This window comes from Citrobacter freundii complex sp. CFNIH4, from assembly GCF_002934505.1.
Lineage (GTDB): Bacteria > Pseudomonadota > Gammaproteobacteria > Enterobacterales > Enterobacteriaceae > Citrobacter > Citrobacter freundii.
Genome location: NZ_CP026231.1, coordinates 2121648 through 2176991, shown reverse-complemented (window position 1 = coordinate 2176991; position 55344 = coordinate 2121648). Strand labels below are relative to the sequence as shown.

The window sequence follows — 55344 nt, the reverse complement described above, 5'->3', positions numbered from 1 at the left end:
TTGACGGGGGCGAGAACAACCAGTGGGCGATGGATTACGTCGTCGCTGAGACGCAGCGCGGTACGCTGGAGGCGTTTAATAACCTCTCGCAGCAGTCGCAGGTGTACGCCAGCCAGACGACGTTACAGCAACTTTTAAGCAGCCCCGGTTATCAAAACCAGATCGCTTCCGCCAGGCTGACAACGTTCAGCGACTGGAAGGCGATCAGCGATGCCGCCCGGGCAGACCTTACAGGCATCATCACCGATGCGGTGGCGCGCGGGGTTAACCCGCGGGAAACGGCCAGCGTAATCAGTAAGCGCCTCGATGTCAGCATGTCTCGCGCGAAGAATATCGCCCAGACTGAGCAGGTCGGCGCGCTGCGGCAGGCTCAGTGGAACGAGACGGACTGGGCTGCTGACCGGTTGGGGCTAAATACCGGACTTCTTCACCTTTCTGCATTAAAGCCCACAACCAGGCAAACTCATGCGTTCTGGCATGGAAAGGTCAGGACTGTGCAAGCGGTACGCGATTGGTATGCAGTTGATGGTAACAAATATCATTGTTATTGCTCCCAGATCCCGGTGCTGCTCAACGACGACGGCAGCATATTCAACCAAGGGCTGGCGGATAAGTTGAAGAAAGAGCGCGAGCAGTGGAAAACCGATACCAATTAATGCTTAATAGTGCTGAATAACCTATAAGGCATTAATTAAATGAACATTACACCCCAGGAAGTGGGTTCGTTTTTTCTGACGCTGATTGTGCCAATCGTAACAGGTGTCGCTGCCGCGTGGTTTACAGCGCGATTTGCGTTAAATCGGTTTTACCATGAAAAGTGGTGGGAGAAAAAACATACAGCATACAATCAACTGGTTGATGACTTAATTGAGCTTAAGTCATTATACGGACAGGCTTATTACTATGCTGAGGAAGAATATAATGCAGGTAAAAATGACAAGCCGCGTAAAGGCCGAACTGTAGATTGGAAAAGATATCACCAATTATTAAGGCAAGTTCAACGCCATTATGTACTGGCTCCTATCTCGCTAAGTCAAAGCACTAAAGAGCTCTTGAGCCGATTTATAGAAAAGGATGCAGACATAGAACACAATGTTGCTGTCGATGGATACCCAGAATTTATGGCATATAGTGACATGTCTGGTGAGACTCAAAAAATCATTGATGCCATTGTCATGGATGCTGAAAAAGAACTTAAATTCAGATAATTAATCACCCGATTGAATAAGGTCGCCACGGCGGCCTTTTTTATTGCCCGAAATCCACCAATGAGGACGCAGCGTGAGCAATCCTGTACCTGATGAAGCGCCGAGAGATATCAATCATGGCCGCCTGTTCACTGAGTCGCAAATCAGAACCGCTTTTGTGAAGTGGTGCGACGACTATAAGCACAACCCTGGTGCTTACCAGGAAGGTGACTCCACCGACGGAGAAGCTTGTGCTGATTACCTGATTCAGGTGATGACCGAAAACTCCCACTAACGAGGACCCAGCATGAAACGCAACCGCGTTAACGTGCTGACCGTCGTCAACTCCGCTTCAAACATCTCCACCGAAACCGTCAACGGCAAGCCACATATCGTGGTTCGCGGCATCACGCCTGTCGTGGACGATATCGTGATGAACCGGAAGTTGTACCCGGCAGCTGAAATCGAAAAGGCCTACAACACGCTCGAGCGTAACCCGATGCCGCTGGGCCACCCGAAGGTGGATGGCAAGCATGTTTCGGCGCGCGATGTCCAGGCGGTAAACGAGTACCACGTCGGGGCATGGCTGCAGAACGTCAGCCACAAAGACGGGAAGGTGACGGGCGACATGTACGTTAACCGCCAGTACGCCGAATCCAGCGAGAAGGGCAAGCGTCTGATTAACCGCCTGGATGAGATGCTGGCCGGCACCAACTCCGACCCAATCCACATTTCCACCGGCCTGCTGTATTCCGGTATCGCCGCCAATGGCGAATCGAAGGGCAAAAAGTACAACGAGATCGCCACCAACATGATGTTCGACCATGTGGCGGTGCTTCTCGATGAGCCTGGCGCCGGAACGCCGGATGAGGGCGTGGGCATCTTCGTAAATTCCGAGGGTGATGAGCAGGAGATCGAAGTGGCGAATCTGGCCGATGCCGCCGACTGCACCCGCGAAGGCATGCTCAACAAAACCCGTTTCTTCTTCACCAACGCCTCAAATTTCTCCTTCGACGATATCCAGCGCGCCATCAGCGACAAGCTGCGCGAAGGTGCGGGCGAAGATAAGTGGCTCTGGCCGGAGACGGTGTGGCCCGACAGCTTCATCTACCGGGACGACGCCAGATACCTGAAGCAAAAGTACCTCATCGATGATGCCGGTAAGGCCGTATTCGTCGGAGAGCCTGTAGAAGTCGTGCGCAAACCAACTGAGTACGAGATTAAAACCAACGGAGAGAACGATCCGATGAAAGAACTGATTATCAATGCGCTGCAAGCCGCTGGTAAGCCGACCGAAGGCAAGTCCGACGCCGAGCTGATGGACGCATACAACCAGATGAAGGCCGACGAAGCCGCCGCCAAGAAAAATGGCGACGAAGAAATCGACCCGGCAACCGGCAGGCTCAAGAAAAAAGAGCAGGCTAACAACAACGAAGAGATGCCTGCCTGGGCCAAGGTGCTTACCGAGCAGGTGACAGCCCTGAACAGCCAGATCAACGCCAGCGCTGAAACCGAGAAGGGCAATATGCGCGCTGCGGTGAAAGCCAAGTTTGGCATGACCGATCTCGCAGTGAACGCGCTGGATGGCGAGCCGCTGAAAGAGCTGTTCGCACAGTGCCAGACCTCAACCGGCCTGAATGGTGCATTCCGCCAGGCTACCAATAACCAGTCAGTCAGCGAAATGCCGGAGTAAAAAATGGCTAAAGACGGAAAACACGTAATCCACGCCGGTGGCATCTTCCATAACCCGCTTCTTAACCGTGAAGGTGCGGCGGCGGCGGCCACCAAGCCGGGAACGATCGGTACCTTTGTGGCCGGTAAGTTCACCGCGTCTGTCGACGGCAATGAGCAGGCGATCCTGTACGTTGCTGACTACGACTATCTGCGCTGCATGACGGTCGACGACTCGATTGCTGCCGGTGAGCTGGTAGTGGGCATCCATCCGCTGGAAGGCATGTTCCTGAACGTGCGCGCGGCGGCGGGCACCTACAAAAAAGGCCAGCCGCTGACTATCGCTAACGGGCAGGTCAAGGCCGCAGGCGCAAGCGACAACGTCCGCGCGTACGTCGAAGAAGACGTTGCATACACCGCTGCGGCAGGCGACCTGCTGCGCGTCGTAATCAAGTAAGGAGCACCTGAATGCTTGTATTTTCCCGCTCTATCGGTGAACGCACCGGTAACCTCGAAGTCAACCAGGCGCAGTTCCGCGAGCTGGAGATGGCGCGCAACATGAGTGCGCAGTCTGTCGCTGACTTCATTGCCCGTGCTCGCTTCGGTGAAAACGGACATCTGGACGCAGTGAACGCAGTGGACGACATCCGCCGCATGTACCGCGCGTACGACCAGACGGTGCTGGCGCAGTTCGAACCGAATACCGAGTTCACTCTGTTCAACGACCTGATTCCGCTGTCTCGTTCAGTCCGCCTGGAAGAGTCCGTGTATGAATATGCGCGTACCGGCGGTCGTGGCTGGGCGCACACCTCCATGTCCGGCCAGATTGGTGCGGCGCTGGATGCCCGCGCGTACACCTTCGACGGTACGATGGTGCCTGTCCACGACAGCGGCTTTAAGTTCCATTGGCGTGATCCGATCTTCAACAAAGGCTCTGCGCTGGCATCGCTGGCTGATGCACAGGCCGGTTCTGTTGACGATGTTCGTCGCCAAATCGTCAATTATATGTTCAACGGCTTCCGCGACTCAGAAGGCAACTTCGTTACCTTCGACGGCAAGACTTGGAAGGGCCTGAAAGGTGACAGCCGGGTTGGCATGGTAGATCTCGGGGTTTCAGGTCTGAATATCGACTTCACCAGCTCAACAACCACGTCCGAACAGAACCGTAACGCTGCCATTGCCCTTCGCGACACGCTGAAGATTGGCAATAACCAGTACGCCCCACAGACCTGGTACGTCTCCAGCAAAATCATGTCCAACTGGGAACGCTACTACAGCGACAACTACCTCTCAGGCACCATCCTGCAGGAGATCCTGAAGCTGTCCGGTATCGTCGCAGTGAAGGAAGACGCTCAGCTCTCCGGTAACCAGATTCTGGTGGTGCCTTTGACTGCTGGTGTAATCGCTCCAGTCGTTGGGCAAGCTGTTGGCACGGTCGCCGATCCGCGCCAGTTCTACAACAGCGATTACATCTGGCGCACCTGGGGCGCTATGGGCCTGATGGTTAAGCAAGATATCAACCTCAAACATGGCGTGCTCTTCGCGAGCAGCTAAGGAGAAAAAGAATGGCACTGGTAGAAATCACAGCAGGTAACGTCTTCGCTGGTGCCAACCTCCGCAAACTGGAGGTTGGTGCGGTAGTTGAAGTTGACGACGCGACGGCGGCGCGCTGGAAGGCATCCGGCATGGCCAAGGACACCGACAAGAAGAAGGGCGAAAAGTTGGTGTTTGAGGTGGCAACTCCGTCACCCCCCGTTTCTTCTGACTCATCAGCGCTGCAGGCCAAGCTCAATGAAGCGCTGGAGCAACTGAAGCAGGCTCATTCCGACGCTGAAGTGAAAGACAAAGAGCACGCCGACGCGCTGGAGCAGCTGAAGCAGTCTCATGCCGCTGAGCTGGAAGCTGCCACTAAGCGCGCTGACGAAGCAGAAGCGGCCCTGACAGAAGCAACCAAGAAGGCGAAATAACCATGGCTGACCCAATCATGGCGGCAGACGTGCAGGCGTTCCTCGGTGAATTGGGTTACTCCATCCCGGGGGCGCTGCTGGAACCGATCCTCTGCGTGGTGAACAAGATTATCCCGTGCCTCGATGGCGCCGGGTATGACGACTGCACCGCAAAACTGATCCTGATGTACGCCGCCGCGCTGATGGCAACGTCGTCCGGTGCGCGCCGCATCAAATCGCAGGGTGCGCCGTCTGGCGCGTCACGCTCGTTTGAGTATGGCGATGACAGCATCACCTGGCTGCGCGATTCGCTGGGCCGCCTCGATACCAGCGGCTGCACTGGGGAGCTACCAATCAGCGCTGGTAACAGCGTCGGAATGTTCATGGTTGTTGGGGGCTGCTGATGACGTGGACACCTGTAAGCGTCCGCCTGCCGCGTTCATTCACCCGCGTCTGGGTGCTGACTGATACCGGGCGGGAGACTACCGGCTACGTTAAATCGGACGGCGAGTGGTTCATCAACTGCCCGCGCATCCGGGCGACTGGAGCGAAGGTGCTGATGTGGAAGGAATGAAACGAGGCGGGTTACTGCAAAACAGCCGGCTTTATCGTGTCGGTGAGGTCGTCATGGGCTCATTCATCCCACCGAATGCCCGTAAGCGCAGTGAGCAGCTTAAAGGCCATGGCGGAAACGTGACGGTAGTGCTGCGCTGGAAGGAGTGAAATATGGCGACTGTAACAAGCATGGTTGGTGCATTGAATGTGACGGTGGTTTATCGCGTTTCTGGCGAGGTTAAAACCTTCAAAGAGATAGTGGTGTCACCAATCGTCATTGCGCGGTATTTGCAGCTGGAATGCGGGGATGCCATAGGGCTTTTCGTGCCGGTCGGTAAAGGCCAGCAGGTCAATGCGCTGAACATCGAGTGGTTTGAGATTGAGCGCGTCACCGCGCAAAAGGAGTGACCCGTGTCGGCAACTGCAAACTGGTCCTACACCGCTAAAGCCACCATCTGGCGCAAGGGTGCAGGCGGCAGGGACGAGAACGGTGACCCCATAAGCGGGTATGACGCGCCGGTAGTCATCATGGTCGATTATGAAGGCGGGCTGTCAAAGCGTATCGGCAACCTGGGCGCTGAAATCGTCGTGAAAAATACCGTCTGGACGGAGTACGCGCTGGCCGACGCCGGTGATTACCTGCTGATTGGTGAATCCACTGAAGCCGACCCGGTTGCTGCTGGCGCTGACGAGGTGCGGCAGGTTATCCGCTACGCCGACACGTTTGAGCGAGTGGCGGATGATTTTGCCATCTTGACTGGAGTCTGATAATGGGAATCAAAGTAAAGGGCATCAGTCAGGCGAAAAAGCACCTCAACGACATCATCAACGACGTTCAGGGCCGGAAAGCTGTCCGTGCCATCCAGTCAGCGCTGATTCTTATTGGTGCCCGGGCCGCTTATTACACCTCCATCGATACCTCTACGCTGGTGAACAGCCAGTTCCGGGAAATTGATGCGGGTGGCGTAATCATTACCGGGCGCGTCGGCTATTCGGCCAACTATGCGGCGTATGTCCACGAGGCGTCCGGCAAGTTGAAAGGCCAGCCGCGCGCGCACTTCGGTACCACCCGGGCAGGGCAGGAGTTCGGCGGCGGCAGCGGGACGGGGAACTATTGGGATCCGCACGGTGAACCTCAGTTCCTGACCAAAGGCGCAAACGAAGAGCGCGATGCTATCGATGCAGTGATGCGCAAGGAGCTTTCGCTATGACACCCATGATGCATGAGCGGGTGCGCAATATGTTCGGTGATGCTGGTCTGACAGCCGGATTCACGGTGCAGAAGTTGATGTACGACGACCCGGAGGATCTGACCCAGGCCGTGATGGTATTCCGGCCAAACGGTGGTTCGAACATCCGTCACGACCTTGGCTCTGAACATCACGTCCTCGTCGATGTGATCGGCGCGAAGGATAAGCGCGGCGACGCCGCCGATGCCGTGCAGCGCATCGTCGATTATGTTCAGGCCAATCCTATGGCTGATGAGTGTGTCGGATACATCCAGAACATGGGCGCAATCCCTGCGCCGGTGCTTACGGCAGAAGGTCGGATAGTCTTTCGCCTCCAGTTCGCCTGCACCTACGGCGAATAGCCATACCAACCAAATAGACCCGCTTCGGCGGGTTTTCTTTTTTATACGTCAAAGAGGAAGTTTCTATGGCTAATTGCCAGAACTCGAACGAACGCCTGTTCGGTGGCGCGATCGTGCTTGAAGTTGCAGATGGATGCCCGGACGTCAAACCGCTTGAGGATGAATGGAAAGCCCTTGCCGCTGGCACGTCCAAAGGCTTTGACTTCAACCCGAACGCGGTGACCTCAGATGCAGATGATGGTGGCGGCTACGTTGAGTCCATTATCACCAACAGCGACTTTACCATCAGCTTCGAAGGTGAGGTACGCAAAAAGGACAAGCTGGACCAGTACGGTATTGGTAAATTTATCGTTAATTTCTCTGTAGAGCTGAAGGCACGTCGGCAGCCAGGTATCTGGGTGCGCATGCCATACGGCCCAGTAACGTTTATCGGCTATATGGTGCCAACCGGGCTTTCTTCAGACGGCGGCACGAATGACATTGTCACGTTCTCCACTGAGTTCAAGGTGGGCGATGCGAGCACCATTGAGGTGATCGACAACGCCGCGGCGACTGCAATGGTATTCGTCGCGGATCTGCCATCGACCAAGACTGCTGCTGTGGGGGATGACTTTAGCCTGGGTGTGCAGGTGAGTGGCGGCGTAGCCCCATACAAATATGACTGGTACAAAAACGGCATTCATACCGGATTATCTACCAGCACCACCACTATCGACTTCGATAACGCAACCACAGCGGATAACGGCGTGCGTCAGGTGAAAGTGACTGACTACAACGGCAACACAATCACCTCAACGCCTAACACCCTCACCGTCAGCTAACGGCCATTCCAAAGGGTGGCCTCGGCTGCCCTTGATAATGATCGTTACCCGGGAAGGACCATGACAGCATTAATCGACATTGGCGAGTTTTCAGTCAGTGATGGGCGTGAAGGCGGAAAAGACTACCTGCTGCGACCGTCACTGATGGCTATGACGCGGATCGGCACTCCAGCGGAGATTGTTCAGGCGTATGCCACGGTGCACGGTAGTGATGTTGCTGCCGTCATCCAGTTCTGCACTGACACGCTCGGCCGCTTTCCGGACTGGCTGTCGCCATCCATGAATCGCATCGCAGAACGGCTGCTATCGCTGAGCATGCACATCATGCAGGCCTGCTGTGATGACGACCTCACCCCGATGATAGGTGAATGGAAAGGCTGGAGCCGATACGTCGTTTACCGGCCCGGGCAGATGCCGAGGAACGACATCATCGTGCTGGCTCAGCACCTGATGCAGCATGGCATCGTAGGTAAGGCCAGCGTGCGCCGCCTGCAGCGGCATGAGTCAGGCGAAACGACGAACGAGTTTAAGGCCTTCGACTACATCAGCGCGGCGCGTAGCCACTTCGGCATGAACCGGGATGAAGCTGAGGCGCTGACCATGACCGAGTTTCAGCTGATGCTGGCGCAGAAATATCCTGAACAGAAGGGCTTTACACGGGAAGAGTACGATGCAGTTGCCAATGACTACCTGTCGAAGCAAGCGGCGCGGCGATTGGCATCCTTGTAAGCGTCTGCTAAATTGCATGTATTAGAAAACACGTAGGTAAGAATGATATGTTAATTAATGCATCTGGTAATGGGGTAAAATTAATAGAAAGTGGCACCTTTAATCATGTGTTAGGGGATGCCGGGCAATCTGAATTATTTTTTGATGTATTTGGGCTGAAGGTTAAATTAATTACAAAAGCGCTTTCCGCGAGCGAATCCACTCCACAAGAAATTTTTGCGAGCGTTGAGAACGGTGTTGTTGTATTGAAGCATAATCAACGTGTATCCCCCCTCGCTGAGCCGACTGGAATGCTTATCCCTATGGAGATAGGGACTAAAGGTGAAAAAAAACTATACATATCTTGGCTTTCGTTCATTCTCGAGTCAAATGAAGGAGTTAAGGCTGCGTCTACAACATATTCTTTTTATGAGGATATGTAATGTCAGATAATTTTGAGCCATCGCTTGGTCCTGTCAAATCCACAATTAAACCAGAGCCTAAGCCACACGTTAGGGAGGGCGGTCAGAAAGGGTTTTATCAGCCTGGTTCCATCGCTAAGGAAATAGGAACGGGCGAGCACGCAAAAGATTCATTTATTTGGATGACGCTTAAGTATTGTTTTTATCTTGGTGCAGTATTTAGCATTTGCTTAATGCTGGTTTTTTTTCATTTCTCTTTTGATAGAAATGAACCTGAAAAATTTGATGTTATTTCTGCACTGAAGGATGTTTGGTCAATTTTTACGCCGATTCTTACGCTGGCTTTAGGTTATGCGTTTGGTAAGCGCGAGGCGTAAAAAGCATGCACATAAGCCCCGCTTAACTGCGGGTTTTTTCGTCGGCGGTCGATTGAGATCAATAAATCAGCGTTTGCCGTTGCGCCTGTGCTATTCCTGGGTAGGATGTTTTGACTTTTACCAATGGGGAATAGGGATATGAAGAAGCATGCTTTAGGCGTAATTTTGACCGCCTTGGTCTTCTCTGTGCACGCACAGTCTGTTGAGCAGATCGAATCTGCTGCAACACTCGCAGTAAAGAACGAGGTGATGAAAAGGTACAAGCCTGGCGATTGCGATAGATGGAAAACCTTGGAGAGTAGTGGTCAAGCAAAGCCTGGATCAGCATTAGTAAATTGTGATGGCGCCTTTAATCCTGCCTTTGACCTTACATTCTCAGATGTGAAGGTGTTTCAGCATGAAAATTACAATGCTGTTTGCGGCATAGTATCAGGCCGCACTGATGTGAGCAAAATAGGCGGAAGATTTGTTTACACAGACGGAGAGAGTGGGCATGTGTTCGTTAAAAATTCTAAGTACCCTGGTCTCTTGATGTCTAAAAACATCGACATGCTGGCCCTATTAGATAAACAGCTAAAATTAGAATCCGTAAATTGCAAATAACAAATCGATGAAACAAACATCAAAATAAACCTCGCTCCGGCGGGGTTTTTTATTGCCAGGAGAAAGTTATGGCAGGTGAGAAAGACGCTGGCAGCATTGTTTACACGGTGAGTGCTGATATTGAACCATTGCTGGTTGGCGGCAAGTTAGCGGCCGATGCCCTGGACAAGCTCGATGCTGCGGCCAAGGCCTCAAGTAAAGGCATGGATGGTCTCGATAATAGTACTGAACAGGCTGGGGGTGCTTTCACTGAGCTTACGGGCTATGCCAACTCTATGGATAACCAGCTTAAAAAGCTGAACAGTAGCGTCAGCGGCATCGCCAGAGCAATGGCTGAGGCCCGCAGTGGTACTGGTGGTGCCAGCAATGAATTTAGCAGGGCTGATTCGATTATTGAGGCGCTGGGCAATCAACTGGCGATCCTCGATGAGGCGCAGGAGAATGGCGCGCGCAGTGCTGCGATGCTTGCAGCCCAATTGCGCGCCGGGTCCAAAGCTACCGATGAAGAGAAACAGAAAATTGGTGAGCTAACCGGTCGTCTGTTTGATATGAAAACTGCCAGTGATACGGGCGCAAAAGGTCATGGTAACTGGAAGTCAACCATGCAGCAGGCGGGCTATCAAGTTCAGGATTTCATCGTCCAAGTGCAGGGTGGCCAGTCTGCTCTCGTAGCCTTCTCACAGCAGGGTTCTCAACTTGCTGGGGCATTTGGCCCTGGTGGCGCAGTTATAGGTGCAGTTCTGGCGCTCAGTACGGTGGTGGCAGGGGCGCTAATAACATCTTTGAATGGCGGTAAAAATGCCATGGATGCTCTTAAGAGCGCTGCTGAAACCATGGATAAGGTTATTACCATTTCACAAAATGGTGTGGCTGCCCTCTCTGATAAATATGCCGCTCTGGCACAGACAAATATTGCTGTAGCAACCTTGATGAAAAAGCAGGCCGAGCTTGAATTGCAGGCCGCTCTATCAAACGTCTCAAAAGAAGTACAAAAGGCATCGAGTGACTTCATTAGCTTTGGTGATTCATTGATGTCTTCGCTGGGCGGTGGATATGCCAGCGTAAAATTATTTAATGACTATTTGTCCACGCTAAATATAACCACTAACGATTTCAGTGAGGCATGGAAGCAGGCAACTGCCAGCGGGCAGGCTGGTCAGTCAACGATGAACTCTATGGTGGCAACAGTTGCGGCCCTGTCTACCAAATTCGATATTAGCGATCAGAAAGCTTTTGAGTTTGCTAAGCAACTTTCTGACATAGCGAAAACACCAACCGATGAAAAACTTAAGGCATTGGTTGTGACTCTGCAGGATGTCGGAAATGGGCAATCTTCTGGCGCGGCTAAAGCCCGGGAATATGCCAAAAGCCTCTTAACCATCATGGAGACAAGCACAGACGCTACTTCACGCCTTAAGGCTCTCAAAGAGATGACTGATAGCCTGACCTCCAGCCAGGATAAGGCGCTAAAAATCGCTCAGCAGGAGCTGTTTATTGCGCGGCAAACTGGCGAGGCTCAAATGAAAGCCAAGGCCTGGCGAGATGCCGAAACGCAGGGGCTAAAAGAAGGAACGGAGGCGTTCAGGAAGTACTACAACGTTAAGCTGGCAACCTATAAACAGGATGAGGCTAACGCCAACAGCAAAAAGGGTGCTAAAAGTGCAGCCTCAGACGCCAATAAGCTTGCAAGCCAGCAAGAGACTGTCGCTCAAAAACTGGCAAATCTCAAACAGCAATCCGAATTGGCCGCTGCGTCTACCAATGAACTGAGTCGTGAACAGGCGATGTTAAGGGCCGAACAGTCCCTCGGTAGCGCTGCCTCCCAAGCCCAGATTAAGGAAGCAAGGGAATACGCAGCCAGGACGTGGGACGTTGCTAATGCCCTGAAAATGCGTCAGCAGGCGGAGCAGGCCTCCAGGTTCATCAATCAGGAGGTGGCGGCCTCAAAAGTGCAGCGTGATCCCTACACAGGTGAAGCGCAGGACCCAGCTGCGCAGGTAAAAGAGGAAGAGCAGCGCAAGCTTGAGGCTCTGGCTAAATACAGGGAGCTGGGTGTGATTAACGCTCAGCAGTATGAGGACGGAAAGACAGCCATCGCGAGGCAGGCTTCTAACGACCGCATCAGCATTGCCCAGCAGGAGGCCAAACGTCAGGTTGACGTGATGAACACGCTGCTGGGCGGGATCGGTGAGGGCTTCTCAGGCCTGGCTGAAATCGTGTCTAAAAGCGCCGGCGAAAGCAATGCAGCTTACAAGACGCTGTTCGCTATCAGTAAAGCCTTTGCTGTTGCACAGTCCACTCTGAACCTTCAGCTTGCGCTCTCAAACGCTATGGCCTCCGGCCCCTTCCCCTGGAACATGGCAGCAATGGCGCAGGTCGCCGCAGCTGGCGGCCAGGTGATCTCATCTATCGGCGCAATGTCGTATGGTGGCGGGCGCGAGCACGGCGGCCCGGTATCGGCCAGCTCTATGTACCGCGTTGGCGAGGGCGGTAAGCCTGAGATTTTCAAAGCCAGCAATGGCAGCCAGTACATGATCCCCGGCGATAACGGTCGCGTCATCAGTAACCGCGATATTGGCGGTGGTGGTGGCGGGTTCAATTACAGCCCGACTATCCAGATCAACGGTAATCCGGATGAAAAAACCATAGCTCTGGTAGAGGCGGCAGTGGCTCGCGGTGGTAAGCAGGTATACCAGCAAATAAGTGGGGATCTTGCCTCAGGGAAAGGAAACGTTTCTAAAGGCCTGCAAAGCGGCTGGACCGCTAAAAGGAGGATCGGTTAATGGGTAAGCAAACCGACATCAATTACCCCCATGAGTACCTGCCAATGCCCCAGCGACCCGGGCATGGCTTCACCCCCGTCAGCCCCCTGCAGCGTTCCACTATGACATCCGGACGCACGCGCCAGCGTCGCAAATACACCTCGGTTCCGACTGAGGCATCTGTTTCGTGGGTGTTTAACGATGCCCAGGCGCAGCTGTTTGAGGTGTGGTACAGGGACGTGATTACTGACGGTGCAGCGTGGTTCAACATGCGCATGCGTACCCCGATGGGTGTCGGTGACTACGTCTGCCGGTTCAAAGATATCTACGAAGGTCCGGTACTGTATGCCCTGGGATTCTGGAAATACACGGCAATCCTTGAGTTGTGGGAGCGCCCAATTCTGCCGCCTGGCTGGGGTAATTTCCCTGAGTTCATCGTCGGGCAGAGCATTATTGATTACGCGCTCAACAAGGAGTGGCCGGAAGCATGACAAGCCCAACACTCAACAGGCTGTATGCCAGCGGAGGCAGTGAGATCCTCTTCAACACCCTGCAGATTACCGTCGGCGGCCAGACTTACTGGCTGGTTGAGAACTTCGAGGATATCACCGCTGTCACGGAAACTGGCGCATCGGTGACTTTTCAGGCTGCAGCTATGGCCGTCGCGCTGCCAGCCAGAAATAAGGATGGCACGCAAGATCTGCAGTTCGTCATCAGTAACATTGACGGCATCGTTTCAACTGCAATACGAAACGCCCTGGCAAACCTCGATAGCGGCACGCTGATAATGCGGCAGTACATCTCAACCGATTTAAGTTTCCCTTCGGCTCCGCCCCTGGTATTCCAGATTAAAGACGGGTACTGGAAAGCGACGGAGGTACAGATCAAAGCCGGTTTCCTGAATATTCTCGACACTGCATGGCCGCGCTACCGTTACACGCTTCCTGTCTTCCCGGGCCTCCGCTACCTCCAGTAGGAAAACACCATGTTCAATCCTGATAAATACCGTTCTGTCGAGTGGCAGAATGGCGGGCGCGCTTACCCCGCGCTGGACTGCTTTGGCATCGTCAATGAAATCAGGCGCGATCTTGGCCTGGCGCCGTGGCCGGATTTCGCCGGAGTCACGAAGGATGATAACGGCCTTGACCGGGAGGCGCGCGGGCTGATGGCTGGCCTGTCGCGATGTGACCCTGCCCCGGGCGCGGGTATCGCCTGTTATTCCGGCTCTGTGGTGACACACGTTGCCATCGTTGTCGAGATTGACGGCCAAATGCGCGCTGCAGAGTGCAATCCGCGCACCAACGTAACCTTCCTGCCGCTGGCGCGGTTTGCGCGCCGCTTTGTTCGCGTGGAGTATTACCAGTGACGATCCGAATCTATCCATCCCGGCTACCAGGCGAACCGCTGGAAAAGCACGAACATGAAACGATGACCCTCAGCGCCTGGTTTTCGCGGAACGTGAAGGACTGGGCGCCGGATCAGCAGCACCCGGTTGCGGTTGAAATTGACGGTGTTCCCGTCCCGGCGTCAGAGTGGCCATTGTGCGTTATCAAGCGAGAAACAGACATCAGGATGTATCCGGTGCCGTACGGTACCGGCGCAGAAATCGCTATCTGGGTTGCCGTCAGCGTAGCCGTCGCCTCTGCTGCCTACAGCATCTACATGATGAGCACAATGTCGCAGGCAGGCGGCGGCGGTTCCCAGGCGGCCAGCGGTGACCAGATTGACCTCAACCCGGCCAAAGCCAACGCGGCGAAACTTGGTGACCCCATTCGGGAAATCTTCGGGAAATACCGCGTCTGGCCTGATTACGTCGTGCAGCCGGTCAGCCGGTTCGTCAACGAGACCAGCATGGAAACCAGCATGTTCCTGTGCGTGGGTGTCGGCGACATGGTGATTAACCAGTCCGATATCAGGATCGGTAATACGCCAATATCCGCGTTCGGTACCGATGTGCGCTACACCATCTACCCGCCTGGCGCCACGGTCTCCGGCGATACGCGTACCGAAAACTGGTTCAACTCACCAGAGGTCGGTAATACCGGCTCCGGTACCGCCGGTCTGGATCTGGGCTCAAGCGGCCCGGAGACGGTCAGTATTATCGCGGATGCGCTGGTCGTGTCCGGAAACTCCATCACGCTGGTTGACGTATCGTCTTCTGGCGATGAGGAGATTCCGCCGTCGTGGGCTGTCGGAACGGTGATCACCGTTCTGGCGCCAAACTCTTACACGGTCGTGTCCTCCGGCGGTTACAGCGTGATTTATGGCGGAATAGAGGAGCTGGCACCAGTGGTCGGAATGCCGGTATCCCTCAACTATAACGGCAACGACTACGACCTGGTGATCGCCAGCTATGCGCCGGGCGTTCCGGCGGTGCCGGGGGTAGGCGGTAGTGCCGCCAGAATCACCGCCAGCGCCGCGCCGACGACATACGATTTCAGCAGCACGCCTGTGACGTTCAGCATCAGCTGGCAGGGCACTACTTACCCGGTATCGCTGGTGACAAACTACGTGACCATGTCGGGCGTGATTTCCTCGATCACCTCGCAACTTTCTGGTTCCGGCCTGGTCGCGCGCGACAACAGTGGGCAGCTTGAAATCGGAGAGGCCAGCAGCCCGTTTGCTGGCGGTTCCATCACCAACAGCCCGTTACCCGTTGCTGTTTTCGGTGATGCTCCGGTTAATACGGCAGGTGTGAAATCAACGGGTGGCACGGCGGAAGTTCGGGCGCACATCACTCTGGCCTACAACAGCGCCACCGGCACGCCGTTTACCGGACTGCCGGAAGGCATTCAGCGCTTCTCTCTGGGGCTCGCCGGTAATCAGTTCCGGATCACCGATGTGGACAGCCAGACCATTACCGTTGAGCGGCTCATGGTCACCACCGGCCCGGGCGGTGAAACCATCACGACGCCGGATCCATCGTGGCCTGGCTTCACTGAGCGCACGCTGCTGGATGCGACCGTAACGGGCGTCAGTGACGATTATGAGTGGGTAGGCCCGTTCCTGGCGTGTCCTGATGGCGAAACGCTGGACGCATTTGAAGTGAACATCAACTTCCAGAGCGGCCTGGTGCGTTACACCGACCAGGGGAATAAGCGTTCCATGCCGGTACGCCTGGTGATCCAGTATCGCAAGGTTGGAACTACCACCTGGCAGCAGCAGTCTCCGTTCTATTCACGCAGTACCGAAAACCAGATCGGGTTTACGCATCGCTACAGCGTGTCGCCGGGGCAATATGAGATCCGGATGCGCCGCACCGAACCGGTTAAGGGTGGCAGCACGCGCGACCAGGTATTCTGGCAGGCGCTGCGCTCGCGACTCAGCAAGCGCCCCACGAAATACGACGGCGTCACCACCATGGCGCTGACCGTCCGCACCGGAAATCGCCTGGCGGCCATGTCTGATCGCCGGATTAGCGTCACGCCAACCCGGATTTACAGCGGCGGCAGAACTGCGCGCAGCATCAGCGGCGCGCTTTACCACGTCCTGGAGTCGCTGGGTTTCACGGCCAGCCAGATTGACACAGCGGCGATTGACTCGCTGGAACAAACCTACTGGACGCCACGCGGTGAGAAGTTCGACTGGGCGAGCGGTGAGAGCAAGTCCGCACTTGAGGTGCTGCAGAAAATCACCAACGCGGGGATGGGGTATTTCCTGCTGTCTGACGGGCTGGCTTCTGCCGGCAGGGAAGGGATTAAACCCTGGGTAGGCATGATCACCCCACAGGAAACCACCGAGGAGCTGCAGACCGCGTTTAAGGCGCCGAGTCAGGATGATTACGACGGGGTCGATGTCACCTATATCAATGGCACGACATGGGCTGAAGAAACTGTTCAGTGCCGGTTGCCAGGGAATCTGACACCAGTGAAGGTGGAGGATTACAAACTGGATGGCGTTCTGGATGAGGACCGTACCTACCGCATCGGCATGCGCCGGTTGATGGGCTACCAGTTGCAGCGCCTGCAGCACACCACCTCAACTGAGATGGATGCGCTCTGCTACGAGTTCATGGATCGGATTGTACTGGCCGACGATATCCCTGGCGGTCAGCAGCTTAGCTGCCTGATTACCGATATGACGTATGACAGCAACAAAATCACGCTGACACTCAGCGAGGCGCCGGACTGGTCGTTCCAAAGCCCTCGCGTGATTATCCGCTATCAGGATGGAAGGGCATCGGCCATGGTGGTGCCGACACGCATTGACGACTTCACCATCTCGGTGCCGTACAGCGCCGCGCTGGAGCCGGAATTGTGGGCGATGAACGACGCATACATTGAGCCGCCTCGCCTGCTGTTCTGTTCGTCTGTTAGGGTGCCGTATGACGCTCTGGTCGGAGAAATATCTCCTGGTAACGACGGTATCAGCCAGGTCACTGCCATCCAGTACCATCCAGGCAAGTACGCCTACGACGACGCCACATACCCCGGCGACGCCGCTTAACAGCAAATCAAAATTATCTGACCCGCTTCGGCGGGTTTTTTATGCCCGGAGCGAGCATGACTACCTATTTCACGAAAGAACCGCTGGGTTCAACAAGCCCGTATGTTTTATTCGATAACGCCCAGAACCTGGACTTTGCGGTAAACGATATTACCCAGGCAATCTGGAAAGATCGCTTTGGCAGAAATAGAACAACAATTTGGGGAATGGAGCAGGCGTTTTCTACCCAACTGCTTAGCCAGAAACAGCGCTTTGACAATTTTATCCAGAGCTCTGGCTATAAGGTTATCGGGGATTATACCGATGGTCCGCTGAACATTACTGAATATAACCAGCTGATCCGTTATCAGAATGAGTTCTATAAATTAACCGCCGCCACAACACTTCCATTCACCACTACCGGCAATGATGCTGCATCATGGGCGAATGATTCTCTGCATCTGGTAAGCGTTGGTGATGCCGCACTTCGTCAGGAGTTAGCATCACCTGGCGGTCTTGCTTTAGTTGGGCCGGGCGTCATTACGCGTGGCCTGGATAAATTTTCTGTTCTGCAGGGGCGTTCTGGCGAACAGTTTGGTTCAGATTACACTCGCGGGCTTGGCGTGCATCTCGCAGAGCCTATTACCGGGAGCGGACTTGACGTCAACACGGCTAAGTTCAACTACATCCGTATTGACGATGACCGGTTTAATGCTGTTGATGATTTGGTACCGGGAACGAAGGTTGACGGGTTTCTGCTAAACCACAAGTTTGGAGGGCCGGGAACAAAAGGTGGACGTCATGCTGCTGAGTTCATCCTTGAGCAGATGGGCCAGACGGATTCAACAAATACCGACAGAAACTATGTCGGGGTTGTAGGCTTTGCAACCTCTTCAACTGGCGATGGGGGAACATCTGCTGCTGATGCAAAAGGGGCTCTGTTTGGCGGTAACTTTTACGCCACCGTCACGCCTGGCGCATTACACCTTCTTAACTTAACAGGGGCTGAATTCAACGTAGGCATCCCGGAAGGCTCTAGTGTCAATATCAGAACTGGGCTTCAGATTGGTGGCACAAAGGAAAAGCGCGGGGATGTTATCGATGCCGCTATTTCTGTCGGGAATATGGGTAGCGCCTGCACATGGCGAACCGGTATTGCATTTGGCCCGCAAAATGGTGGCCCTGTTTTTGGTGAGGACAGTCGCGTCATATCGGTTGATTGCCAGAAGATAGACCGCGTCTTGTCTCTGAGCTCCCTTGTCGAAGTAAACCATATCATCCATCACAATCTGGTGAAGCTCAGCACCAAGAGCCTGTTAATGGAGGACTCCGGAGCATTTTTAAGTATCGGTTCTCCAACGGCAGCTGGTACATCAGTCCTTCAGGCTCGAACCTCAGGCGCTGGAAGCACGTACGACAGCAGGATTCTTTTTGCTGGCGGATCCGCGACAAGTGGCGGAGGAACGATTTCACTTAATGCCGGAATCTTCACATTCAATTGCACTATTCGACCCAGCGCAGATAACCAGTTTGACTATGGATCAGCTGCATATCGTGGGAGAACTGCGTTCTTTGGCACTGGATCGATTAATACCTCTGATGACGATCACAAGCCAATTAAAGAATCGATCCCTGATGTGGTCCTGGATGCCTGGGAGGAAGTGAACTGGCGCACGCGGTTTAAGTTTGATGATGCGATTGCGCAAAAAGGCGAAGACGGTGCCCGCTGGCACTTCGGCCTTATTGCTCAGCGTGTGGAAGAGGTTTTTGCATCGCATGGCATTGATGGCTTTGGTCTCGGGCTTCTCTGTTACGACGAATGGGAAGACCAATATATTTCAGTGCGAACCAACGAGGGAGAGCGAGTAACAAAAACCCGCACTGTCAGCCGCATGATGGAAGTGACAAAAACCCGTACAGTAAAACGACCTGTGATGATGACAGCCACGCGCGAAATTCTTGTGGATGAAGAAACAGAAGATGGAAAACGCATTAAGAGGGTTGTTAAGGAAGAGTATCAGACACCTAAGCTTATCCAGGTATTTGTCTTTAACGAGGATGGTACTCCGCGCCTTGACGAGGAAGGCAAGCATCTTTTTGTTTATGAAGCAGAGCTTGAAGATGTCGAAGAGGAGTATACCGAGCAGGTGCCGACTGAGGTAATTGAGGAATATACCGAACCTGCAGAGCCAACTTACAGCCAGGTTCTTGAAACCCCAGCCGGATCCCGCTATGGCATTCGTTATGAGGAGGCCCTGGCTCTGGAAGCTGCATTACAGCGCCGTAACTATGAGCGAATGAAAGAGCAGTATGAAGATTTGGTAGCGCGTGTTCAGGATCTCGAATCCAAATAAAAATTACCGCTTCGCCGTGTTTTATTTAACAGTCAAACAGAGGTGAGTATGTAAATTGACTTAAGAGATTAGCTGGTGCAGGTAATCGGCCAAGCGCTTTAACAACTTTCATAGACATGAAATGAACAAAAACCCGGCACGGTGGCCGGGTTATTTGTCTTTTGAAACTTTTCCGTTTAGCTCGGATAGGCTATTTGAGATGGTCTGTAGTTGAGTTGTTATGGTGGCATTATCTGCTTTAGATTCCACTCTAGCCGCTTCAAAATGAGCGCGTGTTTCTGATCCGAGAGAATCTATCTTGCCATCAAGGCTTGCTCTTGCTGCCTCAATTCGAGCTTCAGTACCAGATCTATAGGTTTCAAGTTTGTTGTCTAAGTGGGTGTACATGGCCCAAGCTCCACCTAGCGCAACAGCAACGAAACCAATACCCATCCACATAGCCGATTTGAAAGTGAGAGGAATTTTCAGATGCGGATTTTCTTGCGAAGTCACGATTTCCTCCTCAAAATCAATAGTGATTGTTTCAGCAACTAACATAGTGTCGCCGTTATGATTTTCAATCATACCACCGGCGTGGCTAGTTAGCTTAGATTTAACCCTTACTTCAACATTGAAGATGCTTTCATCATAGCAAGGGTTAATCATTTTTCTTTGTTATCCAACCAGGTAGCAACTTTATTTGCATTGATAAAATGCATGCCACCGCAGTTTTTGCACATCACATAAAATGCCCAGACACCCATACCTTCCTTATCAGGAATGGGGAAGGTGATGATTACAGGCTTATCTTTATCATCCGGACTTCTGTGTAAATCCCAGTTATTCCCACCACAAATATAACAAAAAATGCCATCTTTATGATTTTCAATGCTTTGTAAATACTCGCCAAAATCATCCACAGTAACTTTTTTAGCTATAGCCGAAAGCCCTTCATATTTATGCACAGTAACTTCCTTTTAACCTAACGCTTCGCCCTCCAGATAGACTGCATGGCATGCAGAACAAGGAGGGGGTAGCCGGACAGTATAAACATAATGGGATTAATCCTATCCTGGCTTCGTAGATTCGGACATCCTGACAAATGATCAGTGTATTAAGGAAAACTGCTGTGTTCATCACAAGACCTACGTTGCCGTGTAAATCGCCACTACCCCTCAACTCCTGTCGGCCGCATTGATAGGCAACCCCACATTGATCTGCACTCACATTAAAACTACTGTATATAAAAACAGTAAAAGGAGTGCAGATCATGCCCCGCAGAAACGACATTCACGCCGCATTTGTGGCCGCAATACAGCTAAACCCCAAGGGATACCGGTGCTTACGCACAGAAGACTTTATCCGTGAACTGGCAAAGGTCCACTGGCATTTCAGCCGGGCCGACGCCAACGAATGGATAAAGTACTACCAGCCAGATTTCACGGATAAGACAACCGACGGAACCGACAATCACTACTGGATCTTGCGCAACATGGGGAGGGTTCACTAATGGGCTTTCCTTCACCGGCAGCTGACTATACCTCCCAGCGGATGACACCGGAGCTCATCTGCGGCGTCGGCATCGATACCCGCATTCTGGAAACATCATCAGGTTTCGCATTAATCGAGCCGGTCACCCGGTTAGTGCAGGGACAGACTCTGCTGATCCTCATTGGCGGTCGAACGCAGTTTGCGAAACTCAGGGGTAGGGCATTAATCACGGATGATGGCGAAGCGATTGAGGGGGAGGCCGCAGAGGAAGTGGAAGTTCTGGGGCGCGTGACGTTCTTCATCAACAGCGCGTTGCAGGATGACAGAATTGTGTGAATTTGTGGATCGAGGTGCCCACGAAATTCACTCGTCGCCCACTCGAATAATAAAGTAACGGTTTGATCTTGAAAGAACGCAATGGTAAGTGTTGTAACGCTTATTTTGGGGTGTTTTCGATGTCAACTGCTTGATATATAACGAAGAACAGAGATTGAGCCGTAAACAGGAATCGTATTCGGTCTCTTTTTATGTGGCGAATGCGATACCATCCAGGGCAAAACACGTCTTATCGCATGCTGCATTCTCCATAAACCATACCATACTCCTGCCCACGATCGTCCAGGCTTTTTTACCATCATTGCTAAAATTATAATCAGGTACCCTTGTACTCTGGAGGCGACATGGGACGACCTGACAATATCTATCAACGAATCGACGGTACGCAGTGGCGTCACGTCTGGGTGGTTGGGGATATCCACGGCTGCTTCTCGATACTGATGGCTAAACTGCGCCAGTACCGTTTTGATCCCTGGCAGGATCTGCTGGTTTCAGTGGGGGATGTTATTGACCGTGGACCAGACAGTTTGCGTTGCCTGAAATTATTGCGTAAACGCTGGATTGTCGCGGTCAGGGGGAATCATGAACAGATGGCGCTGGACGCGCTGGCGACGGGGGATAAATTCATGTGGTTAATTAATGGTGGCTCGTGGTATGCGCAGGCGGAGCAACCGGCAGCGAAATTCGCTCTTGAAGAGTGTTGGCAATTACCCTGGATTCTGGAGCTGCACTGTCAAAACGGCATACACGTTATTGCTCATGCCGATTACCCGGATGATGATTATCAGTGGCTAAAAAAGATCGATTTACAGCGTGTGCTGTGGGATCGTTCGAGGCTAATGAACAACGGTTGTGGGATTCGCGGCGCGGATCACTTTTGGTTTGGCCACACGCCGTTGCGCCATCGGCTGGATCGCGAGAATCTGCATTATATTGATACCGGTGCTGTATTTGGCGGCGAGTTAACGCTGGTACAACTGCAATAATCAAAAATCGCTGTATTCCTGGGCCGGGTGCCAGAAACTATCAATGTAGTCATCCGCGGGTAAACACCCTCCGTTACGAATACGTTGATCGTCCATCGATATCAGGCACTGCTGCTCAGTTTTGTAGACATCAACCACGATATCTTCACAACCGCCATCCAGGTAGCACACAAAAAGAACCAGCGTGAACATTCCATCCTCAAATGGTAAAGCCATAGCTGTAGTGTAGAAGATGTTGATAGATGAGGGAAATTAACCAAGAAATAACCCGTCTGGCGACGGGTTCTTTTTGAATCAGGCAAGGCGCATGATCCAGGCATCTGACTTACGATCGTAGTGTTCGCGAAATAGTACTGAATGTTCTCCGTTCAACAGGGCCGGGACGCTGGTATCGGCATCCCAGGCATCCAGTTGCATACATAAATCCGGGTCGGATTTACACGGAATGGTTAACGTTCGGTCCCCCGGCGATTCGCCATGTAACTCGGCGTCGTCGATTTCAAAAGCGCCAATGCGCACACTGGTTTTCATCATCGTGCTCTCCGTTAATTTGCTAATTGTGGTACGACCAGTTAGGTCGTCCATTTTTCAGCGTAGTCAACGTTAGCAAAAGCGCCAGTAAAAACGTGCGTTATCCCGTAAAGAGTTTGCCATCCCGGACAAGATCGCGTGGGTAGCTATTCTTCAGTCGCGATCCAATACGTTTTGCCAGACCGATAGGTTGATGCTGGAATGTAACCAGTACGTCGTCACTCGTCGGTGCGGTTTGTGGGTAGACATCCCGACCGCGGTACCACTCTTCAGCTTCGGCAAGCGTCAGTTCAAACGCATGGCTGTGATTTGGGTTGGCGAGCGCGATGACGGCTTCATGCTGCCAGCGGTAGCCTTTATTGTGCGTTTCAGCTAATTTGACGCCGAGTCGGGAAAAGCGGACTTTGCCGATCAGTGGCTCAATTTCTGTTGGGAATAGCCAAATCTCTTTATCGCGCTGCCACAGGCGGAAATTATCTTCCCATTGCAGTCCACAAGCGCTCGCGGCTTGCGCGACAAGCGCGGACTCGCGTCCTTTCAGCGGGCTAAACGGGAAGTTACCGACTTTATATGTCGGCGCAGGTAGTGGAGGGATGGCGGCTGTTTTGCGCAAACGCGCAACGAAGAAACCTTCGCAATCGTAAATTTGCGGAAACACATGCAGGAATCCTTCCGGCGTCAGAGCGCGTTCGGCCTGTGGAAATAAATCGCCGAGTGGTAAAAACTCGACGGCGTCCGGGTAGGTTTCAATCAACCACTGCATGACGTTTTCATTTTCGTCACGATTAAGCGTACAGGTCGAGTAAACCAACGTGCCGCCGGGGCGCAGAGCGTGAAAGGCGCTGTCGAGCAGTTCGCGCTGAGTTGCGGCAATTTCCAGATTACTTTCTGGCGACCAGTTTTTTAGCGCATCGGGGTCTTTACGCACTACGCCTTCCCCGGAACACGGGGCGTCCAGCAATATGGCATCAAATGATTCCGGCAACGCAGCGCCAAAAACCCGGCCGTCAAAATGGGTCAGGGCGACGTTGGCTATCCCGCAACGGCTGATATTGGCATGCAGGATTTTGACGCGACTGGCAGAAAATTCATTCGCCAGAATGGCGCCTCGATTATTCATTTTTGCGGCAATTTGCGTAGTTTTGGAGCCAGGGGCTGCCGCGACATCCATTACGCGTTCCGGGGTATTGCCTTCGGCAAACAGCGCAGCGACTGGCAGCATTGAGCTGGCTTCCTGAATATAAAACAGGCCGCTTAAATGTTCTGCTGTGCTACCGAGCGGCACTAACTCATCTTCATCGCGTTCGATCCAGAAACCTTCAGCACACCAGGGAACCGGAGTGAGAGACCAGTTGTAAGGTGCTGTCAGTGTGAGGAAATCGGCAACGGAGATTTTCAGCGTATTGACGCGAATGCTGCGGCGCAACGGGCGCTGACAGGCAGCGAGAAAATCATCGAATGAGAGCGTGGAAGGCATTGCTTCACGCATTTTAGTCAGAAAGGCGTCGGGAAAATAAGCCACTTGGTACCACCGGCAAAAAAACAGGTGCGCAGTGTAGCATAAGTGCTCCGGCGCGAGTACGCCGGAGCAAGTGGAGAGATTATCGTGGCAGGGCTGTTCCCCATTCACGCCACTCTTTCGGTTCGCTTTCGAGCAACAGGAAGTGTTTACCTGCCTGCGCTTTAGGAGCCAGCGGTGTACCTGGTGGAGTCGCGAAGGCGATGCCGCCGCGGATGAACTGATTGAAGGTACCGGTCTTCACGACACCGCCGGTCAGGCCGAAGTCAAGATTGTAGCCGGATGCCAGCCAGAACACGGAGTTGTTGCGCACCAGATGCTGATAGCGCTGGCTAATGCGCATGGCAACCATCACACGATCGGAAAGCGAGCCCAGCGTCAGCCCGGTGACGGTCCCCACTTCAATACCTCTGAACAAAACTGGGGTTCCGATATTCAGTGAACCTGCTTCCGGTGCTTCCACCACAATACTCAGACCATCGAGGTAACGAGAGTCGGTAATGGTGGCTTCCTGCAGCTCAAAATCACGTCGCGGATTACCGCGTCCGGGTTCAACGTTGATGTACGGCTGCAGGATTGTATCCAGATGCTCCACGCCAGCTGCCGAAATTTGCGGGGTGATCACGGAGAAACGGGTACCGCTTCGCGCGAAGGTCTGCACGTATTCCGGGTACAGAACTGCTTTTGCCTGCACTTCGTTACGGGCGGTGATCAGCTCAAGAGTCTGAATCTGGCCGATATCGATTCCCAGGTAGCGAATCGGCATGCCAGCAGCGAGTTTACCGGCATCGAACGCATGCAGCGTTATCTGGCCGCCTACCGCACGCGCGGCGGTTTCCGAAGCATACAGAATGCGCTTGTCGCCTTTGCGTTGGCTGGCGCTGGCACCGCTTAAATTATCGAAGCTAATTGCCCCTTTGAGCGCGCGTGAAAGGGGAGATGCCTGTACGGTTAATCCGCTGCCGTTAAGCTGAACTTTTGCTCCGCCTTCGGCCCAGAACACGCTGTTGCTGGTCAACAGGTTGCGATATTCCGGTTTAATATGCAGATCGATATCAAACGCATCGGCGCGAGGACGAACGCTGATCACTTCACCGACCTCGAATTTGCGGTATAGAACCACCGAGCCGGCCTGCACATCAGGCAGCGTTTCGGCGCTCAGGCTGACCGTGGTGGTTGGCAGATCGCTCAGGCTGTTTTCAATCGCTTTTTCCAGGTTGGCATAAAGCGGGTAGCTTTTTTTCATTTCCCCCTTCGTACCGGGCAAAATACGAATGCCGCCGCTGAGCCACTCGCTGGCGCTGGCGCCAAGGAACTCCACGCCATCAAGTCCGACTTTGACGTCCACGCGGCTGTTGACCACGAACTTACTGTCACCTTGCACCAGGTCACGATGCTGCGGTTCGATGGCAACGGTAAATGAAACGCCTTTGCTGGAAAGCGTGCGCTCAATCACCTGACCGACCTGTACGCCGTGGAGAATCAGCGGCTGGCCAGCATCAATACCGTAACTTTCCGGTGCGGTGAGCGTAAATGTCATGACCCCTGGATCGTGTAACAACGACTTCTCTGCGGGGATAACCACAAACTGGCTACGCGGCTCGCCTTCGCCGGGGACCAGTTCAAACGTTTTACCCGTCAGCAGTGAGCTGAGATTGGCATCGTTTAACGATAATTTAGGGCTGTGTAATTCAATCCGCGTGTTGTCGCGCAGCAGCGTTACGACGCTGGGGTCGACCGTCATTTCTCCAGTCACTTTACCGCCTGGATTTAAATCCAGTTTGGTGAGTTGGCCGACTTGTAATCCTTGATACATCAGCGATGTTGAGCCAGCTTTGAGTCCGTCCCCGCTGGGTAAGTCAAGCTTGACGATCACTCCGCGCTGGCTGTGCGCGAGATCCTGATATAAACCAAACGTGTCGTCGGCTGCGGCGGGTTTTGAGTCTTCAGGCGAATCAAAAGCAATGGCGCCATTGACCAGCGCGGCAAGACTTTCCAGTTTGATCTTCGCGCCGCTGAGGCTGACATCCGCATTCACACCGGAGACGTTCCAGAAGCGGCTGCCTTTTTTCACCAGATTGGTAAACCGACGTTCAATCAGCACGTCGATAGTTACGCCCTGATTGTTGGGGTTGATAGTGTAGTCATACACTCGGCCCACCGGAATCTTACGGAAATAAACCAGCGAACCGCTATTGAGCGAACCGAGGTCAGGCGCCCGCAGATGCAGCATCAAATCGCCATTATCCAGACGGTATTTGGGCTGTGTGTCGAGGGCAACAAAATGATCTTCTTCCTCGCCGGTTCCGGGCATCATGCCGATATAGTTACCACCAACCAACGCATCCAGACCCGAAACGCCGGCCAGCGACGCTTTCGGCGTGACCAGCCAGAACTGGGTATCTTTGCGCAGTGCATCTTTCATGCTCGATTTGATGCTGACGCGGACTTCAATTTTACGCAGATCTTTGCTGAGGTTGATATCCTGCACCGTGCCCACTTCAACGCCCTGATAACGAACGGGCGTGCGTCCTGGTACAATGCCGTCCGCGGACATGAAGTCAATGGTTACGGTATTGCCGCGATCTTCATAGCTTCCCCAGATAAGCCATCCTGCGATCATCAGTGCAATGAACGGCAGCAGCCAGAACGGAGAGATACGGCGTTTTGTTTTAATCTGCGCTTCAGTCTGCGAAGCGGGCGTTTCCTGACTCATGTGCATCCCAAAGTAAGCGGCTGTCCAGCCATTCCACAGCAAGAATAGTCAATATTACCGCCGCGCCGAAATAAAACGCAGCCGGTCCCATAGTAAAAGCAAGTATCTGATCGCGATTAATCAGCGACATGGTTAAAGCGATAACAAAGAGATCCAGCATCGACCAGCGGCCAATCCAGGTCACCATACGCAGCAGTTTTATGCGGGTACGCAATCCTTGCTCGCAGTTAAAATGGATGCTGATGAGCAACGTAAACATCACAATCACTTTGGTGAATGGCACCAGAATACTGGCGATAAAAACGATCGCCGCCACGCCGACGTTGCTGTTTGCCAAAGACATTATGCCTGACAGGATAGTGTCTTCCTGCCTACCACCGTTGACATAAATTACCGAGATGGGCAGCAGATTAGCAGGCAAAAGTAGGACAATCGAGGCCAGTAGCGCCGCCCAACACTTTTGGATGCTTTGATTCCTGCGCCAGCGCAGCGGGATATGGCAACGAGGGCAGCGACCCCGAGCGTCCGGATAACCTGTAAAGTGACAACCGAGGCAGACGCGGAGCTTTTCATCAGGGCGACGGGCTGGTCTTTGCGGGTAAAATCGGTCCCAAAGCTGCTCTACGTTGAGGTGCGACAGCGTCAAAATACTGAGGATCACCAGCGCAATAAAAGCAAACAGCCCCACACCGGGTTGCAAAAAAGCATAGTCCTGAACTTTGATTGACGCGACGCCAATGCCCACAAGATAGATATCGAGCATCACCCACTCTTTGAGCCTTTCCAGCATCAGCAGCACCGGGCGCAGGTTCATCCCAAGAATATTGCCAAACCACAGATAAGCAATTGAGGTCACGAGAATTAGCGGCGCGCCAGCGACGCAAAAAAGCACGAAAGAAGCAGTGAGGGGGTCACCTTGTCGGGTCATTTGCCAGATGCCTTGCATAACATTGGCATCAATGCGCACGCCTAATAAATAGATGTGCAGGAGTGGCTCTCCCCAGGCAAAGGGCATCAGCAGCAACATGGTGAAAGCCATTGCCGCAAGTCGCGTTAATGACCAGTCGCGTCCGTCACGAATTTTTGCCTGGCAGCGTGGGCAAAAGGCACTTTGGTGCGAACGCATTTTAGGCAAGCTAAATATCAGGTCACATTCAGGGCAGCGATGATAATGTGCACGAGGTAGTGCCTCACCGATGGACCTGATGGCTATTTTTTTAGTTGGCGTGATGCGTGGTGTCGTTAAGGCCATGTATCGCGAATCAAATTGTTGAAGTAATGTTATCTTAACTCATGACGGGAATGATCTTGAGCATTAACGCATTTAATGTTTATTTTAGTAGGCTGCAGTTTTAAGTAAGACAACTAAGTGATTACATAATGAACAAAATAGAGCTATACACGGATCTGAACCGTGATTTTCAGGCATTGATGGCAGGTGAAACCAGTTTTCTGGCAACGCTGGCGAATACCAGCGCATTGTTGTACGAGCGTCTTGCAGAAGTGAATTGGGCCGGTTTTTACCTGCTTGGGGACGATACGCTGGTGCTTGGTCCCTTCCAGGGCAAAATTGCCTGCGTGCGGATCCCGGTAGGGCGTGGTGTGTGCGGTACAGCAGTGGCGCAGAACCAGGTTCAGCGTATTGAGGACGTACATGCTTTTGATGGGCACATTGCTTGTGATGCCGCCAGCAACGCTGAAATCGTCCTGCCAATCACCGTCGAAAATCAGATAATCGGCGTGCTGGATATCGATAGCACGGCGTTTGGCCGCTTTACTGAGGAAGATGAACAAGGTCTGCGTACACTGGTGGCACAGCTTGAAACCGTGCTTGCAACGACGGATTACAAAAAATTCTTTGCGCACGTCGCAGGATAATCAACGGATAACGTAGCAATTACTGATGACGTCATTATAATGTCGCCTGTTCATGCCTGCGCTTGTTGGCTACGTCCGTTGTAATCAGGAAATTTCATGGAAAATCAACCTAAGTTGAATAGCAGTAAAGAAGTCATCGCGTTTCTGGCCGAACGCTTCCCGCAGTGTTTTAGTGCGGAAGGCGAAGCGCGCCCACTGAAAATTGGCATTTTTCAGGATCTGGTAGAGCGTGTTGAGGGCGAAATGAACCTCAGCAAGACTCAGCTCCGTTCTGCCTTACGTCTCTATACTTCAAGCTGGCGCTATCTGTACGGCGTTAAATTGGGCGCAACGCGTGTTGATCTCGACGGCAACCCTTGTGGTGAGCTGGATGAACAACATGTTGAACATGCGCGCAAACAGCTGGAAGAAGCTAAAGCCCGTGTTCAGGCGCAACGCGCAGAGCAACAGGCGAAAAAACGCGAAGCGGCTGCTGCTGCCGGTGAAAAAGAAGGCGCACCGCGTCGCGAGCGTAAGCCGCGTCCTGCACCGCGTCGTAAAGAAGGTGCAGAGCGTAAACCTCGCGCTGAAAAACCAGCAGCAAAAGCACCGCGTGCTCCTCGCGAAGAACAGCATACCCCGGTATCTGATATTTCAGTACTGACGGTAGGGCAGTCTCTGAAGGTGAAAGCAGGAAATAATGCGATGGATGCCACCGTATTAGAAATCACCAAAGATGGCGTCCGTGTACAGCTGAATTCGGGTATGTCTTTGATTGTACGCGCAGAACACCTGGTGTTCTGAAACGGAGGCCAGGCCTGGCATGAACACTTTTTTTAGGCTTACTGCGTTAGCTGGTCTGCTTGCATTAGCAGGCCAGGCACTTGCTGTGGAAGACATCACGCGTGCCGATCAAATCCCCGTTTTAAAGGAAGAAACCCAGCATGCGACGGTAAGCGAACGTGTGACTTCGCGTTTTACGCGATCACACTATCGCCAGTTCGATCTGGATCAGGCGTTTTCGGCAAAAATTTTTGACCGCTATTTGAATTTGCTCGACTACAGCCACAATGTGCTGTTGGCGAGCGATATCGAACAGTATGCAAAAAAGAAAACGGTCCTCGGCGATGAACTGCGCACCGGCAAGCTGGATGTCTTTTACGATCTCTATAATCTGGCGCAAAAACGCCGATTTGAACGTTATCAGTACGCATTAAGCGTACTGGCACGTCCAATGGATTTTACCGGTAACGACACGTTTAACCTCGACCGAAGTAAAGCGCCGTGGCCGAAGAGCGAAGCAGAGCTAAATGCGCTGTGGGACGGCAAGGTTAAATTTGACGAACTCAGCCTGAAGCTGACCGGTAAAACCGATGCGGAAATTCGCGAAACGCTGACGCGCCGCTACAAATTTGCGATTCGCCGTCTGGCGCAGACCAACAGCGAAGATGTGTTCTCACTGGCGATGACAGCGTTCGCCCGTGAAATCGACCCGCATACTAACTATCTCTCTCCGCGCAATACCGAGCAGTTCAATACTGAAATGAGCTTGTCTTTGGAAGGTATTGGCGCGGTTCTGCAAATGGATGATGACTACACCGTCATTAACTCCATGGTGGCAGGTGGTCCGGCAGCCAAGAGCAAGTCGATCAGCGTTGGCGATCGTATTGTCGGCGTCGGGCAGACGGGCAAGGGCATGGTCGATGTGATTGGCTGGCGTCTGGATGACGTCGTGGCACTGATCAAAGGACCTAAAGGCAGCAAGGTACGCCTTGAAATTCTGCCTGCCGGTAAAGGTACCAAGACGCGCACCGTGACGCTAACGCGTGAACGTATTCGTCTCGAAGATCGCGCCGTGAAAATGTCCGTGAAAACCGTTGGCAAAGAAAAAGTTGGCGTACTGGATATTCCTGGCTTCTATGTAGGCCTGACTGATGATGTCAAAGTCCAACTGCAGAAACTGGAAAAACAAAATGTCAGCAGTATTATCATCGATCTGCGTACCAACGGTGGTGGAGCACTGACTGAAGCGGTTTCGCTTTCCGGTCTGTTCATTCCTTCCGGCCCGGTGGTTCAGGTTCGTGATAATAACGGTAAAGTGCGTGAAGACAGCGATACCGACGGCGTTGTGTACTACAAAGGCCCGCTGGTGGTATTGGTCGATCGCTTCAGCGCCTCAGCATCAGAGATTTTCGCTGCGGCAATGCAGGATTATGGCCGAGCGTTGATCGTTGGTGAACCGACCTTTGGGAAAGGCACCGTCCAGCAGTATCGCTCCCTGAACCGTATTTACGATCAGATGCTGCGTCCGGAATGGCCAGCGCTGGGTTCTGTTCAGTACACGATCCAGAAATTCTACCGCGTAAACGGTGGCAGCACGCAGCGTAAGGGCGTTACGCCGGATATCATCATGCCGACAGGTAATGAAGAAACTGAAACCGGCGAGAAATTTGAAGATAACGCACTGCCGTGGGACAGCATTGATGCTGCGACCTACACTAAGTCAGATAATCTGACGCCGTTCGGACCTGAATTGCTGAAAGAGCACAATGCACGTATTGCGAACGATCCTGAGTTCCAATACATCATGAAGGACATTGCGCGTTTCAATGCGATGAAGGATAAGCGCAACATCGCTTCTCTGAATTACGCTCAGCGTGAAAAAGAGAATAACGAAGATGACGCAATGCGTCTGGCGCGTATCAACGATCGGTTTAAACGTGAAGGCAAACCGCCATTGAAGAAACTGGACGATCTGCCGAAGGATTACCAGGAGCCGGATCCGTACCTGGATGAAACGGTAAAAATCGCGCTCGACCTGGCGCATCTTGAGAAAGAGAAGCCAGCGGAACAGCCCGCAACCAGTCAATAACCTCGAACAGGCACAAGAAATTGTGCCTGTTTTTTTAACAAGTGCATGAAGACGTCAGCCTGATACGATAAAATGTAAAGTTGTGTCTTTCTGGTGACTTAGCACCTATGGATGCTTGAAAATAGTCATAAGACCCATACGATATGGGTAATCGCATAGTGCGTTTTGTTAAATTGAGGTTAAAAGAAAATTATGATGCGAATCGCGCTCTTCCTGCTGACGAACCTGGCTGTGATGGTCGTTTTCGGGCTGGTATTGAGCCTGACAGGGATCCAGTCAAGCAGCGTTCAAGGCTTGTTGATCATGGCACTGCTGTTTGGTTTTGGTGGTTCCTTCATTTCGCTGCTGATGTCCAAATGGATGGCGTTAAAGTCCGTTGGCGGGGAAGTGATCGAACAGCCTCGCAATGAAAGAGAACGCTGGCTGATGAATACAGTTGCGAATCAGGCCCGCCAGGCCGGGATCGCTATGCCACAGGTTGCAATCTACCACGCGCCAGATATTAACGCGTTTGCGACTGGTGCCCGCCGGGATGCCTCGCTGGTGGCTGTAAGTACTGGCCTGTTGCAAAACATGAGCCCGGATGAAGCCGAAGCGGTTATCGCGCATGAGATCAGCCACATTGCCAATGGCGATATGGTGACCATGACGCTCATTCAGGGGGTAGTAAACACCTTCGTTATCTTTATCTCACGTATTCTGGCGCAAATTGCCGCTGGCTTTATGGGCGGAAACCGTGATGAGGGTGAGGGTAGCAACGGTAACCCGTTGATCTACTTTGCGGTGGCAACGGTGCTGGAACTGGTGTTTGGTATTCTGGCGAGCATCATTACCATGTGGTTCTCACGTCATCGTGAATTCCATGCGGATGCCGGTTCTGCAAAACTGGTGGGTCGTGAAAAAATGATCGCCGCGCTGCAGCGCCTGAAAACCAGCTATGAGCCGCAGGAAGCGACCAGTATGATGGCGTTCTGCATCAATGGTAAATCCAAATCGTTGAGTGAGCTGTTTATGACTCACCCCCCGTTGGACAAACGTATTGAAGCGCTACGCAGTGGGGAATATTTGAAATAGGTTGCCTGGATTGATAAAAGGGCCACATGGTGATGCTGCCAACTTACTGATTTAGTGTATGATGGTGTTTTTGAGGTGCTCCAGTGGCTTCTGTTTCTATCAGCTGTCCCTCCTGTTCAGCTACTGACGGGGTGGTGCGTAACGGCAAAAGCACCGCCGGACATCAGCGCTATCTCTGCTCTCACTGCCGTAAAACATGGCAACTGCAGTTCACTTACACCGCTTCTCAACCCGGTACGCACCAGAAAATCATTGATATGGCCATGAATGGCGTTGGATGCCGGGCAACCGCCCGCATTATGGGCGTTGGCCTCAACACGATTTTCCGCCATTTAAAAAACTCAGGCCGCAGTCGGTAACCTCGCGCATACAGCCGGGCAGTGACGTCATCGTCTGCGCGGAAATGGACGAACAGTGGGGATACGTCGGGGCTAAATCGCGCCAGCGCTGGCTGTTTTACGCGTATGACAGGCTCCGGAAGACGGTTGTTGCGCACGTATTCGGTGAACGCACTATGGCGACGCTGGGGCGTCTTATGAGCCTGCTGTCACCCTTTGACGTGGTGATATGGATGACGGATGGCTGGCCGCTGTATGAATCCCGCCTGAAGGGAAAGCTGCACGTAATCAGCAAGCGATATACGCAGCGAATTGAGCGGCATAACCTGAATCTGAGGCAGCACCTGGCACGGCTGGGACGGAAGTCGCTGTCGTTCTCAAAATCGGTGGAGCTGCATGACAAAGTCATCGGGCATTATCTGAACATAAAACACTATCAATAAGTTGGAGTCATTACCCAGAATCGGATTGTCGGCTGTATATGGTAGCTGAGGCTGATGGCACTTATACTCTCTATGTTTACCCAGATCTTCAGCCCGTTAGGGATGGCCAGGATGCAACATTTAGCTTAATAGGCTCAGATGCAGGAACATCGACTGCAGCCGAGGCCCCAACTGCATCCGATATTGGTTTATCTCCAAACGACTCAAGATATTATGGAAATGATGGGGATGAAAAATCGTACTCTGTTATATCCCCGAGCGAGGACATGGTTATTGTGCCCATGTCTACAATAAGCTCGAAAAACTTTTATATACCGGCTGGTTATACGTTAATAACATCAAGAGATACTGACGATTATAAGGAATATGATTGTTTTTTAATCCCAACCTCAATGTTAGACCCTGCAGAAACCAATAGTGAAGCAGGTAATAGCAATGCTAGTGTGCGTCTTACAGAAAGTGTTGTTGTTTTGGATAAGTCATATGACATGAATGGGAAGGGAATCCTTAGTGATAAGGCTAATATTTATGTTTCTCCTGCATTGACCTGGGATTTTGAGGCACACAACTCGGGTGAATTTGCTACTATCAGCAGCGGTATGTTTAACGAGTGGGAAAACTCGATGAACACAATGTCCAGTACAGTAGAAAGCCAGTCGCAAGTTATGTCTGAAAAATTAAGCCAGGCAAATACCATCTTCAATAACCTGACCAAGGTATTGTCGTCGACGATAGAAGCTCTACTGGAAACCCAAAAAGAGTTCCTGAAATAGGTATTTATCATGAGCGATATGACCATCAGCACAACGCCAGTTTCTGCAGATGATGCTGTTTCAGCAGAAGAACTCGACCCAACAGCGAATTTAACGGATGAGCAGCGTAAATTGATGCAGTTAGCCACTGCAGGATTTAGTCTGGAGTTTTTTTCTGATTGTATAATGGGAGATACAGACGATCCGTCTAATCCTATGTACCAACCGGAGTGGTGACATCGGAACCGTTACGCGAATAATAGTGACGTCAAGCCCGGCGAAGTACTGCCGGGTATGGGTTTATACGCGCGCCTGCGTAATACGCAAGCCACTCACGATTGCGGCCAGCGAAGCCAGAATACCCGCTGTTATCAGCGAGACGTGCGTTCCACTGTCATCAAACTGATTTAGCATCAGCGCAACCAGTGCGGCCCCGGTACTCTGACCCAGTAAGCGTGCCGTTCCGAGCATACCGCTCGCGCCTCCGCTACGATCTCGCGGCGCGGAGGTGATGATAGTGTGGTTGTTCGGTGACTGGAACAAACCAAAACCCGCACCACACAAAATCATTGGCCAGATGATATTAAAATCGGAAGGTGATGCGGGCAGTAACACCAGAGAAAACAGCCCACAAGCCATTACTGCCATGCCCAGCGCGCCAAGCAGACCTGCATGAACACGTTCAATCAAATATCCCGCCAGTGGGGCCATCACCATGGTTGCCAGCGGCCACGGCGTCAGCAGCAGACCCGTTTCAACTTCGCTGCGTCCGAGAACCGTTTGCATAAAAAAGGGCAGGGAAACCATCGCCAGCATTTGTGCGCTGAATGAACAGATTGAGGTGCAAATAGAGAGTGAAAACAGCGGAATGCGTAGCAGATCAACCGGTAATAAAGGTACCGGCAATGCGAGCTGGCGGCGGATAAAGAAAAACCCTACCACGAGAAGCCCCATAAGTTCAGCACCAATCAGTTTTAGCGACTGTCCCTGTGCAAATCCGCTGAGTGCCGTGATCAACAAACCGAATGTTAAGGCGTTCATTATTGCGCTGGGCAGATCAAAGCGCGGTTTATTGCTACGCGATGAATTGGGTGGCAAAAAACGCATAGCCAGCAGCAGGGCGATGATCCCCAATGGAACGTTAATCAGAAATAGCCATTTCCACGAGGCAATAGAAAGAATTGCCGCCGCAATAGTCGGACCCGCTGCCGAGGATACAGCCACGATAAAGGAGTTAATACCCATCCCGCGGCCAAGCTGGCGCTGAGGATAAATGAGTCGGATCAATGCCGTATTAACGCTCATCAGCGCCGCGCCGCCAAAACCCTGAGCCACGCGCGCTAACGTCAGCATATGCAGCGAGTCTGACAAGGCACAAAACAGCGATGCCAACAGAAACACGACCAGACCACACTTATAAATGCGTCGGTAGCCAAACATATCACCTAAAAAAGAGAGCGATAACAGCGAAACAACGATCGCAATTTGGTAGGCGTTCACAATCCAGATTGAGCTGGCGGGTGAGGCCTGAAGATCGGTGGCGATAGTGGGGAGGGCAACGTTTGCTATTGCGCCGTCGAGTACTGCCATAGAGATGCCAATAACAATGGTTAAAATTGCGCCATATCGCTGGGGCAATGACAGACCATCGGTCTGAGTTTTTTCCATAGGAAGTCAATACTGTTGGAATTTATGATGAGAATAATAATTTTAGCATTGATATTCAGGCGTTAGGTCGCAGATTTGTAACTAAGTAAGCAAAGAGCGATTGCGAGGGCTGATACGTGAAATTATAATAAAAACCGGTTCTGATTTTTATAAAACACTCGAAAGGGGTGATAAATGGCAATCGCAGATCTGGATAAACAACCCGATTCTGTATCTTCCGTGCTGAAGGTTTTTGGCATTCTGCAGGCGCTGGGTGAAGAGCGCGAAATTGGTATTACCGAGTTGTCGCAACGCGTCATGATGTCAAAAAGCACCGTTTATCGCTTTTTGCAGACCATGAAAACGCTGGGTTATGTGGCACAAGAAGGGGAGTCTGAGAAATACTCACTGACCCTGAAACTATTCGAGCTGGGTGCTCGCGCGTTACAAAACGTCGATCTTATCCGTAGCGCTGATATTCAGATGCGCGAACTTTCGCGCCTGACCAAAGAGACAGTGCACCTTGGTGCACTGGATGAAGACAGCATCGTCTACATCCATAAAATCGACTCTATGTACAATCTGCGCATGTATTCTCGCGTAGGTCGCCGTAATCCGCTGTACAGCACGGCTATCGGTAAAGTTCTGCTGGCATGGCGTGACCGCGATGAAGTGAAGCAGATTCTGGATGGTATCGAGTACAAGCGCAGCACCGACCGTACTATTACCAATACTGATGAGCTGCTGGTATTGCTGGATAAAGTACGCGAGCAGGGCTACGGTGAAGATAACGAAGAACAGGAAGAAGGTCTGCGCTGCATCGGTGTACCGGTGTTTGACCGTTTCGGTGTAGTGATTGCAGGCTTGAGTATTTCATTCCCGACGCTACGTTTCTCAGAAGAACGTTTGCACGAGTATGTGGCGATGCTGCATACGGCTGCGCGTAAAATTTCAGAACAAATGGGTTATAACGACTATCCGTTCTAATCTGATGTAATAGCGTCAAGGTAAAAACCCCAGGTATTTTTGTATCTGGGGTTTTTTATGAACAGTCATAACGTTAGTTGGTGCAAATAACGTAGCGGATGTATTGCTGCTATATTAACCGTTATCAATAATGACCGTGCTTTTTCTTAACAAGGGACAATCCGACAGGCCAATGATACCGCTGTTTGTGTGGACGTATTGCGCGGTGCTGGTTCCGCGGGCGGTCAGATATTGGCATTGCAAGCCCAGGCCTGCTGCATTCTCCTTACTTCCAATCAAAATTCCGTAGCCGCTCAGTAATAAACCGATCCAAACCAGAGCTAACAACACAATAGCGCGGATTATCAGACGCATTACAACCTCTTATCTTTTCTCGTTATTATTAGATTAGCCTGTACATGGGATGAAACAAGTGAATCATTCCTAAAAAGATTGAATGCCGATACAGTTAACGCTGGGTTTAGGTAACGCATGATAATTTATAGGCATAAGATGTTGATTCGAAGAGTGGAGCTGGAGTGAAAAAAATTCGCTGGGTAGTGCTGATAGTTGTCGTGCTGGTATGCATACTGATGTGGGCGCAAGTGTTCAACATCATGTGCGATCAGGATGTACAATTTTTCAGCGGTATTTGTGCCATTAATAAATTTATTCCCTGGTAAGCGCATTTTTGCCACAGTTGATTACCTTCTTGTGCGGCAGTGGTAAACTACGCTGTCTACATTGAGGTGGTGAAATGAACGAAGTTTTGAATTCTGGCGCGTTGAGTTTGGCGTCTTTGGCTGTATCGGTGGTGATTCTGGTTGTCGGGCTTGTACTGTGGTTTTTCGTCAATAGGGCAAGTTCGCGTACTAATGAGCAGATTGAGCTGCTTGAAGCATTGTTAGATCAGCAAAAAAGACAGAACGCATTGCTCCGTCGCCTTTGCGAAGCTAACGAACCTGAAAAAGCGGCAGAGCCTGCTGTGGTCACAGCGAAAGACGAAGATGATGACATCATCCGCCTGGTAGCTGAGCGGTAAAAACGGTATGACAGGGTGAGGATCTGTTGCTTACGTTCTCAGATGTTTCATCCTGTCGCCAACATGCCAGATTATTTTCTTCTGCACATGTCGTGTAATTAGCACTCTGATTCTCGTGTTAACTCAGTATTTTCAGATGCTCCAGCCAATTAATATCTTATCCCCAGTCTGATATAAATATAATTTCCCATACGATAAAAATATGATTATGTCATTTTTGTGATAGTGATCGTTTTATTAACAGCGAAACGTTTCTCTTACTTTTTTTGTGCATTGTCATCATTCTTTCATTATTTTGGTGCAAAAGCAGAAGGCAGATCTCATTTTTACGCTTGTGACATTTTATGCATTACTAAGCATAAAAAATGATATTCAGCACACCCTGTAACAGCTAATCTGGAACAACCGAAGCTATTGAGCTATGGTAGAAATGTCCCGGCTATGGTGCAAGCCTGGCGGGGGATGGGGCGAGCGGCGGGAATATAACACTACTCGGTGTGGCGCATAACTGTGCAGTTGCTGTTTGATGAACGACAGGATTTGTGCGACCGATCGAGACACGTTTAAAAATGGCTTGCCATTATTAACGTTGTATGTGATAACACGTTTTGGGTTAAACGAGGTACAGTTCTGTTTATGTGTGGCATTTTCAGTAAAGAAGTCCTGAGTAAACACGTTGACGTTGAATACCGCTTCTCTGCCGAACCTTATATTAGTGCCTCAAGCAGTAATGTCTCAGTTTTATCTATGTTATGCCTGCGGGCGAAGAAAATACTCTAAGGAATTTTGCAAATGGCAAAGATTAAAGGTCAAGTTAAGTGGTTCAACGAGTCTAAAGGTTTTGGTTTCATTACTCCGGCTGATGGCAGCAAAGACGTGTTCGTACACTTCTCCGCTATCCAGGGTAACGGCTTCAAAACTCTGGCTGAAGGCCAGAACGTTGAGTTCGAAATTCAGGACGGCCAGAAAGGTCCGGCTGCTGTTAACGTAACAGCTATCTGATCGACACCACTGATTTGAAGCGCATATGCGCAACCATCTCAGATATAAAGCCTCGCCTATGCGGGGCTTTTTAATTCAAAATACGTCTAAATATTTCTAAATGCCCTCCCATTAGCGCTTTGTTGCAAAGGCGTGATGTTCGTAGCATAGTTTTCCCCGCTTTCTTACGACATTTCTCGTTAAATCAGACACCTGAAAAACTATCTTGCTGGAGTTCAGGTGAAAAAGAAAAACGACGGCGACGCGCGCAATTTTACTCCCGTACGTTTTGCCCTGCTTTGTGTGGCAATATTATTGAGTCTGGGATTGCTGCTGGGTCGGGTTGCATGGCTGCAAATTGTCACGCCGACGAGTCTGGTGAAACAGGAAGACATGCGTTCATTACGTGAGGTAACTATTGCCTCGCCGCGCGGGATGATTACCGACAGAGAAGGGCGACCGCTGGCGGTAAGTGTTCCGGTTAACGCGGTATGGGCCGATCCTAAGACCATCATCAGCAAGGGAGGCGTGGGTTATAACGAACGGTGGCAGGCTCTGGCAAGGGCTCTGCATCTGTCACTGAGTACGCTGGCGGAACGCGTTAACAGTAATCCTGGCGGACGTTTTATTTACCTGGCACGACAAATTTCCCCTCAGCAGGCTGAGTGGGTCGATGATCTTAATCTCCCGGGCATTAACCTGCGCGAGGAATCCCGCCGGTTCTATCCTGCAGGCCACGTAGCGGCGAATCTCATAGGTTTTACCAACATTGATGGACAAGGCATTGAAGGGCTGGAAAAAAGCTTTAATAACCAGTTGATGGGTAAACCTGGCTCCCGTCTGGTACGTAAAGACAAATTTGGCCATGTAATCGAGAATATCACCGAAGTTACGCCTGTTCCTGCACACCAATTACAGCTCAGCATCGATGAGCGCCTGCAGACGGTCACTGAAGATGCGTTGGACAATGCCGTTACGTGGAATAAAGCGGAATCAGGAGCCGCAGTGCTGGTCAACATTGCTACCGGTGAAATACTGTCCATGGCGAGCTTTCCTGACTTCAACCCCAATAACCGTGACGGCGCGGTACTGGATGATTTTCGTAACCGTGCGATAAGCGATACGTTTGAACCCGGTTCAACCGTTAAACCGCTGGTGATCATGACTGCGCTCCAGCAGGGGATAGTACAACCGGACAGCGTGATTGATACCCATCCTTTTTACCTTGATGGACATCGCATTCGCGACGTCGGATTTTACCCGGAGCTGTCGTTGACCGGAATTTTGCAGAAATCGAGCGATACCGGCGTGTCGCACCTTTCACTGGCTATGCCTGTTCAAAAGTTGCTGGATACCTATAAGAGCTTTGGTTTTGGCGATCCAACCGGACTGGGATTAACCGGTGAAAGTAGCGGTTTAATGCCTCAACGCCGCTACTGGAGCGATTTGGATCGCGCGACCTTTGCATTCGGCTATGGATTAATGGTAACGCCGCTGCAGTTGGCGCACGTATATGCAACCATTGGTAGTTTTGGTATCTATCGACCCCTTTCGATTACCCGTATTGACCCGCCGGTAATCGGTACCAGAGTGATGCCGGAGGCGCTGGTTCACCAGGTTGAACATATGATGGAAAGCGTCGCGTTACCCGGTGGTGGGGGAACTAAAGCCGCGGTCAGAGATTATCGCGTGGCGGTTAAAACAGGAACGGCAAAGAAAATTGGTGATGACGGTAAGTATGTCGATAAATACGTGGCCTACACGGCAGGCGTTGCGCCAGCGAGCGACCCGAAATTTGCACTGGTGGTCGTCATCAATAATCCGCAAAACGGTGCTTATTATGGTGGGGCTGTCTCTGCGCCTGTCTTCAGCCAGATAATGGGTGATGTCCTGCGTCTGGAGAACGTTAAACCGGATGGTATGCCTGCCGACTCTGATCATCTGCTGGTGATGCACGGCAGCAACGTATCCTCGCCGTCGCTGTAAGTTATTTTCCCAGGGCGCAATTCGCGTTACACTTGCGCCCTTAAGTCACCTGCCGGAGTTGTCATGTCGTTTTCCTGTCCTCTTTGCCACCAGCCTCTTACTCAAGCGAATAACAGTTTTGTCTGCCCCGGACGGCACCAGTTTGACGTGGCGAAAGAAGGGTATGTCAACTTACTGCCGGTTCAGCATAAGCGGTCGCGCGATCCGGGTGATAGCGCTGAAATGATGCAAGCCAGACGGGCATTTCTTGATGCTGGGCACTATCAACCGTTGCGTGATGCGATTGTGAATGTGCTTAAAGAAAAGTCGAATTCAGAAGATGCAGCGATCCTGGATATTGGCTGTGGGGAAGGGTATTACACCCATGCGTTTGCCGACGCGCTGGCGGGCTGTACAACCTTTGGTCTTGACGTATCCAAAGTGGCAATTAAAGCCGCAGCCAGACGCTATCCGCAGGTGATCTTTTGCGTTGCCTCCAGCCATCGTCTGCCGTTCGCAGACGAGTCAATGGATGCCATCATCCGGATCTATGCGCCCTGTAAAGCGCAAGAGCTGGCTCGCGTGGTTAAACCGGGTGGATGGGTGATCACCGCCACGCCGGGACCGCGTCATTTAATGGAACTGAAAGGGCTGATTTATGATGAGGTGCGTTTGCATGCGCCCCATACTGAGCAACTGGACGGTTTTGTTCTGCAACAGAGCATTGCGCTGGGATATCAGATGCAGCTTCAGGGCAGCGAGGCCGTTGCGTTACTGCAAATGACGCCGTTCGCCTGGCGGGCAAAGCCGGAAGTGTGGGAAACGTTAGCGGGGAAAACGACGTTTGACTGCCAGACCGACTTTAGTATTCATGTCTGGCAGCGTCTGAATTAACCGTGGAAGTGTGCCCAGAGGATCTGGGCACCGATACCAATCAGCACCACCCCACCCAAAATTTCAGCTCGTTTGCCCAGCATTGGGCCAATGAAACGACCAATCATCATGCCGAGCGTGGACATAATCAATGTGGCGCAGCCGATGGCCAGCGCTGTGGCAATAATGTTGACCTGCAGGAAAGCCAGACCCACCCCGACGGCCATTGCGTCGAGACTGGTGGCAATGGCGGTGGTAACCAGCAGCCAGAAACCGTGGCGGCGCTGCGGTTCTTCCTCTTCATCGCCGTTGTCGCGAAAACCTTCGATTATCATTCGCCCGCCTAAAAAAATCAGCAGAATGAAGGCGATCCAATGGTTCCACTCCAACACGAATTTGCTGGCCAGCATCCCCATGCCCCAGCCAATCAGTGGCGTAAGCGTTTCAACTGCGCCGAATATCAGTCCGGTGCGCAATGCTTCAGAAAATTTGGGTTTATGCAGGGTGGCGCCTTTGCCAATTGATGCGGCGAAAGCATCCATCGACATGCCGAAAGCGAGAAGAACGGTAGCGGTGAGATTCATAACAGCGTCCTGACCGGGGTATCCATAAAACACATCACTGCCCCCAGTAACCATGCATACAGGCTGGAATCACTGTAAATACAGCGCCATTCAAATATGCATTGCAGTTGATGTGCCTATGGTCTCGCCTGACTGAACCTGTAAGTTCAGTCCGTACGCGCCACGTTTTTCAACGAGTATGTTGACACGTACATTTCCGGAGTCTGGAAATCGGCTACTCCCCAACGACGGGCGCAACCTTAACATATTTTGAGAATATAAAACAAGAAACGCAGAAATAATATTTGACGTCTAGTTGAAAACGATTTTCATTTAGATTTATTTATAAATAAAACGTTAAAATAAATAACATTGAGGACAGTGAAATATAGCCTTGGCTATGTTTGTTTTTATACTGATATATAAAAACATAGTTCAGGCTATATTCATAAGCTATTGATTTGAAATTAATAGTTTATATATCCTCTCAAGATCGTCTATATTTCGTACGCGAATCAACAATCTTCGATGTTCTAATTGCATCACCAATACACCGTCTTCAGATAAATTCATCTCTTTAATGCGGTTATATTCAATCCAGACGTTGGCGAAGAAAAAACCTTTCTGCTTGAAGATGATTTTTGGCGTACGGATCCAGAACAGATACAAACCCATCAATACCAGTGCACATAATAACCATGTGGTAAATTGCGCGCCGTGGCTGGTGATGTTGTTGTAGATAAGAATAGCTACCAGGCCAAGGAAGATAACACTGTCGACTCTGCTGCGGGGAAGCAGGGCGACAGTAAGCAGAGTAGGGCCATTACGGCGGGGCATGATGAACTGATCGTAAATGGCATACGCCAGCAGCGAAAAGATAAATAGAACCAGCACCAGGTCCGTGATAGTCATGAATCCTCAACCCTCTAAATAGAAAAACCGGGGGCAAGCCCCCGGTGATGTACAACAGTTTTACAGGCCGAGCAGTCCGACAGCGTAGCCCGCGATACCGATGACGAAGAAGCCAACGATGATCCACAGCGGGTTCACTTTCTTACGCAACAGCCACATACAGGCGAATGTCAGCAGCAGAGGAACCAGACCCGGCATCAGCTGGTCAAGGATAGTCTGCACAGTGGTAACACGAGTCTGACCATCCTGACCGGTGATAGTAGAAACCACCAGTGGAATGTTTACGTGCGTCCACTTGTTAACCAATGCCCCCATGACAAACAGGCCGAGGATTGACGCCCCCTCAGTCAGTTTCTGCAGGAAGCCGCCGCCCATATCTTTAACGATATCGACACCTTTACGGTAGCCATATGCCACACCGTAATAACGGGTTGCCAGACGAACCAGGTTAAACAGAACGAAGAACAGCAATGGCCCCAGCAGGCTGCCGCTCATCGCGATACCTGCGCCGAGCGCGGCGAATACTGGGCGAACGGTACCCCAGAAGATCGGGTCGCCGACGCCTGCCAGCGGACCCATCAGACCAACTTTGATACCGTTGATGGCACCATCGTCAATCTCTGCGCCGTTTGCACGCTGTTCTTCCATCGCCAGCGTAACGCCCAGTACTGGAGCCGCTACGTACGGATGGGTGTTAAAGAATTCCAGGTGACGCTTAATCGCTTGCTTACGTGCGTCGTTGTTTTCCGGGTACAAGCGGCGGATAGCCGGCACCATGGAGAAACAGAAACCCAGCGCCTGCATACGTTCGAAGTTCCATGAACCCTGAAACAGGTTAGAACGAATGAACACGCCACGAATGTCACTCGGAGTGAGTTTTTTCTCGGTGGTAGTTTTAGTCATATCAACCATTTCGCTCACCTGCTAGTCCAGTTCGTTATCGAGATCGTTATTGCCAGCCGCCGCAGCAGGTGCACCGGCTACGCGGTTATATTTCGGGCTCAGCTGAATGTAGAGGATCGCCATCACTGCGCCAATCACACCCAGAGCAACCAGGTTGAAGTTAGTAAATGCCGCGGTGACGAAGCCGAGGTAGAAGAATGGCATCAGGTAGCCTGCGCGCATCATGTTGATGACCATCGCATAACCAACCACCACGATCATACCGCCTGCGATGTTCAGACCGCCGGTCACGACTTCCGGAATGGCGTTAAGCATGCTCTGAACTTCACTGGTACCAACAGAAATCGCTACGATTACCGCTGGGATAGCGATACGCATAGCCTGCAGGAACAGAGAGGATACATGCAGCCAGGAGAGTGCCGTCAGGTTACCGTTTTCGGCCGCCTTATCCGCTGCGTGCTGGAATGCTACGGTGATAGTACGAACGATAATGGTCAGTACCTGGCCTGCGGCTGCCAGTGGGATAGCCAGCGCGATACCGGCACCAATGCTTTGGTGACCTGCGATAACCAGAACGGTAGAGATAATTGAGGCCAGTGCCGCATCTGGTGCAACCGCAGCACCGATGTTCATCCAGCCCAGGGCGATCATTTCCAGGGTACCACCGATGATAATACCGGTTTTCATGTCCCCGAGAACGGCACCAATCAGCGTACAGGCCACCAACGGACGGTGGAACTGAAATTCATCGAGTACCGATTCCATACCCGCGATACATGCGACGATGAACACCAGCACAATCTGAAGAGTGGTAATCTCCATTGTACTTCTCCTATTGCTATACAGACTTAAGTGTGAAAACTAAGTAAATGCCAGGGAATTATTTCACCTTGGCAATCAAATCCATCATTTTCAGTTTCTGATCGGTAGAAACCTTACGTGCCTCAAGCTCAATACCGCGTTCGTTGAGTTTCTTGAAGGCTTCGATGTCTTTGTCATCGACAGAAATTGCGTTGTTTACCTGCGTTTTACCCTGACGGAAAGCCATACCGCCAATGTTTACGGAGGTAATTTTCACACCACCTTCAACGATACGTTCTACGTCGGTTGGGTTGGTGAACAACAGCATCACACGCTCACCTGCATATTTAGGGTTGTTGTAGACGCGGATCATTTTCGCGACATCAACCACATGCGCCGTCACACCCGGAGGTGCTACCTGAGTCAGCAGCGTTTTACGCACGGTATCGGCGGCAACTTCATCACTGACGACGATAATGCGTGTTACGTTGGTTTCTTTGGTCCAGCGAGTTGCCACCTGACCATGGATTAAACGGTCATCAATACGCGCCAGGCCGATCTGCATATAATCGTTCGGACCCATCGGTTTGGCGGGAGCTGCTGCTTTGGGTGATGCTACTGGGGCAGGAGCGGCTTTCTCAACCGGTTTGGCTTTCAGCGCTTTCACGCCTTCGCTACCAGTTTCAACGGCCAGTGCCACTAATTCATCAAAGCTCGGGTTGTCATCACGCGCCATGAAGGTTTCAACCAGCATGGGAATGTTCACACCGGCGATAACTTCGTAATGCTCTTTATCGACGACAATGCGGCTTGCAGCATTAAACGGGCTGCCTCCCCATGTGTCAACGAGAAACAGCACGCCTTTACTGGTATCGAGTTTTGCCAACTGAGCGTTGTACTTTTCGATCAGCGTTTCGGCATTTTCGCCTGGAACGAAATCTATCCAGCCGACATTTTCCTGCTCGCCTAAGAGCATTTCTGCCGTCTTAAGTAACTGCTCTGCAGCCCAACCATGTGTGCCTATTACAATAGCAATGGTCACTTGCTACCTCCTTTATTATCGTTAACACATCAACGTGAAGATGTATTTGAATCGTCGTCCGCAATCGAATCGATTCAGATAAGGGTTACAAAGAAAAACCTATGATTTTCGTGAATTATTTTAGATATCGAAAAAAATATTTTATGTGATGAAGATCCGTAATTTAACTTCCGATTAAAAGAAATTTCGAAGGGTAAAATATCTCCGAAACAACTTATTGCAAAGGAAGGTAAATCTTTGCTAAAAACCGCTTCTCTCTGTTATGTTTAGCATCTGTTTAATTACTCAGGAGTATAGGGCAGTAGCCCACCATATGGATCGTCACCGACGTCATTTCACCTTCAGGCCGTATCAAGCCTGTCAGATTGGCACTTTTTGCCACAAATTTTCTCTGCATATCGCTTTAACGCCTGAGATCCTCAGCGCGCAGTTTGGTCATTCCTTAAGCAGGAGCTTGTCATGGAATTATTAATGGACCCGCAGATTTGGGTGGGTTTGCTCACGCTTGTCGTTCTTGAAATTGTTCTGGGTATTGATAACCTGGTCTTCATTGCGATCCTGGCTGATAAGCTGCCGCCGAAACAGCGAGATAAAGCGCGTTTAATCGGTTTGTCACTGGCACTGATTATGCGTCTGGGCCTGTTGTCCGTGATTTCGTGGATGGTGACGCTGACAAAGCCGCTGTTCACGGTAATGGACTATGCGTTCTCGGGGCGCGATCTGATTATGCTGCTGGGGGGGATCTTCCTCTTGTTCAAGGCTACGACAGAGCTGCATGAGCGGCTGGAAAACCGTGAACATGATACCGGGCAGACGAAAGGGTATGCGAGCTTTTGGGTTGTCGTAACGCAGATTGTCATCCTCGATGCAGTGTTCTCGCTGGATGCTGTGATTACGGCGGTCGGTATGGTCAACCATCTGCCAGTGATGATGGCGGCAGTAGTGATTGCCATGGCCGTGATGCTGTTGGCCTCTAAGCCGTTGACCCGATTTGTGAACCAACACCCGACGGTGGTGGTGCTGTGTCTGAGCTTCCTGTTGATGATTGGTCTGAGTCTGGTTGCCGAAGGGTTTGGCTTCCACATTCCGAAAGGCTATCTGTATGCGGCGATTGGTTTCTCAATCATCATTGAGCTGTTTAACCAGATTGCCCGTCGTAACTTTATTCGTCACCAGTCGACGCTGCCATTGCGTGCTCGTACTGCCGATGCGATTCTCCGTCTGATGGGCGGTAAACGTCAGGCCAGCGTGCAGATGGAATCCGACAATCCGGTACCGGTTCCCGTCCCGGAAGGCGCATTTGTAGAAGAAGAACGCTATATGATCAACGGCGTCCTCTCTTTGGCGTCGCGTTCATTACGCGGCATTATGACGCCTCGTGGGGAGATCAGTTGGGTTGATGCAGACCTGAGCGTGGAGGAAATTCGCGAGCAGTTGCTTTCGTCACCTCATAGCCTGTTCCCGGTATGTCGTGGTGAACTGGATGAAATCATCGGTATCGTGCGTGCTAAAGAGCTGCTGGTGGCGCTGGAAGACGGTGTGGATGTGGCGGCGATTGCCTCTGCTTCTCCGGCTATTGTTGTTCCGGAAACGCTGGACCCGATCAATCTGTTAGGCGTTCTGCGTCGTGCCCGCGGTAGCTTCGTTATCGTCACAAACGAGTTTGGCGTAGTACAGGGTCTGGTCACGCCGCTGGATGTATTAGAAGCCATCGCCGGTGAATTCCCTGATGCCGATGAAACGCCTGAAATTATAGCTGATGCAGGCGGTTGGTTGGTCAAAGGCGGTACCGATCTGCATGCGTTGCAACAGGCGCTGGACGTGGATACGTTAGTGAATGAAGACGAAGACATCGCTACGGTGGCAGGTTTAGTCATTGCGGCTAACGGCCATATTCCTCGTGTAGGTGATGTTATCGAGGTCGCACCGCTGAGCATTACGATTGTCGAAGCGAATGACTATCGTGTGGATTTAGTTCGCATTGTTAAAGAACAACCCGCTCACGACGAAGACGAGTAACCGGGTTTAGCGAAACGGCATGACGGGCATACTGTGTCTCCCGTTATGCCGGGTGGGCGGCGGCGTGCTGCCCGCCAGCCATTTTGGAAAATCGCGCAGCGGCATTGGCTTGGCATACAGAAAACCTTGCAATAAATGTACGCCGTGTCGGCGCAAATGCTGAGCTTGCGCCTGTGTTTCAACGCCTTCCGCCACCAGTTCTATATTCAATTTTTTCCCCAAAGCGATAATGATGTCTGTGACGGTTGAGTTCACGGCGTCTGTTCCTATTGCCGAAGTAAATGATTTATCGATCTTCAGCACATCCGGGCGGAGCTTTTCCAGCCAGGAGAGCGAGCTATTGCCGGTACCGAAATCATCAATCGCCAGTTTTACGCCAAGCCGATTTAATTCGCGTACGACCCGATAATCCACATCCAGTAACGCATCGCGTTCGGTCAGTTCGATAACCAATTGCTGGATTGGGTGCTGGCTGAACCAGTACTGATTAAGATCTTTTAGCAACGTACCATTACGAAAATGGCTGGCGGCGACATTAATCCCAATATGAAACTGGCTGCTCATCGGGAAAACGTGTCGTTGCTGAATGGTTTCTGCGATGACATGGCGGGTAAGCGGTACAATCAGGTTGTGCTCCTCAGCGATGGGAATAAACACTTCCGGAGAGATCCAACCCTGGCGAGGGTTATTCCAGCGTAAAAGGATTTCCACGCCCATGCATTGCTGGGTTTGCGCATTAAGCAGCGGCTGGCAAAATAGTTCGAATTCCCGAGCAGCAAGGGCCAGATTAATCTCCCATGAGAAACTCATTCTGCTGGCGGTAGCCAGCCATGCCAGATAACCCACTAATAAACTTAGGATCACCGCCAGCGGCAGCTGTGTTGGCAGGTGTTTTACCGCCAACTCACTGGGACCGGGGCCGGTGACGCTAATGGTAAACGGAATCTATGGTCACTCCCGTTTTTGCAACACCGATTTTGACGACAAGTTGGCTTGCTTGAATCTATCCGGCGTCTGAATGGGATTTTATTCCCGCGCCTCGATGAGTTCCGCGCCTGATGAACCTCCAGAAAATATACGGCTTCAATGAGCCTTTCCGTTTTACAGGTTCCTCAACAGGCCGGTGGGCCGTTAGTATCATCAATATCAGTATTCGCAAAACCAGATGAATGATTGTTTAAACTGGTGTATTTCTGCCTTTATGCTTCGTAAGTTTGCTGTCGCGCCGTCAGTGCCCAGGCTATTCTGGCCAGCTTGTTTGCCAGAGCACAGGTGACGACAAAGTTGCTTTTCCGACACAACAACTCCCTGACCCAGTCGGCCAACTTGCCAGACTGGTGTTCCAGTTTTTGTATGAATACCCTGGCACACTGAACCAACAAAGTTCGGATCTTTTTGTTGCCCCGCTTGCTAATCCCTAACAATGTCGTCCGACCTCCCGTGCTGTACTGTCGGGGTACCAGCCCTGTTGCCGCCGCAAAGTCACGGCTGCTGGCGTACTGCTTCCCGTCGCCAATCTCAGTTGAAATAGTACTGGCAGTCAGCGTTCCAACGCAGGGAATACTCAGCAAGCGCTGTCCAACCTCATCTTCGTCCAACTTTCGTTTCAACTGAGATTCCAGATCTTTAATCTGCTCAACAAGATAGTGATAATGCTGTTGTAATTTCAGCAGTAACTGGCTGAGATAAAGAGGCAAACTACTGTCCTCAAGAAGGGTACTCAGTCGACTAATAACGGCAGCACCTCGCGGAACGCTGATACCAAATTCCAGCAGAAAAGCATGCATCTGATTAGTTGTTTTCACCTTATCCTGAACCAGGGATTCACGGACACGATGCAGAGCTCGCATTGCCTGCTGAGATTCGGTTCTGGGCTGCACGAAACGCATAGATGGACGTGATGCTGCTTCACAGATAGCTTCAGCATCAACGAAGTCATTTTTGTTGCTTTTAACGAATGGGCGGACAAATTGCGGTGATATCAGCTTTGGAAAATGCCCTAACTCTGCCAGCTTGCGTGCCATAAAGTGAGAACCGCCACAGGCTTCCATCGCGATGGTTGTTGCCGGGCATGTCGCCAGAAATTCGATTAGCTTTGGTCGGGTGAATTTTTTACGGTAAACGGCCTTCCCACGATGATCCTGACAATGAATATGGAAAGAGTTCTTACCCAGATCGATACCAATAAGCGCAATGTTTTCCATGATGGTTCTCCGAATGAAAGCCTGTCCTCAGCATAGTACTGGGAAGGAGGGAGTGACCATCTCATTAAATGTTGAGATGAAAGCTGGTAGCGTTTTTCATCATTTAGCTTAGGCAGAGTATCGACAACACCTTGATCATACAGTAGATGCCGATTACCAACGGTTAAGCTGGCATCGGTGATCTGCGGCGGCTGGGGTTCAAGCAACATAGACGACAATAAGTCAATATTGACGATTTCCAGCACGCCATCTTCACCATCGGCAGAGGACGGATACCACTGAGTCAGAATCGGACTGCCTTTAATCAATGAATGGTCGGTAGACAGCAGCAGTTGCGGTTCCCTGCTGGGTAATTCGGGCTGCAGTTGACTAATGGGAACATTACGATAACCAAAAATGCTGGAGCAATAGAGGATCCCGCTTTGAATCAGATTAATAGAACGTACCGTTTGCAATCTTGCGGCATGTTTGCTTAAGGGTAAACGCGCCACTGAGCAGGGGAGGCCAATCAACGGCAGCAATACATCCCGTCCGGTCTGCAAGGGTAAAAGCACGTCATCCAGTTCTTCTACAGCATGGTTGGCAAAGGTGACGATATTTCGGTGATTTAAATTACGCTCCGAAATAAATCGGACAGTTAATGTGAGGATGAGCGTCAGTAGTGCACATACTGTGCAGACGATTAAGCGATTCCGGCGATAATTTTTAATGATCCGTTGTGCTGTTTGCATGCGGGCCGCCCGATAAGCCGTTGGTCACAGAAGCCAACAGCAACAGAGCAAGTGTAGTGGGGAAAATTACAGTAGACGAGGGTGAGGGGGCAAATTCGCCCATCCGTTGCAGATGGGCGAAAATTAAGTATTAGTCACATTGAACTTTGATCGCCAGGCCACCGCGTGACGTTTCGCGGTATTTGGCGTTCATGTCTTTACCCGTTTCGTACATAGTCTCAATGACCTTATCCAGCGAGACGCGCGGCGCGCTGGTACGGCGCATTGCCATACGCGCAGCGTTGATCGCCTTCACTGAGGCAATTGCGTTACGCTCAATGCACGGTACCTGTACCTGACCGGCAACCGGATCGCAGGTTAAACCGAGGTTATGTTCCATGCCGATTTCAGCAGCAACACACACCTGTTCCGGGCTTGCGCCTAACAGTTCAGCCAGACCCGCGGCAGCCATGGAGCAGGCTACGCCCACTTCACCCTGACAACCTACTTCTGCACCAGAGATAGAGGCGTTCATTTTGTACAACGCGCCAATCGCACCGGCCGCCAGGAAATAGCGGGTATAGATATCCGGGCTAACGGACTCAATGAAATGATCGTAATAGGCCAGTACCGCAGGCACGATACCGCAGGCACCGTTGGTTGGCGCTGTCACTACGCGACCGCCCGCGGCGTTTTCTTCGTTAACGGCCAACGCAAACATGTTCACCCAGTCGATCACGTTCATTGGATCGTTAGACAGCTTATCGCTGGAAACCAGCATACGACGCAGGGCTGAAGCTCGGCGAGGAACGCGCAGCGGACCCGGCAACACACCTTCGGTGTTCATGCCACGATCGATACATGCCTGCATGGTTTGCCAGACGTGGCCAAAATACTCTTCAATCTCTTTTTTACTGTGCAGCGCAAGTTCGTTCTGCATTGCCATGCCAGAGAGAGACAGGCCGGTGCTGTTGCAATATTCCAGCATTTCAGTAGCGGATTTGAACGGATAAGGCACGCTGACCTCGCCCGAGGCATCCTGACCAAAATGTTCTTCATCAACGATGAATCCACCGCCGATTGAGTAGTAGGTTTTGCTATAAATGACGGTTTCGCCATTGTACGCATGGATCTGCATTCCGTTTTCATGCAGCGGCAGGTTGCCGTTGTGAAAACGCATCCCTTCATTCTGCGGGAAATCCACTTCGTGCTGACCCTGCGCAAGCAGCAGGCGTCCACGCGTTTCTACGTCGCGGATAAATCCGGGGATGCTATCAATATCCACGGTAGCAGGCTCATTGCCCGCCAGACCCATAATAATGGCGATATCGGTGTGGTGACCTTTACCCGTGAGCGACAGTGAACCATACACGTCGACGGCGACACGAGTAACGCTGTCCAGTAATCCTTTTTCGACCAGGTCATCGACGAACTGTTTACCCGCCTTCATAGGCCCTACGGTATGGGAAGATGAGGGACCAATCCCCACCTTAAACATGTCGAATAGACTAATCACGATAATACTCCTACAGGGCGACTGGGCTTTCCAGTAACGATGTTATAACTGCGCATAGTGTAAGAGGGAACGCGGCGAACGGCTTAACTATTCACATGAATTAAACTAATAGATAACCGCGGTTTTACTAATGTTGTGACCTGAGTTTCAAGTTGTCTATTGTGTGCGTAAAGATAAGTATAGTCAGGGCTTGACGCCAATTTGCAGCGCCAGCTCACGAATTATTCCGGCAGTCATTCCCCAGACGAAATATTGCTCATACCAGGAAAGCCATACGCGATGTGAATCGCCACGACGGTAAATATCCAACGGGTGGTAACGACCTAAATGCAGGGCCTGGGCCAGCGGCATTTCGAACACTGCGGAAACTTCATCTTCACTGGCTCGATACGGCAGATTAGGCGGGATAATGCCTACCACTGGGGTGACCTGGAAACCGGTCACGCTGTCGACAGGCGGCAGAACGCCAATCACTTCTACGCATGAAGGAGGGATCGCCACCTCCTCCTGCGCTTCGCGAAGGGCGGCGGCAATTAACGAGGCATCACTGCTATCCACTGCCCCACCGGGGAATGCGACCTGTCCGGCGTGCTTGCGCAGGTGAACGGAACGCTGGGTTAACAGCAACCCCGGCTGTGGGCGACGCACGACGGGGATCAGTACGGCGGCCTGGCGCTGGTTTAACGCGGCATGATTGACCTGCGGGCGCAGGAGTTGAAAGCGCGATAAAAAATCATCGAGCGTCAGGCTGCTGTATTCCACGTGTCAATTCTCCAGTTGGTGCAAAATGCGATTCACTTTATCAAATGTTTCCTGATATTCAGCGTCTTCCTGACTGTCTGCAACAATACCACCGCCTGCGGAGCAATAAATTTGTCCGTTTGTGGCTGTCAGCGTGCGAATGGTAATGCTGGTATCCATATTGCCGCAAAAGCTCAGATAACCAATGCTGCCGCACCAGGCGTTGCGTCTTTGCGGCTCCAGTTCGTCGATAATTTCCATCGCCCGCACTTTCGGCGCGCCGGTAATAGAGCCGCCGGGGAAGGCGGCGCGTAGCAGATCGGTGGCGTATAATGACTCTGGCAGACGTGCGGTAATGGTGCTGACCAAATGATGAACGGCAGGGAACGGTTCGACGATAAACAGCTCCGGAACCTGTACCGAACCCGGTACGGCAACGCGGCCAATATCATTACGCATCAAATCGACGATCATCAGGTTTTCCGCACGATCCTTCGGCGAATTCGCCAGTCGCCGGGCCTGCTCACGATCGGCATCGGTATCTTCAAGCCTCGGTAGCGTACCTTTAATCGGACGCGTCTGGATGTGCTGGTTTTCCAGCAGAATAAATCGTTCCGGCGAAAGGCTGAGGATTGCACCTTCCTCAAGACGAATAAATGCACTAAACGGGGCGCGGTTGGCGTGATTGAGAGTGACAAATGCCTGCCACTCATCGCCCTGGTAATGCGCCTGAAAACGCTGGGCAAGATTGACCTGGTAACAGTCACCGCTGTGCAGATAATCCTGCACCTGGCGGAATTTTTCGCCGTACTGAGCACGGCTCATATTAGACTGCCACGCCGAAGTTAATGTAAACGGCTCACGCGTTGGCGGTTGTTGCGCGTCGAGCCATTTCAGGCGAGCCTCGACATCGGTATGGCTGAGCAGCGATACGGTCTGCAACTGGTGATCGACAATCAGTGCCCAGTCGTAAATTCCAACGGCCATATCCGGTAGCGTAATATCGCGCTCTGCAATAGTGGGCAGAGATTCGAAGCGTCGGCCAAGATCGTAGCCAAACAGACCTAACGCACCGCCCTGAAACGGCAGGTCGGGGTGATATTCGGGGTGAATCTTGTGTGCGATTAGTGCGGAATGTAATACCGTCATGGGATCATCAAGCGAGCGCGAGGTTGCGTGCCCGTCCTGCACTACGGTCTCTGTAGCTCGCGTAACAAGCGTGGTGACGGGATCCGCCACCAGAATATCAAAGCGGTTATGCGGATGGTCGGCTTGACCCGAATGCAGCAGCATCGCCCAGGGCAGATGGCTTAATGTCGAAAAATAGCGTTCAGCGGCGTCCTGACGCCAGGGTAATGTGATTACTGCGGGAGATAACGTCTTCATCAGTCCTGACTCGTTGCTACTCTACTGGCTAACTGCCCGGTAGCATGAAATAATTAGCGCAGACAATTTAGCAGGAGTTAACAATGTTTGCAGGTTTACCTTCACTCAGTCATGAGCAGCAGCAAAAAGCGGTAGAGCGTATTCAGGAGCTGATGTCGCAGGGGATGAGCAGCGGACAAGCCATTGCTCTTGTTGCTGAAGAGTTACGCGCCAGTCATACCGGCGAGCGGATCGTGGCGCGTTTTGAAGATGAAGACGAATAACGCCGCTTAAACTGCAGCGATAATCTTAATCTCAACTTTGTATTTCGGGTTCATCAACCCGGCCTGAACGGTACAACGTACCGGCGCGTGACCCGCAACAACCCACGCGTCCCAGGCTTTGTTCATGGCGGCAAAATCGTTTTTGTCTGCCAAAAACAGGGTGGCATCAAGAATACGTGACTTGTTGCTGCCTTGTTTTTCCAGCACCGCATCAATTTGCGCCAGCGTATTTGCCGTTTGCTCAAAAGCGTCTGCATCCAGATTTTCCGGCACGCCAGTGTAATACAGCGTGTTGTTGTGGATAACCACGTCGGACCAACGCGCTTCGGCATCAATGCGCACAATCGTCATAAATCATTCCTCATTTACGTGTTTTCAAATGGCTTTGGGTTGCGCCAAGACTGCCATAATGTTGTGCCTACGTCACCTCTTCAACTGGCGAAAGAGCTGCTGGCCTGACATAATCCCTGTTCAAATGAACAGGGGGCAGTGTG

65 protein-coding genes and 2 pseudogenes (2 of these 67 running past the window's edge) are annotated in these 55344 nt (G+C 51.7%); 46 read left to right on the top strand and 21 right to left on the bottom strand.

Annotated elements, in window-relative coordinates:
* The 25 genes from C2U41_RS11140 to C2U41_RS11025 all read left to right on the top strand — a co-directional run.
* A protein-coding gene (locus tag C2U41_RS11140; RefSeq protein WP_103848768.1) for a phage minor head protein crosses the window boundary here: on the top strand, positions 1-656 show its 3' portion. The gene continues 349 nt to the left of window position 1, outside the view; 656 of the gene's 1005 nt are visible here — the last part of the coding sequence; its start codon lies beyond the left edge, outside the window; it ends in the stop codon at positions 654-656.
* A gap of 39 nt (positions 657-695) precedes the next feature.
* Positions 696-1208 carry a hypothetical protein gene (locus C2U41_RS11135; protein ID WP_103848767.1) on the top strand — a complete coding sequence of 171 codons (513 nt, stop codon included), beginning with the start codon at positions 696-698 and terminating at the stop codon, positions 1206-1208.
* Positions 1209-1281: 73 nt separating this feature from the next.
* Complete coding sequence (locus C2U41_RS11130) at positions 1282-1482, top strand: hypothetical protein (RefSeq protein WP_103848766.1); 201 nt, start codon at positions 1282-1284, stop codon at positions 1480-1482.
* Between the two features lie 12 nt (positions 1483-1494).
* A complete protein-coding gene (locus C2U41_RS11125) occupies positions 1495-2880 on the top strand; it encodes a DUF2213 domain-containing protein (protein WP_103848765.1) in 1386 nt (461 codons plus the stop codon).
* Between the two features lie 3 nt (positions 2881-2883).
* Positions 2884-3315, top strand: coding sequence for a hypothetical protein (locus tag C2U41_RS11120; protein WP_103848764.1), 432 nt, complete (start codon positions 2884-2886; stop codon positions 3313-3315).
* A gap of 11 nt (positions 3316-3326) precedes the next feature.
* Complete coding sequence (locus C2U41_RS11115; protein ID WP_103848763.1) at positions 3327-4412, top strand: major capsid protein; 1086 nt, start codon at positions 3327-3329, stop codon at positions 4410-4412.
* An 11-nt stretch (positions 4413-4423) separates the two neighbouring features.
* Positions 4424-4825 (top strand): hypothetical protein, encoded by a 402-nt coding sequence (locus tag C2U41_RS11110; protein ID WP_103848762.1) that lies wholly within the window; start codon positions 4424-4426, stop codon positions 4823-4825.
* Between the two features lie 2 nt (positions 4826-4827).
* A complete protein-coding gene (locus C2U41_RS11105) occupies positions 4828-5208 on the top strand; it encodes a DUF7370 family protein (protein WP_103848761.1) in 381 nt (126 codons plus the stop codon).
* Complete coding sequence (locus C2U41_RS11100; protein ID WP_103848760.1) at positions 5208-5378, top strand: 50S ribosomal protein L13; 171 nt, start codon at positions 5208-5210, stop codon at positions 5376-5378. Before C2U41_RS11105 ends, C2U41_RS11100 begins: the two co-directional genes overlap by 1 nt.
* Complete coding sequence (locus C2U41_RS29325; protein ID WP_158655879.1) at positions 5366-5527, top strand: hypothetical protein; 162 nt, start codon at positions 5366-5368, stop codon at positions 5525-5527. The genes C2U41_RS11100 and C2U41_RS29325 overlap by 13 nt, the downstream gene beginning before the upstream one ends.
* A 3-nt stretch (positions 5528-5530) precedes the next feature.
* A complete protein-coding gene (locus tag C2U41_RS11095; protein ID WP_103848759.1) occupies positions 5531-5767 on the top strand; it encodes a hypothetical protein in 237 nt (78 codons plus the stop codon).
* A 3-nt stretch (positions 5768-5770) separates the two neighbouring features.
* A complete protein-coding gene (locus C2U41_RS11090) occupies positions 5771-6127 on the top strand; it encodes a hypothetical protein (protein WP_103848758.1) in 357 nt (118 codons plus the stop codon).
* A 2-nt stretch (positions 6128-6129) separates the two neighbouring features.
* Positions 6130-6570 carry a hypothetical protein gene (locus tag C2U41_RS11085; RefSeq protein WP_103848757.1) on the top strand — a complete coding sequence of 147 codons (441 nt, stop codon included), beginning with the start codon at positions 6130-6132 and terminating at the stop codon, positions 6568-6570.
* Positions 6567-6950 carry a phage tail termination protein gene (locus C2U41_RS11080; protein ID WP_088902282.1) on the top strand — a complete coding sequence of 128 codons (384 nt, stop codon included), beginning with the start codon at positions 6567-6569 and terminating at the stop codon, positions 6948-6950. Before C2U41_RS11085 ends, C2U41_RS11080 begins: the two co-directional genes overlap by 4 nt.
* Before the next feature lie 65 nt (positions 6951-7015).
* On the top strand, positions 7016-7771 hold the full coding sequence (locus C2U41_RS11075; RefSeq protein ID WP_103848756.1) for an immunoglobulin domain-containing protein: 756 nt from the start codon (positions 7016-7018) through the stop codon (positions 7769-7771).
* A 60-nt stretch (positions 7772-7831) separates the two neighbouring features.
* Positions 7832-8500, top strand: a complete 669-nt coding sequence (locus C2U41_RS11070) for a DUF6246 family protein (protein WP_103848755.1) — start codon at positions 7832-7834, stop codon at positions 8498-8500.
* 47 nt (positions 8501-8547) lie between these two features.
* Positions 8548-8922, top strand: a complete 375-nt coding sequence (locus C2U41_RS11065) for a hypothetical protein (protein WP_103848754.1) — start codon at positions 8548-8550, stop codon at positions 8920-8922.
* Complete coding sequence (locus C2U41_RS11060; RefSeq protein ID WP_103848753.1) at positions 8922-9278, top strand: hypothetical protein; 357 nt, start codon at positions 8922-8924, stop codon at positions 9276-9278. Before C2U41_RS11065 ends, C2U41_RS11060 begins: the two co-directional genes overlap by 1 nt.
* A gap of 138 nt (positions 9279-9416) precedes the next feature.
* Positions 9417-9881 carry a hypothetical protein gene (locus tag C2U41_RS11055; RefSeq protein ID WP_103848752.1) on the top strand — a complete coding sequence of 155 codons (465 nt, stop codon included), beginning with the start codon at positions 9417-9419 and terminating at the stop codon, positions 9879-9881.
* A gap of 68 nt (positions 9882-9949) precedes the next feature.
* Positions 9950-12664, top strand: a complete 2715-nt coding sequence (locus tag C2U41_RS11050) for a tail protein (tape measure) (protein ID WP_103848751.1) — start codon at positions 9950-9952, stop codon at positions 12662-12664.
* Positions 12664-13134, top strand: a complete 471-nt coding sequence (locus C2U41_RS11045; protein WP_096854959.1) for a hypothetical protein — start codon at positions 12664-12666, stop codon at positions 13132-13134. The genes C2U41_RS11050 and C2U41_RS11045 overlap by 1 nt, the downstream gene beginning before the upstream one ends.
* Positions 13131-13619 carry a DUF1833 family protein gene (locus tag C2U41_RS11040; RefSeq protein WP_096854958.1) on the top strand — a complete coding sequence of 163 codons (489 nt, stop codon included), beginning with the start codon at positions 13131-13133 and terminating at the stop codon, positions 13617-13619. The genes C2U41_RS11045 and C2U41_RS11040 overlap by 4 nt, the downstream gene beginning before the upstream one ends.
* Before the next feature lie 9 nt (positions 13620-13628).
* Entirely contained in the window at positions 13629-14009 is a 381-nt protein-coding gene (locus C2U41_RS11035) for a nitrite transporter (protein ID WP_103848750.1), read from the top strand.
* Positions 14006-17089, top strand: coding sequence for a host specificity factor TipJ family phage tail protein (locus C2U41_RS11030; protein ID WP_103848749.1), 3084 nt, complete (start codon positions 14006-14008; stop codon positions 17087-17089). The genes C2U41_RS11035 and C2U41_RS11030 overlap by 4 nt, the downstream gene beginning before the upstream one ends.
* A gap of 56 nt (positions 17090-17145) precedes the next feature.
* Positions 17146-19422: a tail fiber domain-containing protein gene (locus C2U41_RS11025; RefSeq protein WP_158655878.1), complete on the top strand. Its 2277-nt coding sequence runs from the start codon at positions 17146-17148 to the stop codon at positions 19420-19422.
* A 150-nt stretch (positions 19423-19572) separates the two neighbouring features.
* Here C2U41_RS11025 and C2U41_RS11020 read toward each other — a convergent pair whose 3' ends face one another.
* Together C2U41_RS11020 and C2U41_RS11015 are read right to left on the bottom strand one after the other, a co-directional pair.
* Positions 19573-20067, bottom strand: a complete 495-nt coding sequence (locus C2U41_RS11020) for a hypothetical protein (RefSeq protein ID WP_096854954.1) — start codon at positions 20065-20067, stop codon at positions 19573-19575.
* On the bottom strand, positions 20064-20366 hold the full coding sequence (locus C2U41_RS11015) for a hypothetical protein (RefSeq protein WP_103848747.1): 303 nt from the start codon (positions 20364-20366) through the stop codon (positions 20064-20066). The genes C2U41_RS11020 and C2U41_RS11015 overlap by 4 nt, the downstream gene beginning before the upstream one ends.
* Positions 20367-20671: 305 nt before the next feature.
* Here C2U41_RS11015 and C2U41_RS11010 point away from each other — a divergent pair, with 305 nt between their 5' ends.
* From C2U41_RS11010 to pphA, 3 genes are all read left to right on the top strand, one after another.
* Complete coding sequence (locus C2U41_RS11010; protein ID WP_103848746.1) at positions 20672-20911, top strand: hypothetical protein; 240 nt, start codon at positions 20672-20674, stop codon at positions 20909-20911.
* On the top strand, positions 20911-21228 hold the full coding sequence (locus C2U41_RS11005; protein WP_103848745.1) for a hypothetical protein: 318 nt from the start codon (positions 20911-20913) through the stop codon (positions 21226-21228). Before C2U41_RS11010 ends, C2U41_RS11005 begins: the two co-directional genes overlap by 1 nt.
* Before the next feature lie 344 nt (positions 21229-21572).
* Positions 21573-22214, top strand: coding sequence for a protein-serine/threonine phosphatase (gene pphA, locus C2U41_RS11000; protein WP_048217477.1), 642 nt, complete (start codon positions 21573-21575; stop codon positions 22212-22214).
* Here the strand turns inward: pphA and C2U41_RS10995 are convergent, their stop codons facing one another.
* The 5 genes from C2U41_RS10995 to yebS all read right to left on the bottom strand — a co-directional run bounded on the left by C2U41_RS10995 (position 22215) and on the right by yebS (position 28232).
* On the bottom strand, positions 22215-22406 hold the full coding sequence (locus tag C2U41_RS10995) for a YebW family protein (RefSeq protein WP_003034941.1): 192 nt from the start codon (positions 22404-22406) through the stop codon (positions 22215-22217). It abuts the gene before it with no gap.
* 102 nt (positions 22407-22508) lie between these two features.
* Positions 22509-22745, bottom strand: coding sequence for a YebV family protein (locus C2U41_RS10990; RefSeq protein ID WP_029139506.1), 237 nt, complete (start codon positions 22743-22745; stop codon positions 22509-22511).
* A gap of 100 nt (positions 22746-22845) precedes the next feature.
* Positions 22846-24234, bottom strand: coding sequence for a 16S rRNA (cytosine(1407)-C(5))-methyltransferase RsmF (gene rsmF, locus C2U41_RS10985; protein WP_049014636.1), 1389 nt, complete (start codon positions 24232-24234; stop codon positions 22846-22848).
* Between the two features lie 112 nt (positions 24235-24346).
* A complete protein-coding gene (locus C2U41_RS10980; RefSeq protein ID WP_003034947.1) occupies positions 24347-26980 on the bottom strand; it encodes a PqiB family protein in 2634 nt (877 codons plus the stop codon).
* Positions 26949-28232, bottom strand: a complete 1284-nt coding sequence (gene yebS, locus C2U41_RS10975) for a membrane integrity lipid transport subunit YebS (RefSeq protein ID WP_003841983.1) — start codon at positions 28230-28232, stop codon at positions 26949-26951. Before yebS ends, C2U41_RS10980 begins: the two co-directional genes overlap by 32 nt.
* A gap of 128 nt (positions 28233-28360) precedes the next feature.
* Here yebS and C2U41_RS10970 point away from each other — a divergent pair, with 128 nt between their 5' ends.
* The 7 genes from C2U41_RS10970 to C2U41_RS10935 all read left to right on the top strand — a co-directional run bounded on the left by C2U41_RS10970 (position 28361) and on the right by C2U41_RS10935 (position 34553).
* Positions 28361-28858 carry a GAF domain-containing protein gene (locus C2U41_RS10970; RefSeq protein WP_103848744.1) on the top strand — a complete coding sequence of 166 codons (498 nt, stop codon included), beginning with the start codon at positions 28361-28363 and terminating at the stop codon, positions 28856-28858.
* Between the two features lie 96 nt (positions 28859-28954).
* Positions 28955-29641, top strand: a complete 687-nt coding sequence (gene proQ, locus C2U41_RS10965; protein WP_003034957.1) for an RNA chaperone ProQ — start codon at positions 28955-28957, stop codon at positions 29639-29641.
* Between the two features lie 19 nt (positions 29642-29660).
* Complete coding sequence (gene prc / locus C2U41_RS10960; RefSeq protein WP_003034960.1) at positions 29661-31709, top strand: carboxy terminal-processing peptidase; 2049 nt, start codon at positions 29661-29663, stop codon at positions 31707-31709.
* A 192-nt stretch (positions 31710-31901) separates the two neighbouring features.
* A complete protein-coding gene (gene htpX / locus C2U41_RS10955; protein WP_003034964.1) occupies positions 31902-32783 on the top strand; it encodes a protease HtpX in 882 nt (293 codons plus the stop codon).
* 83 nt (positions 32784-32866) lie between these two features.
* A protein-coding gene (locus C2U41_RS10945; protein WP_095033700.1) for an IS1-like element IS1B family transposase occupies positions 32867-33564 on the top strand; the annotation gives its coding sequence in 2 pieces (ribosomal slippage) (positions 32867-33116 and positions 33116-33564; 699 coding nt in all).
* 38 nt (positions 33565-33602) lie between these two features.
* Complete coding sequence (locus tag C2U41_RS10940) at positions 33603-34337, top strand: IpaD/SipD/SspD family type III secretion system needle tip protein (protein ID WP_104427100.1); 735 nt, start codon at positions 33603-33605, stop codon at positions 34335-34337.
* A 9-nt stretch (positions 34338-34346) separates the two neighbouring features.
* Positions 34347-34553 (top strand): hypothetical protein, encoded by a 207-nt coding sequence (locus C2U41_RS10935; RefSeq protein ID WP_003844076.1) that lies wholly within the window; start codon positions 34347-34349, stop codon positions 34551-34553.
* A 63-nt stretch (positions 34554-34616) separates the two neighbouring features.
* Here C2U41_RS10935 and C2U41_RS10930 read toward each other — a convergent pair whose 3' ends face one another.
* A complete protein-coding gene (locus tag C2U41_RS10930) occupies positions 34617-35984 on the bottom strand; it encodes an MFS transporter (protein WP_103848634.1) in 1368 nt (455 codons plus the stop codon).
* A 174-nt stretch (positions 35985-36158) separates the two neighbouring features.
* Between C2U41_RS10930 and kdgR the strand changes: the two genes are divergently transcribed.
* The gene (gene kdgR, locus C2U41_RS10925) at positions 36159-36950 is read left to right on the top strand and encodes a DNA-binding transcriptional regulator KdgR (RefSeq protein ID WP_003833778.1); all 792 of its coding nucleotides are present in this window, start codon (positions 36159-36161) and stop codon (positions 36948-36950) included.
* Positions 36951-37064: 114 nt separating this feature from the next.
* On the opposite strand, the gene C2U41_RS10920 is transcribed toward kdgR, so the two are convergent.
* Positions 37065-37304: a YobH family protein gene (locus C2U41_RS10920; protein ID WP_003034975.1), complete on the bottom strand. Its 240-nt coding sequence runs from the start codon at positions 37302-37304 to the stop codon at positions 37065-37067.
* A gap of 164 nt (positions 37305-37468) precedes the next feature.
* Here C2U41_RS10920 and mgrB point away from each other — a divergent pair, with 164 nt between their 5' ends.
* From mgrB to rlmA, 6 genes are all read left to right on the top strand, one after another.
* Positions 37469-37612 carry a PhoP/PhoQ regulator MgrB gene (mgrB, locus tag C2U41_RS10915; RefSeq protein ID WP_003034977.1) on the top strand — a complete coding sequence of 48 codons (144 nt, stop codon included), beginning with the start codon at positions 37469-37471 and terminating at the stop codon, positions 37610-37612.
* A 74-nt stretch (positions 37613-37686) separates the two neighbouring features.
* The gene (locus tag C2U41_RS10910; protein ID WP_003841991.1) at positions 37687-37971 is read left to right on the top strand and encodes a YebO family protein; all 285 of its coding nucleotides are present in this window, start codon (positions 37687-37689) and stop codon (positions 37969-37971) included.
* Between the two features lie 636 nt (positions 37972-38607).
* The gene (locus tag C2U41_RS10900) at positions 38608-38751 is read left to right on the top strand and encodes a DUF2627 domain-containing protein (RefSeq protein WP_003034983.1); all 144 of its coding nucleotides are present in this window, start codon (positions 38608-38610) and stop codon (positions 38749-38751) included.
* A gap of 12 nt (positions 38752-38763) precedes the next feature.
* Entirely contained in the window at positions 38764-38973 is a 210-nt protein-coding gene (cspE, locus tag C2U41_RS10895) for a transcription antiterminator/RNA stability regulator CspE (RefSeq protein WP_001062678.1), read from the top strand.
* Positions 38974-39192: 219 nt separating this feature from the next.
* A complete protein-coding gene (gene ftsI / locus C2U41_RS10890; RefSeq protein WP_003841630.1) occupies positions 39193-40938 on the top strand; it encodes a peptidoglycan glycosyltransferase FtsI in 1746 nt (581 codons plus the stop codon).
* Between the two features lie 63 nt (positions 40939-41001).
* Positions 41002-41811, top strand: a complete 810-nt coding sequence (gene rlmA / locus C2U41_RS10885; protein ID WP_003841628.1) for a 23S rRNA (guanine(745)-N(1))-methyltransferase — start codon at positions 41002-41004, stop codon at positions 41809-41811.
* Here rlmA and mntP read toward each other — a convergent pair.
* From mntP to manX, 5 genes are all read right to left on the bottom strand, one after another.
* Positions 41808-42374, bottom strand: a complete 567-nt coding sequence (gene mntP / locus C2U41_RS10880; RefSeq protein WP_003021013.1) for a manganese efflux pump MntP — start codon at positions 42372-42374, stop codon at positions 41808-41810. The genes rlmA and mntP overlap by 4 nt on opposite strands.
* Positions 42375-42806: 432 nt before the next feature.
* Positions 42807-43265 (bottom strand): DUF986 family protein, encoded by a 459-nt coding sequence (locus tag C2U41_RS10870; protein ID WP_003021010.1) that lies wholly within the window; start codon positions 43263-43265, stop codon positions 42807-42809.
* Between the two features lie 60 nt (positions 43266-43325).
* Positions 43326-44177 carry a PTS mannose transporter subunit IID gene (locus C2U41_RS10865; RefSeq protein ID WP_008322630.1) on the bottom strand — a complete coding sequence of 284 codons (852 nt, stop codon included), beginning with the start codon at positions 44175-44177 and terminating at the stop codon, positions 43326-43328.
* Between the two features lie 12 nt (positions 44178-44189).
* Positions 44190-44990 (bottom strand): PTS mannose/fructose/sorbose transporter subunit IIC, encoded by an 801-nt coding sequence (locus C2U41_RS10860; protein ID WP_003021004.1) that lies wholly within the window; start codon positions 44988-44990, stop codon positions 44190-44192.
* A 58-nt stretch (positions 44991-45048) separates the two neighbouring features.
* Positions 45049-46011 carry a PTS mannose transporter subunit IIAB gene (manX, locus tag C2U41_RS10855; RefSeq protein ID WP_016150389.1) on the bottom strand — a complete coding sequence of 321 codons (963 nt, stop codon included), beginning with the start codon at positions 46009-46011 and terminating at the stop codon, positions 45049-45051.
* Between the two features lie 262 nt (positions 46012-46273).
* Between manX and C2U41_RS30125 the strand changes: the two genes are divergently transcribed.
* Together C2U41_RS30125 and yoaE are read left to right on the top strand one after the other, a co-directional pair.
* Complete coding sequence (locus tag C2U41_RS30125) at positions 46274-46483, top strand: protein YoaL (protein ID WP_008785027.1); 210 nt, start codon at positions 46274-46276, stop codon at positions 46481-46483.
* A complete protein-coding gene (yoaE, locus tag C2U41_RS10845) occupies positions 46471-48030 on the top strand; it encodes a CNNM family cation transport protein YoaE (RefSeq protein WP_003844070.1) in 1560 nt (519 codons plus the stop codon). Before C2U41_RS30125 ends, yoaE begins: the two co-directional genes overlap by 13 nt.
* Before the next feature lie 6 nt (positions 48031-48036).
* Here the strand turns inward: yoaE and C2U41_RS10840 are convergent.
* The 6 genes and pseudogenes from C2U41_RS10840 to pabB all read right to left on the bottom strand — a co-directional run.
* A pseudogene (locus tag C2U41_RS10840) lies at positions 48037-48972 on the bottom strand (EAL domain-containing protein); the annotation flags it as partial.
* A 257-nt stretch (positions 48973-49229) separates the two neighbouring features.
* Complete coding sequence (locus C2U41_RS10835) at positions 49230-50234, bottom strand: IS110-like element IS5075 family transposase (protein WP_000427614.1); 1005 nt, start codon at positions 50232-50234, stop codon at positions 49230-49232.
* 68 nt (positions 50235-50302) lie between these two features.
* A pseudogene (locus C2U41_RS10830) lies at positions 50303-50965 on the bottom strand (CSS-motif domain-containing protein); the annotation flags it as partial.
* A gap of 130 nt (positions 50966-51095) precedes the next feature.
* On the bottom strand, positions 51096-52460 hold the full coding sequence (sdaA, locus tag C2U41_RS10825) for an L-serine ammonia-lyase (RefSeq protein ID WP_046671127.1): 1365 nt from the start codon (positions 52458-52460) through the stop codon (positions 51096-51098).
* Between the two features lie 183 nt (positions 52461-52643).
* On the bottom strand, positions 52644-53222 hold the full coding sequence (locus tag C2U41_RS10820) for a CoA pyrophosphatase (protein WP_003020991.1): 579 nt from the start codon (positions 53220-53222) through the stop codon (positions 52644-52646).
* A 3-nt stretch (positions 53223-53225) separates the two neighbouring features.
* Positions 53226-54587 (bottom strand): aminodeoxychorismate synthase component 1, encoded by a 1362-nt coding sequence (gene pabB, locus C2U41_RS10815; RefSeq protein WP_046671126.1) that lies wholly within the window; start codon positions 54585-54587, stop codon positions 53226-53228.
* A gap of 83 nt (positions 54588-54670) precedes the next feature.
* Here pabB and C2U41_RS10810 point away from each other — a divergent pair, with 83 nt between their 5' ends.
* Positions 54671-54850, top strand: a complete 180-nt coding sequence (locus C2U41_RS10810) for a YoaH family protein (protein WP_003020986.1) — start codon at positions 54671-54673, stop codon at positions 54848-54850.
* 6 nt (positions 54851-54856) lie between these two features.
* Here C2U41_RS10810 and C2U41_RS10805 read toward each other — a convergent pair whose 3' ends face one another.
* Positions 54857-55201: a RidA family protein gene (locus C2U41_RS10805; RefSeq protein WP_003020984.1), complete on the bottom strand. Its 345-nt coding sequence runs from the start codon at positions 55199-55201 to the stop codon at positions 54857-54859.
* Between the two features lie 140 nt (positions 55202-55341).
* Between C2U41_RS10805 and C2U41_RS10800 the strand changes: the two genes are divergently transcribed.
* Positions 55342-55344, top strand: partial view of an ATP-dependent DNA helicase gene (locus C2U41_RS10800; RefSeq protein ID WP_003020980.1) — the 5' end (the start) only. 1908 nt of this gene lie beyond the right edge of the window; 3 of the gene's 1911 nt are visible here — the first part of the coding sequence; its start codon is at positions 55342-55344; its stop codon lies off the right edge, out of view.

Excerpts from the sequence above, each read along its gene's own strand:
- C2U41_RS11135 (WP_103848767.1), top strand. The coding sequence starts at position 696 with ATGAACATTACACCCCAGGAAGTGGGTTCGTTTTTTCTGACGCTGATT.
- C2U41_RS11125 (WP_103848765.1), top strand. The coding sequence starts at position 1,495 with ATGAAACGCAACCGCGTTAACGTGCTGACCGTCGTCAACTCCGCTTCA.
- C2U41_RS11120 (WP_103848764.1), top strand. The coding sequence starts at position 2,884 with ATGGCTAAAGACGGAAAACACGTAATCCACGCCGGTGGCATCTTCCAT.
- C2U41_RS11115 (WP_103848763.1), top strand. The coding sequence starts at position 3,327 with ATGCTTGTATTTTCCCGCTCTATCGGTGAACGCACCGGTAACCTCGAA.
- C2U41_RS11110 (WP_103848762.1), top strand. The coding sequence starts at position 4,424 with ATGGCACTGGTAGAAATCACAGCAGGTAACGTCTTCGCTGGTGCCAAC.
- C2U41_RS11105 (WP_103848761.1), top strand. The coding sequence starts at position 4,828 with ATGGCTGACCCAATCATGGCGGCAGACGTGCAGGCGTTCCTCGGTGAA.
- C2U41_RS11100 (WP_103848760.1), top strand. The coding sequence starts at position 5,208 with ATGACGTGGACACCTGTAAGCGTCCGCCTGCCGCGTTCATTCACCCGC.
- C2U41_RS11095 (WP_103848759.1), top strand. The coding sequence starts at position 5,531 with ATGGCGACTGTAACAAGCATGGTTGGTGCATTGAATGTGACGGTGGTT.
- C2U41_RS11085 (WP_103848757.1), top strand. The coding sequence starts at position 6,130 with ATGGGAATCAAAGTAAAGGGCATCAGTCAGGCGAAAAAGCACCTCAAC.
- C2U41_RS11080 (WP_088902282.1), top strand. The coding sequence starts at position 6,567 with ATGACACCCATGATGCATGAGCGGGTGCGCAATATGTTCGGTGATGCT.
- C2U41_RS11075 (WP_103848756.1), top strand. The coding sequence starts at position 7,016 with ATGGCTAATTGCCAGAACTCGAACGAACGCCTGTTCGGTGGCGCGATC.
- C2U41_RS11070 (WP_103848755.1), top strand. The coding sequence starts at position 7,832 with ATGACAGCATTAATCGACATTGGCGAGTTTTCAGTCAGTGATGGGCGT.
- C2U41_RS11065 (WP_103848754.1), top strand. The coding sequence starts at position 8,548 with ATGTTAATTAATGCATCTGGTAATGGGGTAAAATTAATAGAAAGTGGC.
- C2U41_RS11060 (WP_103848753.1), top strand. The coding sequence starts at position 8,922 with ATGTCAGATAATTTTGAGCCATCGCTTGGTCCTGTCAAATCCACAATT.
- C2U41_RS11055 (WP_103848752.1), top strand. The coding sequence starts at position 9,417 with ATGAAGAAGCATGCTTTAGGCGTAATTTTGACCGCCTTGGTCTTCTCT.
- C2U41_RS11050 (WP_103848751.1), top strand. The coding sequence starts at position 9,950 with ATGGCAGGTGAGAAAGACGCTGGCAGCATTGTTTACACGGTGAGTGCT.
- C2U41_RS11045 (WP_096854959.1), top strand. The coding sequence starts at position 12,664 with ATGGGTAAGCAAACCGACATCAATTACCCCCATGAGTACCTGCCAATG.
- C2U41_RS11040 (WP_096854958.1), top strand. The coding sequence starts at position 13,131 with ATGACAAGCCCAACACTCAACAGGCTGTATGCCAGCGGAGGCAGTGAG.
- C2U41_RS11035 (WP_103848750.1), top strand. The coding sequence starts at position 13,629 with ATGTTCAATCCTGATAAATACCGTTCTGTCGAGTGGCAGAATGGCGGG.
- C2U41_RS11025 (WP_158655878.1), top strand. The coding sequence starts at position 17,146 with ATGACTACCTATTTCACGAAAGAACCGCTGGGTTCAACAAGCCCGTAT.
- C2U41_RS11020 (WP_096854954.1), bottom strand. The coding sequence starts at position 20,067 with ATGATTAACCCTTGCTATGATGAAAGCATCTTCAATGTTGAAGTAAGG.
- C2U41_RS11010 (WP_103848746.1), top strand. The coding sequence starts at position 20,672 with ATGCCCCGCAGAAACGACATTCACGCCGCATTTGTGGCCGCAATACAG.
- C2U41_RS11005 (WP_103848745.1), top strand. The coding sequence starts at position 20,911 with ATGGGCTTTCCTTCACCGGCAGCTGACTATACCTCCCAGCGGATGACA.
- pphA (WP_048217477.1), top strand. The coding sequence starts at position 21,573 with ATGGGACGACCTGACAATATCTATCAACGAATCGACGGTACGCAGTGG.
- C2U41_RS10995 (WP_003034941.1), bottom strand. The coding sequence starts at position 22,406 with ATGTTCACGCTGGTTCTTTTTGTGTGCTACCTGGATGGCGGTTGTGAA.
- C2U41_RS10990 (WP_029139506.1), bottom strand. The coding sequence starts at position 22,745 with ATGAAAACCAGTGTGCGCATTGGCGCTTTTGAAATCGACGACGCCGAG.
- rsmF (WP_049014636.1), bottom strand. The coding sequence starts at position 24,234 with ATGCGTGAAGCAATGCCTTCCACGCTCTCATTCGATGATTTTCTCGCT.
- C2U41_RS10980 (WP_003034947.1), bottom strand. The coding sequence starts at position 26,980 with ATGAGTCAGGAAACGCCCGCTTCGCAGACTGAAGCGCAGATTAAAACA.
- yebS (WP_003841983.1), bottom strand. The coding sequence starts at position 28,232 with ATGGCCTTAACGACACCACGCATCACGCCAACTAAAAAAATAGCCATC.
- C2U41_RS10970 (WP_103848744.1), top strand. The coding sequence starts at position 28,361 with ATGAACAAAATAGAGCTATACACGGATCTGAACCGTGATTTTCAGGCA.
- proQ (WP_003034957.1), top strand. The coding sequence starts at position 28,955 with ATGGAAAATCAACCTAAGTTGAATAGCAGTAAAGAAGTCATCGCGTTT.
- prc (WP_003034960.1), top strand. The coding sequence starts at position 29,661 with ATGAACACTTTTTTTAGGCTTACTGCGTTAGCTGGTCTGCTTGCATTA.
- htpX (WP_003034964.1), top strand. The coding sequence starts at position 31,902 with ATGATGCGAATCGCGCTCTTCCTGCTGACGAACCTGGCTGTGATGGTC.
- C2U41_RS10940 (WP_104427100.1), top strand. The coding sequence starts at position 33,603 with ATGGTAGCTGAGGCTGATGGCACTTATACTCTCTATGTTTACCCAGAT.
- C2U41_RS10935 (WP_003844076.1), top strand. The coding sequence starts at position 34,347 with ATGAGCGATATGACCATCAGCACAACGCCAGTTTCTGCAGATGATGCT.
- C2U41_RS10930 (WP_103848634.1), bottom strand. The coding sequence starts at position 35,984 with ATGGAAAAAACTCAGACCGATGGTCTGTCATTGCCCCAGCGATATGGC.
- kdgR (WP_003833778.1), top strand. The coding sequence starts at position 36,159 with ATGGCAATCGCAGATCTGGATAAACAACCCGATTCTGTATCTTCCGTG.
- C2U41_RS10920 (WP_003034975.1), bottom strand. The coding sequence starts at position 37,304 with ATGCGTCTGATAATCCGCGCTATTGTGTTGTTAGCTCTGGTTTGGATC.
- C2U41_RS10910 (WP_003841991.1), top strand. The coding sequence starts at position 37,687 with ATGAACGAAGTTTTGAATTCTGGCGCGTTGAGTTTGGCGTCTTTGGCT.
- C2U41_RS10900 (WP_003034983.1), top strand. The coding sequence starts at position 38,608 with ATGTGTGGCATTTTCAGTAAAGAAGTCCTGAGTAAACACGTTGACGTT.
- cspE (WP_001062678.1), top strand. The coding sequence starts at position 38,764 with ATGGCAAAGATTAAAGGTCAAGTTAAGTGGTTCAACGAGTCTAAAGGT.
- rlmA (WP_003841628.1), top strand. The coding sequence starts at position 41,002 with ATGTCGTTTTCCTGTCCTCTTTGCCACCAGCCTCTTACTCAAGCGAAT.
- mntP (WP_003021013.1), bottom strand. The coding sequence starts at position 42,374 with ATGAATCTCACCGCTACCGTTCTTCTCGCTTTCGGCATGTCGATGGAT.
- C2U41_RS10870 (WP_003021010.1), bottom strand. The coding sequence starts at position 43,265 with ATGACTATCACGGACCTGGTGCTGGTTCTATTTATCTTTTCGCTGCTG.
- C2U41_RS10865 (WP_008322630.1), bottom strand. The coding sequence starts at position 44,177 with ATGGTTGATATGACTAAAACTACCACCGAGAAAAAACTCACTCCGAGT.
- C2U41_RS10860 (WP_003021004.1), bottom strand. The coding sequence starts at position 44,990 with ATGGAGATTACCACTCTTCAGATTGTGCTGGTGTTCATCGTCGCATGT.
- C2U41_RS30125 (WP_008785027.1), top strand. The coding sequence starts at position 46,274 with ATGTTTAGCATCTGTTTAATTACTCAGGAGTATAGGGCAGTAGCCCAC.
- yoaE (WP_003844070.1), top strand. The coding sequence starts at position 46,471 with ATGGAATTATTAATGGACCCGCAGATTTGGGTGGGTTTGCTCACGCTT.
- C2U41_RS10835 (WP_000427614.1), bottom strand. The coding sequence starts at position 50,234 with ATGGAAAACATTGCGCTTATTGGTATCGATCTGGGTAAGAACTCTTTC.
- pabB (WP_046671126.1), bottom strand. The coding sequence starts at position 54,587 with ATGAAGACGTTATCTCCCGCAGTAATCACATTACCCTGGCGTCAGGAC.
- C2U41_RS10810 (WP_003020986.1), top strand. The coding sequence starts at position 54,671 with ATGTTTGCAGGTTTACCTTCACTCAGTCATGAGCAGCAGCAAAAAGCG.
- C2U41_RS10805 (WP_003020984.1), bottom strand. The coding sequence starts at position 55,201 with ATGACGATTGTGCGCATTGATGCCGAAGCGCGTTGGTCCGACGTGGTT.